Source organism: Arthrobacter sp. OV608 (assembly GCA_900110595.1).
Classification (GTDB): domain Bacteria; phylum Actinomycetota; class Actinomycetes; order Actinomycetales; family Micrococcaceae; genus Arthrobacter.
In genome coordinates this window covers 1-57250 of record FOEZ01000017.1, presented here as the reverse complement: position 1 = coordinate 57250, position 57250 = coordinate 1, and the positions used below count along the sequence as shown (strand labels likewise).

The following is a 57250-nucleotide window of genomic DNA, read 5'->3' as shown; positions in this document are numbered from 1 at the left end:
CCTCCTCCGTCACGGTTGCCTCAAACCCCGCGGAGGCGAGGCGTGCCCGCAATGGTTCCAGGCCGCCGTCGTACTCAAAACCCAGGCCGGACCGGGGCGTGCCCGCGGCCGGACGCACCAGAAGCACCCCTCCGTTTTTGGCCGTGAAGTCGGCGGTTTCGTCAGCGTCAGGCACCGGGCGGGGACGGGCGCCAATATGCTGCAGGGTCCGTGTTGCCGAGGCTGTGTCCTCCGTAAACCAGACCCCGACGACGGCCAGGGCCGGGTCAGCGTCGGCGCACTGGGCCGTGTGGACGGCTTTGTCGGCCAGGAAAGTGAATCCGTCCGGTGCTGTGATCCGGCAGGTTTCGCCGTGGCCCGCCGTGATGATTTCCGCGGGGGTGGTTCCAGCATCCCGGGCCGAGAGGTTGGTGCGACGGGCGAACTCCGCAAGGTCACCCACCTCCACTGCGAATGCGGTGGTTCCGTCCTCGGCTGCTCCGTCCGGAACGGCGTGGAGGGCAAGGCGGCCCGAACCGGCGTCGAACACCTGCCACCCGGGCTCATTTTCGGTGCGGACCATGCCCAACTCGGTGAGCAGCAGCTCCCAGACATCGGTCCTGGACGTGAAATGGAGCGGTCGGACACGCAGCATGGTCTTTCCTTTTGTTCGGTGAAGCGGGCGTAAGGCCATGGTGCCACGGCCGGTGTCTGCCGGGGAGGGGTTGTGCCGTCGCGGGTCACAGGCAGAATAGGGCCATGGCTGTTGAACTCGAGGAACTGCTGGTGCCGGACGCCGCCGCGTGGCGCGGCTGGCTGGAGGAAAACCACAAGACCAGCCGTGGTGTGTGGCTGGTCCTGCATAAAAAGGGCGGGCAGGTCACGGCGCTGGACTATGCGGCGGCGCTGGATGAGGCGCTGTGCTTCGGCTGGATCGACGGCCAGGGCAAGAGCCGGGACAGCGAAACATCACTGCAGCGGATGACGCCGCGTGGTCCCAAAAGCCCGTGGTCTGCCCGGAATGTCGGCCATGTGGCCCGGCTGGACGCCGAGGGCCGGATGACAGACGCCGGCTGGGCAGCCGTGAATGCCGCCAAGGCGGACGGCCGCTGGGACAAGGCGTATGACGGGCAGGCCACGGCCGAGGTTCCGGCGGATCTGGCCGCCGCCATCGCTGCCGTTCCGGCCGCCCAGGCGATGTTCGATGTCCTCACCAAAACCAACCGTTTCGCCTTGATCTACCGGACCAACTCTGTCAAGCAGGCCGCCACCCGCGAACGGAAAATTGCCGGATTCGTGGAGATGCTGGCCCGCGGCGAGACGCCATACCCGCAGAAGAAGCGGCCGGCCGAGATGTAACAGTAATTGGGTCCTGGCGTGTGAACGCGTAGGGTTGATGGTTCACTTGCGCTGATGCCGCCTCCTCATCCGGGGGCGGCATTTGTGTGTTCGGCGACGGAACGATACCCATGATCCGCAAACCCTTCAAAATTTTCACCCGCATTTTCCCGGGCCGCCCCTTGTGGTGGGCAACCGCGGCGGCCGCTGCCGCCCTGGTGGTGGTCCTCTCCCTGTTCCTGTCCGGCAACGCCGGTTCCGGGGCAGGCGCCAAGGCCGGCCATGTCCTTGGCAGTGTCGCAGCTGCCCAGGCCGCTGCCCGGGAGCAGACGGGTGCCTACGCCTCGCTGTGGCTGAACGGTAACGACCGGACGCTGGCGGAGCGCGGGAAGGACATACCTGCGGAGGGCGCGGAGGATGTGCGCAGCATCGAGTGCGGCAGCGGCTGGCTGGCCGGGGTACGGATGGACGGCCAGGTTTTCCTGCGCAGCAGCGCAGCCGACGCCGTGCGGCAGGATCCGGAAGCCGTGCAGCTTCCAGCGTGCATCAGTTCCGAGGCGCGGGACGCCCTGCTCGCGGACCTGGGTGAGGAGCGGACGTGGCCTGCGGCCGATGCGGCGCAACTGCAGGCTCCTGCCGGGAACCCCGGGTACCGCCCGGCCTACCACCTCACCCCCAAGCAGCGGTGGATGAACGATCCGCAACGCCCGTTCTTCCTGGACGGCCAGTGGCATTACTACTACCTCTACAACGCCGACTACCCGGAAGGGAACGGCACCGAGTGGTTCCATGCCACCAGCGCGGACCTGGTGCACTGGAAGAACGAAGGCGTGGCCATCCCCAAGTTCCGTAACGGCTTGGGGGACATTGAAACCGGGTCAGCCGTCGTGGACACCGAGGGTACCGCCGGCTTCGGCAAGGGTGCGGTGGTGGCGATTCTTACCCAGCAGCACGACGGCGTCCAGCGCCAGTCCCTGTTCTACTCCACGGACAACGGGTCCAGCTTCACCAGCTACGACGGGAATCCCGTGATGGAGAATCCCGGTGCGCAGCACTGGCGCGATCCCCGGGTTGTGCGCGACGAAGCCAACAACCAGTGGCTCATGCTGCTCGCCGAGGGCCAGAAGATCGGCTTCTACACATCGCAGGACCTGAAGCAGTGGAACTACGTTTCGGACTTCGACCGGGAAAACCTGGGCATCCTCGAGTGCCCGGACTTCTTCCAAATGGACATCGACGGTGATCCATCCCGGCGCACTTGGGTGCTGGCTGCCAGTGCCAACGGCGCCGCGGAAGGTCGGACCACCGGGCTGGCGTACTGGACGGGCAGCTGGGACGGCAAGGGATTCACGGCCGACGGTGACCACCAATGGCTCGACGCCGGATCGGACTTCTACGCCGCCGTCACCTGGGACGACCCGCGGCTGACCGACGGGCAGCGCAAGTTCTCCCGGCACGCGATCGGGTGGATGAACAACTGGGCCTACGCCCGCGAGCTGCCTACCAAGGACTGGTTCGGCGCGGCGTCAGTGGTGCGGGACATCCGTCTGGAGTCCGACGGCGGGCGGCCGGCTTTGGTGTCCACGCCCACCCCCGCCCTCAAATCCTTGGAGGGTGCCCCGACACCGATTCCGGCGGGAATGCTCCGGGACGAGCCTGGCGAGGCCCTGTCCGTTCCGGCCGGCGGAGCGTTCAAGGTGGATGTTGAACTGGCGAAGCCGGAATCGGCGAAAGGCGAAGCCCGTGTGCTCCTGCAAAGCGGCGGCAGGACCTATGCCACCGTTGGCTACGACTTTGCGACCGGCAAAGCTTTTGTTGCCAGGGACGGCGACGACGTTGCCGGCGCCCCGCGCCCTGACGCAGGCAGCGATAAGGCCGCGGGGCGCAACACGTACAGCCAGATCCAGGCGTCAGATGGCGGCCCGGGAAGTGGAACCGTCCGCCTGACGGCCTACGTGGACAGGTCCTCGGTGGAAGTGTTTGTGGATGGCGGCAGGCAGAGCCTTACCTCGCTCGTCTTCCCGCCGTCGGGCACCAAAGAGGTGCGCGTCACGGCGGCGGGCGGTCCCGTGAGCGTCAACAGCGGCACAGTTACGCCGCTCGCGGGAATCCGCTGAGGCGCAGCCCGGTCAGGGTTCGATGGGAAACGCCACGCCTTCGCCCACCACCCGAAGGCACAGCTCCATCCCGGGCCGTGCGATGGAGGCGTTCCAGTGCCGGATGGTGATGATCTCGCCCCCGCCCGGGTACCGGTGGTCTGCACCGCCGGCAAGCTCGGGCGGAAGCGCCAGCTTCAGCCGCACCGTGGTTTCCGGGCCGAAGTAGTCCGTGTCCACCACAACGCCGCGGATGGGGCTGTCCTCGGCAATCCGGATCTGTTCGGGCCGGAGCATCAGCTGCACCCGGCCCTGGGCAGGCGGCCGGCGGACAGGGATGCCGCCCAGGGAACACGTGGCCAGCGAACCTTCCATCCAGGCATCGAGGATGACGGCGTCTCCCAGGAACTCTGCGGTGGCGCGGTCGGCCGGGCGGGTGTACACCACAAAGGGGTTGCCGGTCTGGGCAAGTTTCCCGCCGCGCATCACCGCCACCTGATCGGCGAAGGACAGGGCCTCCGCCTGGTCGTGGGTTACCAGGATGGTGGTGACGCCCGTTTCGGCCAGGACCTGGGCCACAGCCCTGCGGGTGGCTACCCGGAGGCCTGCATCAAGGGCGGAAAACGGCTCATCGAGGAGCATCAGTTCGGGTTCGCGTGCCAGCGCGCGGGCAAGGGCCACCCGCTGCTGCTGCCCGCCGGAAAGCTGGTGCGGGCGGCGCTTCGCCATGTCAGGATCCAGGGACACCATCTCCAGCAGTTCACCCACCCTGCCGGCGACGCCGCGGCGGCCTCCGGGGCGCTTTGCCGGATCCAGTCCGAACGCCACGTTCTGGGCCACTGTCAGGTGCGGGAAGAGCGCTCCGTCCTGCGCCACATAGCCGATCTTCCGCTTATGCGCCGGCACCCAGACACCATCGCCGGCCACCGTGCTGCCGTTCAGCGCGATGCTGCCAGCCAACGGTTGCTCGAAGCCCGCTATCAGCCGCAGGAGCGTGGTTTTGCCCGATCCGGAGGGACCAACGATTGCCGTGGTTCCCCCCTTGGCCACTAAAAGGTTCACCCCCCGCAGGACGTCCTGCGAGCCGAAGTTCTTGGTGACACCGGCGATCTCCAGGTGTGTGTTGGTGCTGGCTGCCACGGACGGGGCGATCCTTGGCTCCGGCAGCCGTGAGGTGGATTGTGCTGTCACTGTCCGGCCACTTTCTTGGACTGTTGGAAAAGGAGGTACGTCATGGGTGCCGAGAGCAGGATCATCAGCAGCGCATAGGGCGCTGCTCCCGCGTAGTCGATCTCGCTGCTCTTGCTCCAGAACTCGGTGGCCAGGGTGCGCGTCCCGTTGGGGGACAGCAGCAGCGTGGCGGTGAGCTCGTTGGTGATGGCAAGGAAAACCAGGGCGGCGCCGCCGGCAGCGGCAGGTGCGGTCAACCGCAGGGTGACCCGAAGGAACGCGGCCAGCGGCGGCTTGCCCAGGGACTGCGCAGCCTCGTCCAGCTCCTTGGGTGCCTGGGCGAGCCCTGCCCGCAGGCTGACCAGGGCGCGCGGGAGGAACAACAGCACGTAGGCCGCCACCAGTACGCCGGCGGTCTGGTAGATGCCCGGAACCACGCGGATGCTGACGGTGACAAAGGCCAGGCCCACCACAATGCCAGGCATTGAGCTGGTGACGTAGTTGGAGAGCTCCAGGGACTTGCTGAACCAGCTGGGGTGGCGGACTGCGAGGTAAGCCATCGGAAACCCCACAACCGTGGTGGCGGCCGCGCCGGCAAGCCCGTAGGCCAGGGTTGTGGTGAGGGCGGGCAGGAACTCCGCAGCCGCCCATACGGGCGCGCCTCCCAGGGCAGTCCAGCGCAGGACGAAGAACAGGGGAAGCCCCACGGCGAGCAGGGTCAGCGCCAGCAGGAAGGCCTGGGCGGGAAGCTGGTATCCGCGCAGCGGTAACCGCAGTGCCTTGGCCTGCGCACCGGGTCCCACCCGGGCGTACCTGGCCGAGCCGCGGCTGCGGACTTCGGCCAGCAGCAGGAGCAGGCAAAAGAACACCAGGACGCTGGCCAGCATGTTGCCCGCGGCGCCGTTGAACGTGGACTGGTACTGCACCATGATCGCGGTGGTAAAGGTATCGAAGCGGATCATGGCGAATGCCCCGTACTCAGCCAGCAGGTGCAGCCCCACCAGCAGGGCGCCGCCGGTCATGGCGATGCGGAGCTGGGGGAGTACCACCCGGAAGAACGTGGCCCAGTTGCCCAGGCCCAGCGCCGCCGCCGACTGCTCGATGGCGGGGTCCAGCCGGCTCAGGGACGCGGCAGCGGGAATGTACACCAGGGGAAAGTAGGAGAGCGTCGCAATGAGTACGCCGGAGCCCAAGCCGCCCAGGGACGGCACCGCCGAGACCCAGCCGTAGCTGTTGACGAAGGCCGGGATTGCCAGCGGGGCGGCCAGGAGCACAGCCCAGATCCGGTGCCCGCGCAGCGTTGTGCGTTCCACCAGCCACGCGCCGGCCACCCCCAGGAGGAGGCACAGCGGCACCGTAATGACGGTGAGCAGCAGCGTGTTGAGCAGCAGTTCGAGCACCCTGGGCCGGAAAATCAGGCCGACGCCGGTGTCCCACCCGGTTGCCGCGGTCATGTACGCCACGTACCCCAGGGGCACCAGGGAGAAGAAGGCGATCAGTACGGCCAGGACGGACACCGCTGAAACGCCGAAAGGCGGGCGGGGCTGCTTGCCCCGGCCCGCCGTCGTCGTGCCCTTCCCTGACGGGGGAGCCGATAGATCGGTGCTCACGGTATTAGAGGAGTCCGGCCTTGGTCATCAGATCGGTGACCTTCGTGGAGTTCAGCTTGGCTGCATCAACCGCGGGGGCCTGCAGGTCCTTGATGGGAACCAGTTTGTCGTTGGCGGCAACCTCCGACGCGATGGCGTATTCGAAGGAGGTGCCGTTCTTCAGGACTTCCTGGCCCTTCTTGCCGGTGATGAACTTCAGGAACTGCTGCGCAGCTTCAGCGTTCTTGGAGGACTTCAGCACGCCGCCGCCGGAGACGGACAGGAAGGCGCCCGGGTCCTGGTTCTTGAAGTAGTACGGAGCGACGTTCTGCGAGTTCTCGCCGGTCTTGGCCTGGTCACCGTAGTAGTAGTAGTGGTAGATGAGGGCTGCATCCACTTCACCGGCGTTGACTGCCTTCATGGCCGTGCTGTTGCCCTTGTAGGCCTTGAAGTTCTCCTTCATGCCCTTGAGCCATTCCTCAGTGGCGGCCTCGCCCTTGAGTTCGAGCAGTGCCGAAACGATGGCCTGGAAGTCGGCGCCGGTGGGCGAAGCAGCCCACTTGCCCTTCCACTCCGGGTTGGCCAGGTCAAGCATGGACTTGGGGAGCTTGTCCTCGGTGAGCTTGTTCTTGTCGTACACCAGGACGGTGGAGCGGGCGGCGATGCCGGTCCACTTGCCGGTGGAGGGAACGAACTCTGCGGGGACCTGCTTGAGGGTTTCTTTGTCAACGTCGGCAAAGAGGCCAGCGTTTTCGACCTGCGTCATGGCGGGGGAGTTCTCAGTGAGGAACACATCCGCCGGCGACGCGGCGCCTTCCTGGATGATCTGGTTGGACAGCTCAGTGTCCGAACCCTGGCGCATGGTGACCTTGATGCCGGTCTCGGCCGTGAAGGCGTCGATCCATTCCTTGGTCAGGCTCTCATGCTGGGCGTTGTATACGGTGATGCCGCCCGACTCTGCTGCTTCGGATGTTCCATTGGCTGCGGGGGTACCACTGCCGCCACAGGCGGACAGGCCGAGGGCGGCGCTGGCGGCGATTGCGATGCCAGCCAGGGCGCGGTTGCGGATCTTCATTAAGGAGCTGCTTTCTGGGGAAAAGTCTCGGGGAACGAAGCCCCCATGGGCTTTCGGAGAAGATGCCCACGCAAGGAACTGTAGGGTAGGCAAACCTAAGAATATAGCCGGAAGCGGCTATTTGTGACGAGGCTCTCAAAAATTACGTGACTATGGCGTGACTTAATTCCTGATCCTTGACTCCAGGGACGCGGCCGCTTCCAACGTCATCCATGCCTGGAGCTGGGTGGAAAGTTCCACGGCGTTTCCGGGCGGGTACAACTGGTCCGCCGGCTGGTCCGCCTGCATCGAAAAAATGCTTGCAGCATGTCCGGGGCTGCCGGCCTCGATGCTCTCCACAGGGCGCCGTCCGGTCCAAAAAGCAGCTGCCGTATTCCTGACCAGCCCGGACGCTGCTTCCCGCGTACCCGCAGGGAGCCGGCTGTCCGCAGCAGCCAGCGCCAGGTACCGGCACAGGATCCCGGTGAAGAGCCCGCCGTCGCCCGTTCCTTCACAGCGAAGGACCGGCCCGGCCCCGCCTGATTCACCTGCCGGAACAGTCAGGCGGCGCTCCACCGCCGCCACCAGTGCAGCCGCCCTGGCAAGGTTCGCCTCACCGCCCAGCTCAAGGAGTGCGCCCAGGACAGGGCCTTGGTTGTAGGTGTAGACGGCCCGCTCGATCACCACATTCCCGTCCGGGCCCAGCCGGGCGCCGTCAAGGTACAGGCCCTGCTCCTCGTCCAAGAGGGTCGCATTTAGCCAGTCCAACAGCCGTTGCGCCTTCGCCGGCTGCCCCGTGCGGGCATAGAAGAGGGCAACTGGTGCGGTGGCCGGCGTGTTCTTGAAATCGCGTTTCTTGCTCCAATAGGAACCGCCGCCCAGGTCATCAGTGCACGCCGCATCGAACTGGAGGGTGAGGGTCCTGCGGACGGCCTCGTTGCGCCGCCGCCCCGGCCGGCGCGTCTCCTCCGCGAGTGTGTCCAGCCGAAGGGTGGCCAGGGCAAGCCAGGCCATGTCGTCGTAGTAGTTGTTGACGAACGTCAGGGCGTTGCGCAGCCGGATCCCGGTCATCAGCCGGGAGGCGAGCCTTCCGGCGCTGGGATGCTCCGGGCCGTTGAACCTTGCGGCAGGGGTGGCGGCGTTGTCCAGTTCCCGGCGGCCCGCATCCACCAGGCAGTCAACGTAGTGGGCCTGCCACCAGTAGTGCCAGGGCTGGAGCAGTTTGCCCTTGATGTCGTCGCGCCAGCCGGGAACGGGCCACTGGACGGCGCCAAGATGTGTGCCCGGCAAGAAGAACAGCCTCCTGCCAAAGAGTGCGGTGACTGACAGTGCGGCCTCGTTGGCCCTTTCGTGCCAGTCAACGGGAGTGGAAGCATCCGCGGAAGTCATGGCATCCACCCTAGCCGCGCCCACGGCAGGGCCGGGCAACGCCGGATGGTGCGTGGGCGGGGTGATTTCAGTTAACATTCACTAACTAACGCTTCGTGGACTTCGGCCGGAGCGCGCGCACATCAAGGAGGATGTATGGACGTCACAGGCAGCGTTGCGCTGATCACGGGAGGTGCCTCGGGTCTGGGCGCAGCTACTGCCCGCAGGCTGTTCGGCGCCGGAGCCTCGGTGGTTCTTGTTGACCTTCCATCCTCTGCCGGTGAAGCGTTTGCCGCGGAGCTGAACGGCGGAACAGCAGACAGCGGCGAAACGGATCAGTCCGCCGTCTTTGTCCCCGCGGACGTCACCAACGAAACGCAGGTGCAGGCCGCCGTCGACGCCGCCCAGGAGCTGGGCCCGCTCCGCATCGTGGTGAACTGCGCCGGCATTGCCACCCCGGGCAAGGTGTTGGGCCGGGATGGCGTGCTTCCGCTGGAGGCGTTCAACCGGGTGATCCAGGTCAACCTCCTGGGTACGTTCAACGTGCTGCGGCTGGCAGCGGCAGCCATGGTGTCCACCGAGCCCGTCACCTCGGAGCTGGGTGGACCCGAACGCGGCGTCATCATCAATACCGCCTCGGTAGCAGCTTTTGAAGGGCAGATCGGGCAACCCGCCTACGCGGCCTCCAAAGGTGCCGTGGCGGCGATGACCTTGCCTGTTGCACGGGAGCTGGCGCGCTCGCTGGTGCGGGTGGTCACCATCGCGCCGGGGATTTTCGAAACACCCATGATGGCGGGCCTGCCGCAGGAAGCCCAGGATTCGTTGGGCGCCCAGGTGCCGCACCCCTCGCGGCTGGGCAAGCCTGCCGAGTACGCGAACCTCGTGGCGCATATCGTGGACAACGCGATGCTGAACGGCGAGACCATCCGGCTGGACGGCGCCATCCGGATGGGACCGAAATGACCCTTCCTAAAACTGACGCGTTGCCGTCGGCGGATTTTTTCGCCGTCGAATCCCTGCTGAACCAGGCGGAGCGGGACAAGCTGGCTGAATTGCGGGAGTTCCTGGCCGCGGAGATCGCTCCCTATGCCGGCGACTGGTGGAACAAGGCTGAATTTCCGGCGCACATCCTGCCCAAACTCGCGGCCCTGCAGCTGAGCACCCCTGCGCAGCGGGGATACAGCCACCTGTTCGCCGGCCTGGTGATCGCCGAGATGACGCGGGTGGACACGTCCATTGCCACGTTTTTCCTGGTCCATCACGATCTCTTCGTTGAGTCGCTGTACGCCTTCGGCAGCCCAGGCCAGAAGCGGCGGCTGCTGGACGACGCCGCAAACCTGCGGATCACCGGCGCGTTCGCCCTCACCGAACCGAACCATGGTTCTGATGTGGCAGGCGGCATGGAGACGCGCGCCCGGCGGATTTCTTCCGCAACAGGCAGGGCCGACGACGGCGGAGACACCTGGGTGCTGAACGGTGCCAAGCGGTGGATCGGCAACGGGACGTTCTGCGACTACATGCTGGTGTGGGCGCGCGACGAGGCGGACGGTTCGGTGCGGGGCTTCATTGTTGATGCCACCCTGCCGGGGGTTACCCGGACGCGGATCGAAAACAAGATCGCGCTGCGGACCGTGCAGAATGCGGACATCGTCTTCGACGACGTGCGGGTAGCTGAGGCGGACCGCTTCGCCGCCATCAGCAGTTTCGATGACACCAACGAACTGCTGCGCGGCTCGCGAATCATGGTGGCCTGGCAGACGGTGGGCCAGCAGCTGGCGGCCTTCGACGTCGCCCGGCAGTACGCCGTGGAGCGCCAACAATTCGGCCGCCCGCTGGCACAGTTCCAGCTGGTCCAGCAGCAATTGGTGACCATGCTGGGCAACGCCGTGGCCAGCATGGGCATGATGGCCGGGCTTGCAAGGCTGCAGGAGGCCGGCGCCGCGGACATGCCGCAGGTGGCGCTCGCCAAGTCCTACCTGAGCGCGCGGATGCGTGAGACCGTGGCCCTGGGGAGGTCAATCCTGGGCGGAAACGGGATTGTCACCGATTACCGGATGGCGAAGATCTTCTCGGACGCGGAGGCCATCTACACGTACGAAGGATCGTTCGAGATCAACACCTTGATCGTGGGGCGGGCCATTACCGGACTTTCGGCGATCGTCTGACGTTCCAGTGGTTGAGCAAGTCGGATTTCGACAGGCTCAATCACCGGGATTCCGGCGGGTTCACTCACCGGGATTCCGGCAGGTTCACTCACTGGGGTACGGCTGCATCTCGCCGGCCTCCACGCGCACGTCCAGCGAGTTGTTCTTCACCGGCATGGGGCAGGTTCCATAGGGCGTAAAAGCGCTGGGGTAGTTGATGGCCCGGTTGAAATCGAGGACCACGGATGGGTTTCCGGCCGCATCGTGCCGTGGCCGGGGCATGGTGAGCTTGCGCCAGTCGTCGGTGGTTTCGCCGTTGGTTTCGTCGTGGAACGTGACAGTCAGGGCCCCGAGCTTTTCCTCCTCCGCCTGCAGCCGCATTTCGTGCGGACTTCCCGGCACACGGAACACCACCTCGCCCACTGTCCGGTGGATGCCGTCCACCAGCGGGTTGGCAGTGGCGATCGGAATGTTTACCGGCTCCGGATAGGGCTCGAACCGGCCAGTAATTTCCCAGTCCGGGTTGTACGGGTAGGTGGGAACGCCCTGGAATTCGGTGAAAACAGGGGATTCCGAGTCCCTGGTCCGGATGGCGTAGCGGCCGCCCCGCATGGCCAGCTCAACCACCACCCGGGCGCCGTCCTTACCACCGAACTGGACCCACATCAGTGATTCTTCGTCGGCGAGGGACGCCGTTATGGTCCCAGCCACCGATTGCCCTGACTCCACCAGCGTCAAACCGTCCGCGGGCACTGCGGTGAGTGACGCCGTCGTACCGTCCGTGGACCAGAGGCCGGGCACCAGGTCGACGGCGGCCGGAGAGTCTTCAAGCCACTGGAAGGACGTGAGGGTCAGCCAGCCGTGGCGGGCGGCCAGGGCCTTGTCCCGGTTGTCGCGGAAGCGCTGCCAGCGCTCGGCCTTGGCGGCTGGAATGGTGTTCATGGTTCCCTTCGGAGGTTCGTTATGCCCCGGCTACAACGGCACTGTACCGGCTTTCGTTCCGTAGAACGCGGCTCCTGGATGCCAACCCCGAGGCCGTCCGCACTGTTGAATAGTGGCGTGGATATCCTGGGAACAATAAGCACTGACTGGCTCAAAGCCCTGACCTGGATCGCTGCCCTGGTGTGCGGGGCGGCGATGCTTGCCTGGCGGCGGCGCCGGCCGGACCAGGCGCTGCTGGCAGCCTTGCTGGTGTTTATCGCCGCGAGCGTGGGCGCCGGAATTTACGTCCTGAACCACGTGGGTGACCAGCGGTGGGGCAGCACCGGGCAGGAAGTCCGCCCGCCCAACCTGACGGAGGCCCCGGTGGTGGGGGACTTCCTGAAGCCGCTGCAAGGGGCCCTCGGGGACATGGCGGACGGCGTCAACGGCTTTATGGACTTCCAGTCCGCGCTTCCGGTGGCTCTCGACTTTTTCGCCGCGGCCGGCTGGGCCTTTGCAGCGTGCGTGCCGGTGGGCCTGCTGGTCCTGGCAGCCAGCATGCGGGCGGTCAGGCGGCGTAATGCCGAACTTGCCGCCTATGGCAGCGAAGTGGCGGGTCTGCGGGCGGAACTTGAGCGCGTGAAGCGGCACGTAGGTTACCTTCCCGAATGACATTATCTGAGACGGATTCCCCGGTGACGCCGCGCTGCGGGTAGCATCTTTAGCTAGTAACGTGGCTCACAGTATCCAGCGCAGTGTACGAGCCCGGTCCGAAACCCTCGAAAGATAGCTTCCATGGCTCACACTGCAGCACATCCCGAATCAGACCTTGCCTCCGAACTGAGGGCAGACGTCCGCCGTGTCTCCACCCTGCTGGGCGAATCCCTGGTCCGCCAGCACGGGCCTGAGCTCCTGGACCTGGTGGAGCAGGTCCGCCTCCTCACCAAGGAATCCAAAGAAGCCGCCCGCGGCGGCGCCGATGCCACCGGCCCCTGGAGCGCGCACGACGTCGTGGCACAGGTCCGCGAACTCCTCGGCTCCCTGCCCATCGAGCAGGCCACGGACCTGGTGCGTGCCTTCGCCTTCTACTTCCACCTCGCCAACGCCGCCGAGCAGGTGCACCGGGTGCGGGGCCTGCGGACCCGCGCGGAGAAGGACGGCTGGCTGGCCAAGACCGTCAACGAGATCGCCGCCCAGGCCGGCCCCAGCGTCCTTCAGGAAGTAGTGAACGGGCTTGATGTGCGGCCCATCTTCACCGCCCACCCCACCGAGGCCTCCCGCCGTTCCGTGCTGGACAAGATCCGCAAGCTTTCCGACGTCCTGGCCCAGCCCACGGCCGAAGGCACCACGGCCCGCCGCCGCCAGGACCGCCAGCTGGCCGAAATCATCGACCAGATGTGGCAGACCGATGAACTCCGCCAGGTCCGGCCCACCCCGGTGGACGAGGCCCGCAACGCCATCTACTACCTGGGCGGCATCCTCACCGACGCCATGCCCGAAATGCTGGCCGAATTTTCCGAACTGCTGGGCGAGCACGGCGTCAGCCTGGCGTCCAAGGAAGCCCCCATCCGGTTTGGCTCCTGGATCGGCGGCGACCGCGACGGCAACCCCAACGTCACCGCGGCAGTGACCCGGGAAATCCTGCAGATCCAGAACCAGCACGCAGTCCGGATCAGCATCGCCATGATCGACGAACTGATCTCCATCCTCTCCAACTCCACCACCCTCGCCGGGGCGGACCAGCAACTGTTTGAGTCCATCGACGCGGACCTGAAGAAGCTGCCGGGCCTGGACCGCCGGGTTCTTGAGCTGAACGCGCAGGAGCCTTACCGGCTGAAGCTCACCTGCATCAAGGCCAAACTCATCAACACCGGCAAACGCGTCGCCGCAGACTCCAACCACGAGCACGGCCGGGACTACAACGGCACCGACGAACTCCTGGCGGACCTCGAACTACTGGAACTCTCGCTCCGCAACCACTCGGCGTCGCTCGCCGCGGACGGTGCCCTGGCCCGCGTCCGCCGCGCCATCGCCTCCTTCGGCCTGCACCTGGCCACCCTGGACATCCGCGAACACGCCGACCACCACCACGACGCCGTGGGCCAGCTGATGGACCGGATCGGCGGCCCCGGCCTCCGCTACGCCGAACTGAGCCGTGAGGAACGCTTCGAGGTGCTCGGTTCCGAGCTCGCCTCCCGCCGTCCGCTGTCCGGCCACCCCATCAAGCTCGACGGCGCCGCTGACGGCACGTACGACGTCTTCCGTGAGATCCGCCGGGCCCTGCGCACCTACGGTCCGGACGTCATCGAGACGTACATCATCTCCATGACCCGCGGCGCGGACGACGTCCTCGCCGCCGCCGTCCTGGCGCGCGAAGCCGGCCTGGTGAACCTCTTCGGCGAAAAGCCCCACGCGAAGATCGGGTTCGCGCCGCTGCTGGAAACGGTGGAGGAGCTCCGCGCCTCGGCCGAGATCGTGGACCGGCTGCTGTCCGATCCGTCCTACCGCGAACTGGTGCGGCTGCGCGGGGACGTCCAGGAGATCATGCTGGGCTACTCGGACTCCAACAAGGAATCCGGCGTGATGACCAGCCAGTGGGAGATCCACAAGACCCAGCGCAAGCTGCGGGACGTGGCTGCCAAGCACGGCGTCCGCGTGCGCCTGTTCCACGGCCGCGGCGGATCCGTGGGCCGCGGCGGCGGACCCACCTACGACGCCATCCTGGCCCAGCCCAACGGCGTCCTGGAAGGCGAGATCAAGTTCACCGAGCAGGGCGAAGTCATCTCGGACAAGTACTCGCTGCCAGAACTGGCCCGCGAAAACCTCGAGCTGTCCCTCGCCGCCGTGCTCCAGGGCTCGGCCCTGCACCGCGATCCGCGGACCTCTGCGGACCAGCGCGAACGGTACGGGCACGTCATGGAAACCATCTCCGATGCCGCCTTTGACCGGTACCGGAAATTGATCGACGATCCGGACCTGCCCGCGTACTTTATGTCCTCCACCCCTGTGGAGCAGCTGGGATCGCTGAACATCGGCTCCCGCCCCTCAAAGCGCCCGGATTCCGGTGCGGGCCTCGGCGGCCTGCGCGCCATCCCGTGGGTGTTCGGCTGGACCCAGTCCCGCCAGATCGTGCCGGGCTGGTTCGGCGTCGGCTCAGGGCTCAAGGCTGCCCGCGAGGCCGGCAACACCGCCCAACTGGTGGACATGTGGGAGAACTGGCATTTCTTCCGGTCGGTGCTCTCAAACGTGGAGATGACGCTCGCCAAGACGGACATGGACATTGCCGGATACTACGTGTCCACGCTCGTCCCGGAAGACCTGCACCACATCTTCCGGGCCATCCGGGAGGAGTACGAGCTGACCGTGGCGGAGGTCCAGAACCTCACCGGCGAGCGGCTGCTCCTGGACGCCCAGCCCACGCTCAAGCGCTCCCTCGAGATCCGCGACCAGTACCTGGATCCGATCAGCTACCTGCAGGTGGAACTGCTGCGCCGCGTGCGCGCCGAAAGCGGCACCATCAGCGAAGGCGAGATCGATGAACGTCTCCAGCGGGCCATGCTGATTACTGTCAATGGCGTGGCAGCAGGCCTCCGCAACACCGGGTAACCAGCAACGCTCTCTCACTTGATGCGGCTTTTTCCTTAACGCCCTCTCACTCTGAAGAGAGCGTTAAGAATTTCCCGACATTAAGTGAGAGAGGGTCTGGGTAGGGTTGAAGGCATGCCTTCGTTCCAAACCCGCCTGAAGATCACCGGGCTGCGCCCCGGCAACCCGCCCGAAGCCGTGATGGACGCAGCGGTGGAGGCGCTGGGAACACGGCACCACGTGGAGTCCAACCAGCTGCAGATTGCCGGCGGCGTCCCGCAGCTGAACCTGCGCTTCCTCGTGGAGGCGACCGAATACAGCGGCGAGAACCGCCAGGCGGTCGAATCGGCAGCCATGATGCGCGACGCCGTCGAACGCGTTGCGCTGACAGGTTCCCTCACGGTCCTGCGGCGCAGCCGCGGCCGCTGGATGCCGCTCTAGACTCCGTTACGGCAGGGGCGGCTCGGGTTCTTCGACGACGGGGGACCGGTTGCCGCGGCGCCGCGTAACAATAATTCCGACGACGACGCCGATCACCAGCCCCAGCCCCACCCCGATCAGGGAGCTGGCCCAGAACGGCAGGCCGGTGGCCGATCCGGTGAAGTAGCCCAGGCCCACCAGCCAGCATGCCCAGAACACGGCGCCGAGTCCGGCGCACAGGCTGAAGCCGCGGACGGAAACGTTGGCGATCCCCGCGGCAGCCGAGGTGGCCAGCCGTCCGCCGGGAATGAACCTGGCTCCGATAATGGCGCCGTAGGTGGAAGATCGCCCGGCCTTGGCCAGGGCTTCGTGGATCCCGGAATGGACGCGGCGGCCCCATCTCCAGCGGTCAAGGACGTGGCTCAGCCGGCGCCGGAACAGCTGGAACACCACCATGTCGCCCAGCCAGGACGCCAGGGCGGACAGTGCGACCACCAGGAACACGTTGGCCCGGCCGTCCGCGGACAGCGCTCCGCCGGTGATCACCACCATCTCGGACGGGATGGGCGGGAAGATGGCATCGCCCAGCACGACGGGGATGATCCAGAAATAGATGGCCGCCCCCCAGCTGTCAGCGCTGCCAAAGTCCATGGCCACAAGGTATCGCAGATTGGTCCTGCCGGGACCACAGGTTTACCGCAGCCGTGCGTCCACTGGGCCTTTCCGCAGGTCAGGCGCCCGCGGCCTCGCTGAGCTGCAGGCCGCTGCGGTACTCCACCGGTTTCCCGGACATCGGGTCCACAAACCGGATGCCCCGGGCCAGGAGCTGCAGGGGTTTGGTGTAGTCGTCCGGAGCTTTGTCCAGCAGGTCCGGGTAGAAGGCATCGTTGATGATGCCCAGCCCGAGCGAAGCCATGTGCACCCGCAGCTGGTGGGTCTTGCCGGTGTGCGGCTCCAGCCGGTACAGCGCACGGCGGGGGTTATCAACCGGCCCGGCAGCGGCGGTGCCGGTGCCGGGCGCTGCAGGGCCGCCGTCGAACGTTGCCAGCTGCTCAATCCGCGTCTCCGCGTTGGGCTCGCCCTCGATCACTTCGGCGAGCAGGTAGCTGCGCGACTTGGTCATCCGGTTGCGCACCACCACGGGAAATTCGATCCCCGGGTACCCCTCCGCAGGCTCGGCTGCGGACACGCACTCGTATTCCTTCTGGACCTGGCGCTTCTCAAAAAGCACCTGGTACTTGCCCCGGGTGTCCGGGTTGGTGGAGAACAGCAGCACGCCTGCGGTCATACGGTCCAGCCGGTGCATGGGAATCAGGTCCGGAAGAGTCAGCTGGTTGCGCAGCCGCACCAGGGCGGATTCCTGGATGTAGGTCCCGCCGGGAGTGGTGGGCAGGAAGTGCGGCTTGTCCACCACCAGGAGGTGTTCGTCCTGGTGCAGGATGGACAGCTCCACGGGGATGCGGGTCTCCGGCGGCAGGGTCCGGTAGTACCAGATGAAGGTGTGGTCCGTCAGGGGAGTACCCCGGTCCAGGGGAACGCCGCCCTCGCCAACGATCTCGCCGGCGTCGAACCTGTCTTCGATGCCCTGCGGATCGATGTGGCCCCAGCGGTGCATCATGTAGTCCATCGCGGTGTCCCAGGGCCCCTCACCGGGCAGGCGCAGGCGGGTTGCGTTCACGCCTTCGCGTACGGGGAGGGGGGATTGCATCACCGGACAATTCTACGTGGCGCGGCCGAATCATCGATTCAGCAACCGATGATAAAAAAGTTCTTGACAAAAAAAGTTGTCGGTTGGCAGACTTGAAGCATGTTGGACATAGCAGTCATCGAGGACCCCGCAGCGGCGGAAGCTTCCCTGGATCCCGTCCGGACGCGGATCCTGCACGAGCTGTCGCATCCGGGCTCGGCCACGCAGATCGCGGTGAAGGTGGGGCTGCCCCGGCAGAAGGTCAACTACCACCTCAAGGCGCTTGAGCGGCACGGCCTGGTGGAGCTGGTGGAGGAACGGCGCAAAGGCAATGTGACCGAGCGGGTGCTCCAGGCCAGCGCGGCCTCCTACCTGATATCACCGCAAGCCCTGTCCTCGGTATCGCCGGATCCGCACCGGTTTTCGGACCGCTTCTCAGCCTTCTGGCTGCTGGCACTTGCCGGCCGGATGGTCCAGGAGGTGGGCAGGCTGATCGCCGGCGCCGCCGCTGCCCGGCAAAAGCTGGCCACCTTCGCCATCGACGGCGAGATTACCTTCCGGACCGCCGCTGACCGTGCCGCCTTCGCCGAGGAGCTGGGCGTGGCGGTCACGCGCCTGGTGGACAAGTATCACGACGGCGGTGCCGGGGCGTCCGGCGGCAGGCGGCACCGGCTGGTGGTGGCGCTGCACCCGGTCCTCAAGGCAACAACTCTCAAAACAACCAAGGAAACGCCGGAAAGCCCGGAAATCCCTACAGCAAAGGAGCAGGACAATGACTGACAAGCGCGAATTCGAGATCGTCTATGACACCGAACTGCCGGGCACGCCGGAGCGGGTATGGGAGGCCGTGACTGCAGGGACTCCGGCCTGGATGTTCCCCACGGACCAGTGGCCGGACGTCAAAACCGTCGAGGAGTACCCGAGCCATCTCGTGTCCAGGATGGATGGCCCGGACGGCTGGTTCAACCAGCTCGAGCACGTCCTGGAGCCGCTCGAGGGCGGCCGGGCAAGCCTGCACTACGTCCACAGCGGGATCTTCGCGGACAACTGGGACGGGCAGTACGACGGCGCCTCCCGGCACACCGAGTTCTACCTCCACACGTTGGGCCAGTACCTGCAGTATTTTGACGGCCGTCCCGTGATCTTCACCGATATCCAGGCGCCCGCCGCGTCGCAGAACCCGGACGGCTTTGCGCAGCTGCGCCGGGCCCTGGGCGTGGAATCCTCCGCCGCGGGGTCGCAGGTGGAGCTGGAGCTCGACGGCGTGGGCCGGCTGAGCGGCGAAGTGGACTTCTCCAACGAGCATTTCCTGGGGATCCGCACCTCGGACGCGCTCTACCGGTTCTTCGGCCGCAACACCTTTGGTGCGCCGGTGGGAATGACCGTCCACGATTTCAGCGGGGCCGGTGACACCGAAACCACCGCTAAGGCCTGGGGCAACTTCCTGGAGAAGGTGTACGCCTAAAGGGGTTCTGAAGGGGCAGCGGCGGGCCCTGTAGGGCGGCGATCCGCGAACTACAAATCGGTAGGGTGAAATGCCTGGTGCGGTGGATAGATTCCCCGCGTCAGGCATTTTTAGTGCGGCAAGTGGTGGCGCGCGTCAAAAGCGGCGGCGTCAGGCGGCCCAGCCGCGGGCCACTGCGTCCAGGGCCGCCGTGTAGGCGGCGGCCCAGTCGGCGCCGGGTGGGCCAACCTGCGCGAGTTCCAGGCTCACGAGGCCGTGCACCTGGCCCCAGATGGCGAAGGCCACTTCTTCCACAGGTTCAGCCCGCAGGGCGCCCGACGCCTGGGCGGAAGCCACCGCTTCGATCAGCGGGTCCATGGCACCGGCGGAAACTTCCGGGCTGGGCTGGCAATCCACGTACGCGGCCAGTGCCCCGCCGAACATCAGCCGGTAGAGCGCCCGGTGCTCCAGGGCCCACGCCCGGTAGGCAACGCCGAGGCCCTGCAGCCCCGCCGGGGCCGCAGCCACTTGGGAGTCCCGGAAGGACTGGAATCCGTGGTCCACCACGGCGGTGAGGAGCTGGGATTTCCCGCCGAACAGCGAGTAGACGGCGGTGGTGGACGTCCGTGCGGCTGCGGCCACATCGCGCAGCGTCACCTTGGCGGGCCCGTCACGGTCCACCAGTTCAGCGGTGACAGCGAGCAGTTCCTGCCGCAGGGAATCGTTATGAATCACAGGTCTTGCCATAGGTTCCATTGTTTCATAACCTTGTTTCGTAACGTCGTTACAAAACAAGGTTATGAACAAGCCCAAGGAGCCTGCCATGGCGCAGAGTGTTTTTCCAGGTCGGTACACCGCCGATCCAGGCCGGGACTCAGTGACGGTCTTCCTGATCGGTATGCGGGCCAACCGGTGGTGGAAGCTGGGAACAATCGGCAAGGTGGCGGGCGCCATGCCCCGCATGCTCCAGCATCTGGCCGCGGATCCGGCGTCCGGGATGCTGGGTTACCAGCAATGGTTTGGCCGGACCACCATGCTGCTCAGCTACTGGGAAAGCCCGGAACATCTGCGGAAGTTCGCCGCGGACCGGGAGTCCCCGCATCTGGAGCCGTGGCGCCGGTTTATGAAGGAGACGGCCGGCAGCGGCGACGTGGGCGTCTGGCATGAGACCTACCAGGTGCCTGCTGCAGGGATCGAGGTCATCTACAACGGAATGCCCCTTTTTGGGCTGGCCAAGGCCACCGCCCATGTTCCTGTCGGGGCCGGGACCAATACCGCCAAGCAGCGGATGGGCCGGTTCGGTCGGCAGCCGGCACCCGTCAAGCAATAGCCACGGTGGGGGCGCTCTTGAGGCTGCGCCGGAGCTGGGGAGCGGCGTCCAGCCGGTCCTGGGCTGACCGCAGGGCCAGGACCGCCGTTTCCAGCTTCCCAGGCGGAAGCGTGAACGGTACCCGCAGGTAGCGCTCGAAGGCGCCCCCGATCCCGAACCGCGGCCCGGCGGCCAGCCGGATGCCAAAGTCGGGGGCGATCACCGTCAGGGCGGTGCTGATGGGGGCGGGAAGCCTGCACCAGGCAGACAGTCCGCCCGAGGGGTAGAGCGTTTCCCACTCGGGCAGGTGTCCGGCAAGGAGCTCCAGCAGGGCTGCCCGGTTCTCCCGGAGGGCGGCGAGCCGTGCCGGCAATGGTTCGTCCATGGCCCGGACCAGGTGGGCCGCCGCCAGTTGTTCCATCACCGGCCCGCCGAGGTCCAGGGAAGTCCGCGCCGCCGCGAACCTCTGGATCATGTCCCGCGAGGCCCTGATCCATCCCGTGCGCAGGCCGCCCCAGTGCGACTTGCTGAGTGTTCCGATGGTGACCACCGCCGGACTGAAAGCCGCAACGGGCGTGGTGGCTGCGCCGTCGAGATTCAGCTCCCGCAGGGTCTCATCCACTACCAGGGTGGTCCCGGCGGCCGCGGCAGCTTTCACCAGCTGGCGGCGCTGGAGGTCCGGCATCAGCTGGCCGGTGGGGTTGTGGAAATCGGGCACCACATACGCCAGCCTGGGCCGCTGCTGCGCCAGCGCCGCCTGGAGTCCGGGCATGTCCCAGGCAACCGTGGCCCTTCCCTCGCGTTTGCCGGCGACGGGCGCTGCGAAGGCTACCGGAACGGCGCGGCACCCCGCCGCGCGGATGGCATCCAGCGCGTTCGGATAGCTCGGGTGTTCCACCAGCACCCGGTCATGCCGGCCTGCCAGCGCGCGAAGCACTATGTTCAGGGCGTGCTGCGCTCCGGAGGTCACCAGGACCTGGTCCGCGGCAGTAGGGACACCGGCGGCCGTGTAACGTGCTGCCACCGCTTCCCGCAGGGGCAGTAGGCCCATCGCGTCATAGCCGAAGCCCGGGAGCAGGGCGGGCAGCTCTGTCAGCGCTGCCGCGAACGCCCGGTGGACCAGCTCGCCGCTGGCCGGCAAGGATGAATATGCCAGGTCGATCAGTCCCGGCGGTGCTGCCAGGCCGGGTGCGGCGAGTCCCGGCGCCAGTCCGGCGGCAGCAAGTCCGCCTGAATCGGGAGTATTCGGCAGGGGCCCCCTGGACATTGTGGTGCCGGCCGTCGCCGCGCGCGGAATCCTGGTCCGGCTCCTGCTGCCCTGCCCACTGCTGAGGAATCCCTGGTCGCGGAGCAGGCCGTAGGCCGCCGTGACGGTGGTCCGGCTGACGGCCAGGGCTTCGGCGAGGGCGCGCTCGCTGGGCAGCGCCGTATCCAGCGCCACTCGTCCATCCAGCACCAGAAGGCGTACGACGTCGGCCAGCTCGCGGTAGGCGGGCGCGGCGCCGAGGTTCCACGCGCCCAAGAGGCGGGCAAGAGCGGAGGCGGTCAGGGAAGACATCAGGCCAGTATCTCAAACTGGCTATGTATTTCAAGGCCAGTTGCTTGGCAGAGTTGAGGGCATGTTGACCCGCAGACTCCTCCAGCTCTTTATCGGCCTCGCCATGTACGGCATTTCCCTTGCCATGTTCATCCGCGCCGGCCTTGGCCTCGACCCGTGGGACGTCTTCCACCAGGGCGTGGCGGGCAGGACGGGTCTTAGCATCGGGGCGGTGGTCATCATCGTGAGCTTCCTGGTGCTGCTGCTGTGGATTCCACTGCGCCAGTGGCCGGGGTTCGGCACGCTGTGCAACGCGATTCTGGTGGGTGTCTTTGCAGACATCGGGCTCGCGGTGATTCCCGCCTTCTCCCACCTGGGCGGCCAGATCGGTATGCTCGCAGGCGCCGTCCTGCTCAATGCAATCGCCTCCGCCTGCTACATCGGCGCGCGGTTCGGTCCCGGTGCCCGTGACGGCCTGATGACCGGGCTGGCCCGGCGGACGGGCTGGTCGGTGAGGGTGTCCCGCACCTTGATCGAAGTTGTGGTTCTCGCCGCCGGCTGGTTCCTCGGTGGCTCGGTGGGGGTGGGCACTGTTGTGTACGCCCTTGCCATCGGTCCGCTGGTCCAGTTCCTCCTGCCGGTGTTTATGGTTCCCGCGGCTTTGCCCGCGGACGCCGACACACAGGAGCGCAAGCCCGCTGCCGCCGGCGCTGCTTCGACTGCGCAGAGCGGGGCTTAGCCTGACAGCGGCTGGCAGCGCGGGCAGAAATAGATATCCCGTTCTTCCTCGCCGTTGGGTTTGCCGAGGGTGCCGCGCCGCACGGGGGTCCCGCATTTGAGGCAGGGCCGGTGCTCCCGGCCGTAGACCCAGTAGCCCGGCCGCCCCGCCATCCTGCCCACCGGCATCCCTTTGGGATTGAGGATGGTGACGCGCCGGCCGGGACCGAGGTTGACCTCGAGCAGTTGCTTCGCATCGGTCATCAGGGTCCGGACGTCCTCGACGGCGGATACAGGTGACGCCGGATGCACTCCGGACAGGAAACACGTTTCGCAGCGGTAGATGTTGCCTATGCCGGCGAGGTTGCGCTGGTCCAGCAGCGCCACTCCGATGGGGACGTCCGGAGCTGCCCGGACCCGGCGCTCTGCTTCGTCGAGGTCCCAGTCCGGGCCCAGCAGGTCCGGGCCGAGAAAACCGACAATGGAGTCTTCGTCTGCGGTGGCCACCACTTCGACGATCCCCAGCGAGAATCCGACGGCGTCCGCCACCGGGGTGCGCAGCACGCACCTGGCGGTGTAGCCCGGTTTCCGCCACTTGCCGCCGGGCGGGTAGACCTGCCAGGCGCCCTCCATCTTCAGGTGTGAATGGATAGTGAGCTTTTTGTCCTCCGGGCTTACCACCCGCATCAGCAGATGCTTGCCGCGGGGGACTACCTCGGCCACAGTCCAGCCGGCGAGGTTCAGGGTGGCGAAGCGGGGTACCCGGAAGTCAGAACTGATGAGCTTTTGCCCTGCCAGGGCCTGATGCAGCTGGTTGGCGGCACGCCAGACAGAATCCCCCTCAGGCACGGATCCTCAGCCCTTTGGGTGTGGAGTAGGCCCCGGCCGCGCTGAGCGCGGCTGCAACCGGAGTATCCAGGATGTCGTGTCCGTTGACTTTCTCCATTATCAGCTTGTCGACTGCGCCGCGGGTCACCACCCCCACCAGTGCCGCGCCGGCCGCGGCCAGGATGTTCTCGTCGTCGCTGAAGGCGAGCAGGGTTTTGCCGCCCCGTTCCACGTAGAGGACCAGCGCCCCGTCCACCAGCACCACCAGGGCGCCGGCCTTGCGTCCGGGACGGTGGCCGGTTCCGGCTTCGTCATGCTGGGCGGGCCATGGGAGTGCAGCACCGTAGGGGTTGGCAGGATCGGTGGCGGCCAGGGCGAGGGCAACAGGTTCCGGCTTGGCGAGCTGGGTGTCCTCCGAATACGAACGCAGCCGGTCCACGGTTGCGGGAACAGCGAACTGCGCCGCGCCGAGGTGTTCGATGAAGTAGCCGCGGCGGCACCGGCCGGCCTCCTCCAGCCGGGCAAGGACCTTGTACATCAGGCCGAATCCGCCCAGGATCTGTTCCGCCATCACTGAACCGCGGGTCACCACGCCGTAGCGGTCCAGCAGGAGCTCTGCGGTGGCGCGGGCGTGGATGGTGGCGTCCAGTTCGGGCTGCGGAAGGGCTGACCAGCGGCCCGCCGCCATGGGAGGGGTGGCTGTTGCCGTTGAGGACGCGGCATAGCGGCCGCTGCCCAGGCCGGCGGAACCCATTAGCCCGGTGCCGTGTGAACGCCCCAGCCGGCTGAGACGGGGGGCCCGGGCGCGGGGTGCGCGGGCCACCTGCCGATGGGCGGTGTGGCCCCCGGCGATCAGTGCCCGCACCGGTGCGAAGGTGTCGCCGGTGATGCGGCCCGCCCATGCCAGATCCCACAGGGCGGTGACCACTTCCTGGTCGGTCAGGACGGAGTCCATGCCGCCGGCCACGTCTGTCAGCTGCCGGAAGAAGTAGCCGCCGCCGTTATTGCGCAGGTGCTCCAGGAGCCGCAGCTGGGCGTCCCCGGGTTCGTAGTCGATGGCCGGGTTCAGGGTCAGTTCCGCCGAGTCGGCCAGGTGCAGGCTGATCCAGCCGTCGTTGCCCGGCAAGGCTCCTGCCCCGGACCAGAGCACCTCGCCGGCGGCCATGAGCTCGTCGAGCATGGCGGGCTGGTAGTTGGATACCCGGCTGGCCAGGACCAGCGGCTCCCAGGCCGAGGCCGGAACCGGAACCCCGGAGAGCTGGTCGATGGCCGTGACGATGCCGTCCAGTCCCCGCAACGACGGCTGACCGCGGCCTCCGCCCGGGGTCCGGACGTGCTGCCAGGCCGGAAGGAACCGGCCGTAGGCGGACGCGTCCACCGGTTCCACCTCGGCGCGCAATGCTGCCAGGGACCGCCGCCGCAGCTTGCGGAGCACCTCAGCATCACACCACTCGCTGACGGGGGTGCGATTTTGTGCCTCGGGGTGTTGCGTCTCGGGGTGCTGCCCATCAGCGGCTGGTGCATCCAGGGCGGCCGGTACGTCGGGTGCCGCAGATCCACCGCCGTGGGGCCGGAATTCGCCTTCCACCACCCGGCCGTCGGCGGCAAGGCGTTTCAGGGCAGTGCTGACCACGGCCACACCCAGGCCCAATCGGGCTGCCGCTTCGTCCGCCGTAAAAGGTCCGTGCGTCCGGGCGTACCGGGAGACGAGGTCGCCCAAAGGATCCGCCACGGGTTCAATGAACGCGAGCGGAACCCCCATGGGCAGGGGCACGCCGATGGCATCCCGGAGGCGGGCGGCGTCCTCCACCGCGGCGAACCGTTCCACGCCGCCGATGTTCACCTTGATGGCGCGGTTGGCGCGCTGCAGGGCGACCAGGTGGGTGGTGGCTGTTTCCGTGCTGGCGTGGGCTGTGTCGGTTGGGGCAGGCTCGGTTTCGGCAGGCTCAACCACCGCGGCCGGTTCCAGCCGGGCGGCAGCTTCCTCCGGCGCCAGCGGTCCGAGGAGCCGCAGCAGGTCCGCCACACCTTCGAGCCCGCGGGCCCGGCGGTCCGGCGCCAGGCGCTGCAACTCCCGCTCGGTGGCGTCGATAACCTTCGCGTCCAACAACTCCCGCAGTTCGACGCGGCCCAGCAGTTCGTTCAGGAGTGTGGAGTCCAGGGCCAGTGCCGCAGCCCGCCGCTCCGCGAGCGGCGAATCGCCCTCGTACAGGAACTGGGCAACGTATCCGAACAGGAGTGACTTTGCGAACGGTGACGGCTGGGTGGTGGTGGTCTGCACGATCCGCAGCTCGCGCCGCTCCACGGACGCCGCGATGTCTTTGAGCGCGGGAAGATCGTAGACATCCTGCAGGCATTCCCGCACCGTTTCCAGGACGATGGGGAAGGTAGGGTACTTCCGGGCCACATCCAGCAGCTGGGCGGACCGCTGCCGCTGCTGCCACAGCGGTTGCCGCTTGCCGGGAGTCTGCCGCGGCAGTAACAGGGCCCGCGCAGCACATTCACGGAAGCGCGAAGCGAAAAGTGCGCTGCCGCCAACTTCCGCGGTGACGATCTGTTCCAGTTCCTCGGGATCGAACAGGAACAGCTCGGCGCCGGGCGGCTCGTCCTCCATCATGGGCACCCGCAGCACGATCCCGTCGTCGGCTGCCATGGCCGAGCCGTCCAGGCCATATCGCTGGTGCAGCCGCTGGCCCACCGCCAGCGCCCACGGCGCATGGACGGGCATGCCGAAGGGACTGTGCAGGATCACCCGCCAGTCGCCCAGTTCGTCGTGGAACCGCTCCACCACCAGGGTGGTGTCGTTGGGGACCACGTCCGTGGCCTGTTTCTGTTCGCCCAAGTACTGGATGAGGTTGTTGGCGGCGAAGTCGTCCAGGCCGCTGGCCTTGCAGCGTTCGGTGGCGGGCCCGACGTCGGACGCTGACAGTTCGCGGACGAAGGCGCCCAGGGCGCGGCCGAGGTCCACGGGGCGGCCGAGGGAGTCGCCCTTCCAGAAGGGCAGCTTTCCGGGCTGGCCGAACGCGGGGGAGACCAGGACGCGGTCGTGCGTGATGTCCTCGATTTTCCAGCTGGTGGCACCGAGCGCGAAGATGTCGCCAACGCGGGATTCGTACACCATCTCCTCATCCAGTTCCCCTACCCGCCGGCCGCCTTTGGGCGCAGGGGCGGGTTTGCCGTCCGTTGAGGGGGAGGCTGTTCCCTCCACCTCGGTGCCGATGATGTAGACGCCGAAGAGGCCGCGGTCCGGGATGGTGCCGCCGGACGTGACCGCCAGGCGCTGGGCCCCTGGCCTGCCTTCGATGGTGCCGGCGTTGCGGTCCCAGATGATCCTCGGGCGCAGCTCGGCAAACTCATCGGACGGGTAGCGGCCGGCCAGCAGGTCCAGTGTTGCTTCGAACGCGGACCTCGGAAGGGACGCAAAGGGGGCTGACCGGCGGACGGTGGCAAACCATTCTTCAACGTCGATGCTGCCCAGCGCCGTGGCGGCCACGGTTTGTTGGGCAAGGATGTCCAGGGGGTTGGCGGGGATGCTGAGGCGCTCGATCTTTCCGCTCAGCATCCGTTCCACGGTGATGGCCGTATGCACCAAGTCTGCCCGGTGTTTCGGGAAGAGGACGCCTTGGGAAACCTCGCCCACCTGGTGGCCGGCCCGGCCCACCCGCTGCAGTCCGCTGGCCACGGAAGGCGGCGATTCCACCTGCACCACCAGGTCCACGGCACCCATGTCGATGCCCAGTTCCAGGGATGACGTGGCCACCACGCAGCGCAGCCGGCCGGACTTGAGGTCGTCCTCGATCAGCGCCCGCTGGTCCTTGGAGACGGAACCATGGTGGGCGCGCGCCAGTACGGGGTCCGCCCCGGCCGAGCTTCCTGCCTGCGCCATCATGAGCGCCGGTGCGGCCGTGGACGCGGGAACGCCGGCCTGCTGTGGCTCGGGATCGTCCCAGCCGCCCCCGGCCGATACCAGTTGCCGTTCTGCGTAGATCTCGTTGAGCCGTGCCGTGAGCCGTTCCGACAGGCGGCGGGAGTTGGCAAAAACGATGGTGGACTGGTTGGCCAGCACCAGGTCGACAATTTTTTCCTCCACATGCGGCCAGATGGACGCCTGCGGCTGCAGTCCGGACGCGGGGCCGGAATCGAAGGCGCCGGCGGCACCCTGGAGGTCGGACATGTCCTCGACAGGGACGGAAACGGTGAGGTCCCAGTTCTTCTTCGCCGGCGGGGCAACGATTTCCACCGGTGCGGTCCCGGCCAGGAACTGGGCCACCAGTTCCCGCGGCTCAACAGTGGCGGAGAGCCCGATCCGCTGTGCCGGTTTGGGCAACAGGGCATCCAGCCGTTCCAGTGAGACGGCCAGGTGCGCGCCGCGCTTGGTTCCGGCCACGGCGTGGACCTCATCGATGATGATGGTGTCCACTTCGGTGAGGGTTTCGCGGGCCCGCGACGTGAGCATCAGGAACAGCGATTCCGGCGTGGTGATCAGGATGTCCGGCGGGTTACTCAGCAACGCGCGCCGGTCCGCCGTGGTGGTGTCGCCGGAACGGACGCCCACGGTGATCAGCGGGGCGGGCAGTCCGAGCCGCTTGGCGGTCTGGGTGATGCCGATGAGCGGCGAACGAAGGTTCCGCTCAACGTCCACGCCGAGTGCTTTCAAGGGTGAGATGTACAGGACACGGGTCTTGCGTTTTGGCGCCCGGGGACGCCGTCCCTTTGCCGGTGCCTCGGGTGCCGGTACGGGGCTTTCCGGCACAGCGGAACCAGACACCAGGAGCCGGTCCAGAGCCCAGAGGAACGCGGCCAGGGTTTTGCCGGAGCCAGTGGGCGCGACTACCAGCGCATGCGAGCCGGAGGAGATGGCCTGCCACGCACCGTCCTGGGCAGGGGTTGGCTCCGAAAAGGCGCCAAGGAACCACTCCCGGGTGGGCCTGCTGAACTGCGCCATGGGCGTACCGGAGGCTGAGGCGCCGCCCGGCCTGGAGCCCTGTTCCTGCTGCATGCTCCCATCATGCCCTAACCCACTGACAGCCCACCCGGCTTCTGCCCTGCCCGGATCATGCGGCTGTCCCTGAGGTGCGCGGCTGCTCAAGCCTTCCCTGCAGGGGGAAGGTTCCGGGTGGCCGGGCCCTCCAGGAGCTCTCCCTCATTGCTGAAGCGGGAGCCGTGGAGCGGGCAGTCCCACGTCCGTTCGCTGTCGTTCCAGTGCACAATGCCGCCCAGGTGGGTGCAGACAGCGGACAGCTTGCAGGTGGTTCCGTCCACGGTGGAGACGGCAACCGGGCGGGTGCCCTCACGGTACACCTGCCCTTGGCCCTCGTCCGGGACCACCGGGGCGGGAGCCGGGGGCAGCTGGTCCTTGTCCTTTTTGAGGACCTTCCCACCTTCCGTTTTCAGTCCTTCGGCGGCAAGCTGCCCCCAGCCGGAGGCCAGCTTGGCTGCCACCCCGGCGTTGAGGGAAACCGCCGAGAGTGCTCCGGACGGTGACGTGATCCGGTGGTGGATGGTGTTGGCCCACGGCACATGCCCGCCGAGGATGTCGGCAGCAATCCCCAAAGATGCCGCCACGGCGTTGGTCATGCCCCACTTGTTGTAGCCGGTGCCGAAGTACACGTGGCCTTTGCCCCGCGGCAGTTTGCCAAAGAAAGGCATCAGGTTCACGGCCATGTAGTCCTGCGCCGACCACGTGTGCGTCACCTGCGAGCCGGGATGCTGCTGCGCGGCCCAGTCCAGGAGGCTCCCGAGGTGGTGTTTTTCCGATCTCGCCCGCCCTACGTGGTGCCCGTGCCCGCCCACCAGCAGCAGCCTGCGGCCGTCCCTCTCGTAGTCCCGCAACGAGTGGGTTGGCTGTTCCACCGAGATGTACATTCCCGGGGGCGGCGCCTGGTCCTCCTGCAGCTGCACTGCTGCCGCGTAGGAGCGGCTGGGCTTGAGCTTGGCGAAGTACAGCCCGCGGTCCAGCACGGGAATCCCGTGGCCAGCACCACTTCGTTGGCCGTGACGGTCCCATGGTCGGTGTGGACGGTGGCCGGGCGGCCGCCAGTGACGTCCTGCAGCCGGACGCCGCCCACCACTGACCCGCCGCGGCCGCGGATGTCCGCCACCAGCGCGTCCAGCACGTCGACGGGGTGGATCTGCGCCTGGTCCGCGAGGCGGATGGCGCCGTGCACCGGGAACGGCAGGCCGGCGTCGCGCACGTATTCCATGTCCAGGCCCGCTGTCGTGGCGGCGCTGACTTCCTCGCGGAGTTTTTCCGTCCCCTGCGCGGACGCCGCGTAAGTGTAGGCATCCCGGATCTGGTAGGGGACGTTCTGCTCATCGAGGTACCGCAGGAGCCAGGCCTGGCCCTCCCGGTTGCCGTCCACGTACGCCTGCACCTGCTTTTGCGAGTACTGGCGGGACAGTTGGGACAGGAAAGTGCCCTGCAGCAGGGTGACCTTGGCCGTGGTGTTCCCGGTAGTCACGGCACCGGGAAACCGTGCTTCCAACACCAGGACGTTCTGCCCGGAACGAGCCAGCAGGAGGGCGGTCACAAGGCCGGTCAGTCCGGCCCCTGCCACCACGGTGTCGTAACTGCTTCCCGGCTCGAACGGATCCGATGCGAATGCATCCCGGCCGTCCAACCAAATCGACGTCATCCCTGTTCAGCCTGCCTTTGGTCCGGGCCCTGGCGGGCCTTTTGTGATGGGTCTGTTACCGGCCCTGATCTATCCGTGGCGTAGGTGATAAGTATACTTATGATGTCGGTGTTTAAGTCTATGGTCAGGCGCAACCCGGCAGCCATGATGTAAACGGAAACGACAAAACAGCAGGAGTGATCATGACAAGTATGAGTTCGAACGGTCGCACCGTGGGCCGTACTAATATCCAGAAAGCGACCCTTGCGGTGGGCGCAGTGTTCCTCCTGGTGGGCATCCTGGGGTTCATCCCGGGCATCACCAGCAACTACGAATCCCTGGGTTTCGCCGGCCATGACTCTGAAGCCCTGCTGCTGGGCATTTTCCAGGTGTCGATTCTTCATAACATCGTCCACCTGCTGTTTGGGGTCGCCGGGATCGCCTTGGCCCGGAATGCTGCACAGTCGAGGAACTACCTGATCGTTGGTGGCGCCATCTACCTGGTTCTCTGGCTTTACGGCCTGCTGATCGGACATGACACGCCGGCGAACTTCGTCCCGCTGAACACCGCCGACAACTGGCTGCACTTTGTCCTGGGCGTCGGCATGATCGGGCTGGGCGTGGCGCTGTCCCGCGGCACCGCGCGTGCCGGCCGAACCACCACGGCCCACTAGGCAGACCTCCACTAGGAAGACCTCCACTAGGAAGACCCGCGAACCAAACCAGGCTGAAGGCGGTCCGGCACATGCCGGACCGCCTTCAGTTCTCTGTGCTGAGGGCTCTTGCCTTTTGTTTCGGGGACCTAAGCCGGCTGGAACGCTCCGATGGTGAGCAGCGTAATCTCCGCGTTGCTGCAGGCCCTGGTGGGCTGGGGCAGGAAGAGCGACGCCGTATCTTCCGGCGGATAGATCCGGTAGCCGGCGGCGTCCACCATGGCGCAATCGGGATAGTTGCCGGCCTGGGTGTAGCGCAGGACGGCCGAGCCTGTCTGGCCGGGTGCCACCAGGACGTCGGTGGGTGCGGTGGCTTCGTCGCGGATGGCCGGCGCACCGATGGGGGCGCCTGCTGCGTCGGCGGTCAGGGATACGCCGGCAAAACCCCGGAGCAGGCAGGGTTCGGAACCGGTGTTGGTGAGGTTGAGCTTCATGTAGACGCTGCCCGCAGCCCCGCCGCCGGACGCGTCCGTGGCTGCAGAGAGCCCGGCGGCCTTGCAGAGCGCCGGTCCTGCGGGGGGAGCGGTAGCCGGAGCGGTTGTGGACGGCGGGTCCGACGGCGTCCCGGACGGGGTGGGCGACGCGGATGTCGCGCCGGGGCTGGCAGAGCTGGTGCCCGGAGTGGGGGTCGTTGATGATTGCGGCTGGCTGGGGCCGCACCCGCTGAGCAGCAGTGCGGCGGCCGCTGCCGCCGTCGTGATGGCAAGCCCGTGTGAAATTCGCTGAGACCTCATGGCACCACCTTCGCGGCAGTGGTGGGCCGCGTCAACGATGCGGCGAGGTGGCGCGGCAATTTGATGCCCGGATCGTGATGATCCGGGCACCAACGCCCTTGCCTTACTTGGCGGCCGGGTCGGCGGAGGTCTTGCTCCTGGCGCCGCTGCGGAAGAATGCAACGCCGCCGAGAACCAGGCCGCCGATGCCCGCGGCCAGGCCCGCCCAGCTCCGGGCATCGGCCCCGCTGTCCGTCACCAGGGCTTCCGCGGTGGAGGCGGCGCTGGAGTGCGAATCCGAGGCAGTGGCGGCTTCGCTGTGTCCTGCGCCCGCTGCCGGGGTGACCGTAATCGAGGGCGCCGGCGCCTTCAGGGCGTGCGGGTCCTGGCCGTCTTTCGCGATCTCCGACCAGTCCGTCTGCCCGGTTTCGCAGCTTTGGAGGGTGGGGAAGTACAGCGTGCTGCCGGCAGCGTCAGGGAGCTTCACGGAGAGCACCAGGGCATCCCGGAGCTCGTGGGCCAGGGGCGCTTTGGCGGTGTAGACAATCTGGCTGGTCCGCTTGGTAATGGAGGTGCCGTCGGGCAGCTTCTTCGGCTCGGCGAGTTGTTCGGTGACCTTTTCCACGGTCCAGTTGGGATTGACCGTGGGCTGGGCATCGTTGAGTTCCTGCGGCAGCGTGATGGCCACCTTGGTGGTGCTTGAGGTGTCGCAGCCGTGCGGGATTCCGAAGGTGAGCAGGGCGTACGAGTTGGCATCGGTCTTGTCCGGCGTCACGCCGACGTGGGCCGAGGCACCGCCAGCTACGGCGAGCAGCAGGGCTGCAGCGCCTCCGGTGGCGGCGGCTGTCTGCAAGGTGCGGCGAAGTGCTGAGGTGTTCATGGTGTTGCCTTTCCGGCGCGCGCCGTCCCGTCAGGAACAGGAATAGGAGCATGGCGCGCAAAAGTATGGGGTGCCGCCGCCGGGAGTGCGGGGCGGTTCTAGCGGGAAAGTACGACGCCGGGCGGCGGACCGCGCCGGCTGTCTTGCCGCAGGTTCCGCCAGGGTGGCCGTGGCGCAGCAGCGGTGGGAAAGGAAGCGAAAGCCGGTGGAACGGCGTCGGGCGCTATCGCACGGGGGAGGGCCGCCAGGGGCCGCAGCCAGGCCGCGAGTGCCCACAGGGCCTCCTCGCCCTTTGCCAGCAGGAGCGCGCAAACGAGCGTTGCCACGGCGTGTGCGGCAAGCATCAGGGGCCCGGACGCAGGTTCCGCGGCATGGGCGTGGCCCAACGCCGCGGGAAGTACATCCGCGCCGGCGAGGTGTCCGGCGTGAAGGGCGGGTGCTCCCGCCGCCGCGGCGCCCGGAGTACCAAAGGCAGTAAACACTTCGTGCAGGCCCAGCTGTCCGCCGCCCAGCAGTCCGGCCATGGCTGGAAACCCCAACCTCAGGCGCGTGGCAGCGGTGCTGCCGAGCGTGGTCAGTGCCAGCACCGCCAGCAGGATGGCCGGGGCCGGCAGTTCCCCGCCGCCGGCAAGGTGGGCGCCTGAGGCAAGCGCCAGGATGACAGTGGCCATCGCGGACGTACGGAGGAAGTGGAAGGGCGCGCGCGGGCGCTGTGTTCGCACGGATCATCCCTTCCGGTGCCGGAACCAGGCGCGGGCAGGCGGCGCCGGTCAGATATCGTTCAGATTCTACCGGTGATTCGGTGTCCGGCTGATGGTGGATGGGGCACGCGGTCCGGGAACAGCATCTGGCTGCAACCTAAGGCGGCCGGCCCGCTCAGGCTCAGGCCAGCAGTTCGGCGAGGACCTCTGCTGCGGTGTGGTGCCGGAGCAGCGGCGCCGACTGGCCGGCCCACAGGGACATCAGGTCCGTGTTTCCCCGGGCGGCGGCCTGCGGACGGAACCGCCCCGTCAGCCAGTTCTGCACCGGGAAAGGGGCCACTTCGCCGGATTCTTCAAGCTCAGCAATGATCCGGTTGGGAATGCCACGGGCCAGCCGGCCGCTGAGGGCGCGGGTCAACACAGTGTGGGCAGCGGCGGGGCCGTGCAGGACCTCCCGGTAGGCGGGCACGGCGGCGGATTCACGGGTGGCCAGGAAAGCCGTTCCCACCTGCACGGCATCAGCGCCCAGTGCCATGGCGGCAGCGAAACCGCGGCGGTCCGCAATGCCGCCCGCCGCGATGACCGGAACGGACACGGCGTCGGCCACCTGCGGGACCAGGGCAAACGTACCCACCAGCGATTCTTCGGCGGGCTTCAGGAAGGACACCCGGTGGCCGCCGGCCTCCATCCCGGTGGCCACCACCGCATCAACGCCTCCTGCCTCCAGCGCCACCGCCTCGGCGACGGTGGTAGCGGTGCCCACCACCTTGATGCCGCGGCGGTGCGCCTCCTCCACGACGTCGGCGCCAGGAACACCAAAGACAAAACTGACGACGGCGGGACGCGCCTCGAGTGCGGCCTCCACCTGCTCGCCGTGATCCGGCATGTACCGGTCCGGCATCTCAGGGTAGGGAAGGCCGAGCTCGTCAAAGTAGGGTTTCAGCGTGGCGGTGTAGCGTTCGAAATCCTCGGTCGGGAGGGCGTCGATTTCGCTCCCGGTGGGCACCCAAAGATTCAAGGCGAACGGCTTGGCTGTCGCCTCGCGAAGTTGGGCTGCGGTCTTATGGATGGCAGCGGCGTCGTACCCGTAGAGCCCGAACGAACCCAGCCCGCCGCCCTCGCTCACTGCGGCGGTGAGCGCCACTGAGGAGACACCGCCGAAGGGGCCAAGCACCACCGGAACGTCGATGCCCAGGAGGCTGGTGAAGCGGTTGGAACTCTCGGCTGGGTGATGCGCGGTCATGGCAGCTCCTGGTGGTTCTACTGAGGCGTTGGACCCAGTCTTGCAGCTTGCGGCATTGCGCCCAAGCCCGTCAGGAGGCGGTGACTGCCAGCTCGTAGCCGTCGGAGATGTGGAAAAGGCGGCGGCCTCCCACGGGGGTTCTGACCCACACCACGTCTCCGTCGGCAGTGCGGTCATCCACCAGGCCTGCGTAGGCTGCCCGGCCGTTCCTGCTCAGTTCCACGGGGTCGCCCACTCGTACGTCTTCCCAGAGGCCGGGACCTTTGACGCGATTCGTCATCGAAGCCACGCTGCTTTCTTTGGTTGAGGATTTGGGGAACGGATGATGCCGGCCCTCCTCCATCAAAACGGGCCGGCAGGGCGGTATTCAATGGAGGACTGGCCACGCAGGACGGCGCAGGTTTGTGCACCGCACCAACACGTTGTCGGCGGGATGTGCCGGGGCAGGGAGGTGTACCGGGCGATCGGGGCGAGGCTAGACTGCAGGCGTAGATGCCCGCCCGACCTGAGGAGTAGTTATGGAATACACCGGAAGCCAGTCGGAAAAGGTTGTTCCCGCTGGTGAACTTGGCCGCAGCCATATCGGCCAGACCATCAGCTTCCAGCCCAACGAATTCACGGTGGTTTTTGGCAAGCTTGCCGGAATCGCCCGCACCGAGGCCATGGTTTACCTGTCCCTGACTGGGGTGGGAAACGGCACGCACCTGAAGGACGAATACGACCTGCCGCTCAACCATGACGTGTATGTGCCGGTGGACGTTATCTCCAACGCCGAGTCCACCATCAAGGACCTGTTCGGCAAGGTCCAGGAGAACCTGCGCGGGGCAACCCACAAGGGCGACGACAAGACGGACCGGCTCTAGCAGCAGTCATTCCCGGGGGAGCCCCGGCGGCAGCGCCGCCGGGGCTTTCTGCTTAGTGCCTCTGATCTTGATTGTCCCGTCAGGCCTACGCCGGCGCAGGACCCGTGGAGGCGCGGATGGTCAGGTGCGTAGGCATAACCGCCAGCTGGCGGCTGGAGCGGCCGGGAACAGGATTCAGCTGGGAAAGAAGCATGGAGACAGCCACCCGCCCTGCCTGTTCGATGGGGCTGGCGATGGTGGTTAGCGGCGGGTTGCAGAAATCAGCGCCGAAAATGTCATCCGACCCAACGATGCTCATGTCCTCAGGCACGCGGATTCCGCGCTCGCGAAGCCTTTGGAGCATTCCAATCGCCAGGAGGTCGTTGAATACGATGCATGCCGTGGCGCCGGTTCGTGCCGCCGCATCCGCCGCCGCCGCGCCCGATGTTGTCTTGGGAGTAAATGGGCCGATGTGATGGACTTCCAGGCCGCGTTTGGATGACTCCTCCTCGAAGACATTCCAGCGTGCCCGGTTGGACCAGGAGGTGGGCGGACCGCTGACGTAGCAAACGCGGTGATGACCCAACGAAGCCAAGTGCTCCAGGGCCTGTACAACGGCGGACGGGGTGTCAATAACAACTGTGGGAGTGCTGGCTGATGCCCGGTTGATGGTTACCACCGGCTGGATCCCGGAAACCTCGGCCAGTTGCGTGTCCGTCAAACGGGAGGCCGCGAGGATGAAGCCGTCTGCGGACCGTCGCATCTTGTGCAGTGCCTCAAGTTCCATCTCGCTGGACTCTTCTGTGTCCACAAGGAGCTGTGTGTATCCCGCGGCCTTGAGTTGGTGCTGGGTGCCGCGAATGATGTCGAAGTAGAACGGGTTGGTAATGTCCGGCACGAGGACGGCGACGGCGTTGGTGCGGCCCGAGCTGAGGCCCTGCGCCTGTGAGCTGGGCACGTAGTTCAGCTGTGCTGCTGCTGCTTCAATCCGTTCCCGGGTATGGCGGTTCACCCGTTCCGGCTTGGAGAGCGCGCGGGAAACCGTTGATGTGGCTACTCCTGCCAGCAGGGCGACGTCGCGGATGGTTGGCATGCGTTCCGGAACCGCGCTCCCTTCTCTCGGCTCGCCCCCTGATCCGGGTGTCACCATGGCCATTCCTTTCGCGCCGGGCAGCCGGCCGATGAAACTAGAGATCGACGTCCATAGGGAGGACGTGACTTCATCAAAACATCTTTTGGCAACTTTTGGCAACCGCTTGCCGCAACTGTTGCCCTCTTCCTAGACTGAATTTCGAATCGCCTGCAGGGATGTCCGCCACTAGACGTTGTGGCCATGCGGGTTTCCAAAGAGGAGAAAACAATGAGGTTTAGATCATCTTCCGGGCTCGCGGCAATCGTTACGGCTGCGGCATTGGCTTTGACCGGTTGCGGCGGCGGCTCAGGGTCCACTGACAGCTCCACCAGCGCCGACGGAAAAGTGGACGGAACGGGCAAAACCCTGAACGTCCTGGTGAACGTTCTGAGCCAGTATCCGGAACAGCAGAAGCAGTGGCAGGCCGACATCGCGGCAAAATTCAAGGCTGAAACCGGAGCCGACGTAAAGTTTGAAACTTTCGCCTCCGCCAACGATGAGCTCACCCGTATCCAGACCTCGGTTGTCTCGGGGCAGGGCCCGGACGTCTACAGCCTCGGTACCACCTTCACTCCTACCGCCTATGCCACGAAAGCTTTCGTCACCCTTTCGGACGATGACTGGAAGAAGGTGGGTGGCAAGGACCGCTTCAATCCCGCCACGCTGGGTATCTCCGGCCCCGATGCGGACCACCAGGCCGGCATTCCCTTCGTCAGCCGCCCGTTCGTCATGGCCTACAACAAGGACCTTCTGGCAGCCGCCGGAATCGACAAGCCCGCCACCAGCTGGGATGAGCTCGCGGAGCAGGCAAAGAAGATGACCAAAGACGGCACCTTCGGCATCGCCACCGGCTACAAGGACAACTTCGACCCCTGGAAGTTCATCTGGGCGATGTCCGTCCAGGCCGGCAACCCCTTAGTGGACGGCAACAAGTTCAAGTTGGACGATCCCACAGTCAAGAAGGCCTACCAGACGTACTTTGGCTGGCTCACAGAAGACAAAGTGGTTGACCCCGCATCAGTAGGCTGGAGCAACAGCAATGCCGTGGCAGCCTTTGCCAGCGGCAAGGCGGGCTACCTCATGATGACCACTTCCAGCTCGATACCAACGCTGGATAAATCGGAGATCGCCGGAAAATACGAGTACGCCCTGATGCCGACCATCGCGCCGGGCGAGACGAAGTCCAAGTCCGACGGTGATGCCGCAAGCATCCTCTCGGGGGACAACATCGTGGTGGCCGATTACTCAAAGCAGAAGGACCTCGCCTTCGCCTACATTAAGCTGATCACCTCCAAAGATGAACAGCTGAACTACCAGAAAATTTTCGGCGACCTGCCCGCGAACGCTGAGGCCCTGGCCAGCCTGACCGACCCCAAGCTCAAGCCGCTCGCTGACGCTGCCGCCAAGTCCAAGGCAACCCCCTTCACCGGCGCTTGGGGCGACATGCAGCTCGGCCTCCTCAACGTCACCGTGCAGTCCGTTCCGGACCTTGCCGCAGGCAAGGTGGACGAGGCGGCCCTCGAATCGAGGATCAAGGACTCCCAGAGCAAGGGCCAGGCTTCCCTGGACCGGGCCTCCAAGGGATAACTTCTGATGTCAACCGACGCCTCCAACGAAGTCCGGCTTGCGGCGGAGTCCGCCGCAAGCCGGGCGGCACACTCTGCCGCTGATGCTTCCAGCCAAGAGCCCAGCGGGCCGAGCAGCCCGCGCCGCAAGGGCCTGAGCGAACGTAACCGGCCGCTCTGGATGCTTATCCCCGGCGGGGTGCTGATGATCATTATCATCGTCGTGCCCCTCCTGCTGGGCATCTTCATGTCCACCCTCAACCTGGACCAGTACACGCTGCGGAAATGGGTCTCCGCGCCGTTCATCGGAGTCGAAAACTTCGTTGAGGCAATGACCAGTTCTCCGCTTCTGCACTCTGTCTGGCTGAGTGTCAGCTACTCACTGCTCGCTATGGTGGTGACGCTGCCGCTTGGCATCGCTGCCGCCGTAGCAACCCAGAACGCCTTCAAAGGACGCGCCGTCATCAGGTCAATCTTCCTGATTCCGTATGTCCTGCCTTCCTTCGTAGTGGCCACGGTATGGCGCACCATGCTCCAGCCGGACGGCATCGTGGACAAGGCCCTCGGAACGGTGGGGATTGACGTCGGCCTGTGGCTGAACGGACCACAGACGTTCTGGACGCTGGTGCTGGTGCAGATCTGGGCATCGTGGCCGTTCATCTACTTGCTGGCGCTCTCAGGACTGCAGGCTGTGGACCATGAGGTGCACGAGGCTTCGGCACTTGATGGCGCCCTGTGGTGGAACAAGCTCAGGTACGTGGTGTTCCCGTACCTGAAGGGCCCACTGTCGCTCGCCTTTCTGATTGGCATGCTGCACCACATCAACAACTTCACGCTTCCCTTTGTCCTGTTCGGTGTCCCGGCGCCGGCTGATGTGGAAGTCCTTCCCATCCTCACCTACGTCACCAGTTTCCAGAGCTTCCGGTTCGGGCTGAGCGCGGCGATGGCCTTTATCTCCCTGGTATTGATCGCCATCCCGCTGTTCGTCTACCTCCGGGCCGTCAAGCTCGACGACGCCGAGTCACCTGGAGCCAAGAAATGAGCACCTCCACTGCCACCCGGCGGAGTCCGGGCACCACGGACATTCCGCGTCCAGGTTCAAAGCGCCAGCACGAAGTCCTGCGGTTGCTCCCGGGCCCCTTGCTCACGATCATCCTCTTGTTCCTCGGAGCCTTGGTGCTGATCCCCGTGCTTTACATCTTCCTGGCATCGGTGAACTCGGATATCGGCGTGGCGAACGGCGAATTCTGGCCCTCCAGCTTCAGCCTCGATAACTATTCGAAGATCTGGACCAGCGTGGGACTGGCAACAGGACTTGCCAACAGCGTGCTGGTTGCAGGAGCAACAGCGGTTGTCTCGGCAGCTTTGTCGGTTTCGACCGCATTCGTCCTGGTCCGATACAGCTTCCGGGGCCGCCTGACCATCCTCCGCGGGCTTCTTGCACTCCAGTCAGTGCCGGGCACCCTGATGGTGCTTCCCGTGTTCGTGCTGTTCTCCTCGGCCTCAACATATTTGGGCATTCAGGTCATCGGAACCCAGTGGGGACTGTTCGTCACGTACCTGACGTTCGCCATGCCGTTCTCCACGTGGGTCATGGTCACCTACCTGCGCGGGCTTCCCAAGGAACTTGAGGAAGCGGCCAAGATCGACGGCGCCAGCAATCTCGGTGTCCTGTTCAAGATCATCCTGCCCCTGAGTTGGCCCGGGATTGTGGTTTCCGGAATTTTCGCTTTCCTGCTCGGCTGGAACGATGTCCTGTTCGCATCCGTGATGACCAGGCCGGAAAGCCAGACGGCCGCCGTAGCACTCCAGATCTTCGGTGCGTCACAGGAGGGCGGCGCCATCCCGTTCTATGGCCAGATGATGGCGGCGGCACTCGTATGCGCCGCTCCAGTGGTCATTCTCTACCTGATTTTCCAGCGTTATCTAGTTGGCGGGCTCACCGCCGGAGGAGTTAAGTAAGCATGGTTTCAGCCCCCCAGGCCTCCTGGGCCCTGTCCGGATTCGGCGATGAAATTGACGACGACCCCGCTGTCCAGATCGCGGTGCTGCAGGCGCTCGGTGCCAACCACATCGAGGTTCGAAGCGCATGGGGCACGAACATCGTGGACCTCAGCGATGAGCAGTTGCAGTCCCTGGCGTCACTATTGGCCGCGAAGGACATGAAAGTGTCTGCGATCGCCTCTCCAATTGGGAAAGTGGATGTCAGCCTGCCAGTAGAGCACGAAGTGGATCGCCTGCACCGTGCCGTCAAGGCCGCAAAGGTCCTGGGCGCAAAGTACATCCGCATCTTCTCCTTCTACTACGGTGAAACCGTCCCGGTCGAAAGCATCCGCGAGGCCGTGATCGAGCGCATGCGTGCGCTCGCTGCTGTCGCCGAGGAGGCAGGTGTGGTCCTGCTGCACGAGAACGAGAAGGATATTTTCGGGGATGTCCCGGACCGCGTGCTGGACATCATTGAAAGCGTAAATTCACCGGCGCTGAAGGTGGCATGGGATGCAGCCAACTTCGTGCAGGTAGGCGTCAAACCGTTTGATGAGGCCTATGAAAAGCTGCGCCCGCACCTGGAGTACCTGCAGGTCAAGGATGCCCTTTTCTCCAACGGACATGTCGTCCCGGCAGGGGAAGGCGACGGCGACGTGCTGCGCACGGTGGAAGCACTCAAAGCGGACGGTTTCGACGGCTTCGCTTCCTTGGAACCCCACCTTGCCGGCGCCCACGGCCTGGGCGGATTCTCCGGCCCCACAGCATTTGGCATTGCTGCCCGCGCCTTCGCAAAAGTCACATCAGAAGCAGGAGTCCAGACGGTATGAGTGAGACATTGAAGGTCGCAATCACCGGTTGCGGCGTCATCGGACGAACCCACGCAGCAGCCCTGCAGGAGTTTCCCGAAGCCAGCATCGTGGCGCTCGTGGACGCGGTCCCCGACGCCGCCGAGTCCCTTGCTGACTTCATCCAAAAGAGCGGCCGTCCGAGGCCTTCTGTGCACGCCACCCTCGAGGAGGCCTTCGCCGCAACCGGGATCGACCTAGTGGCGTTGGCCACCCCCAGCGGACTGCACATCCAGCAGGGCCTTGAGGTCCTCGCCGCCGGCAAGCACGTGGTTATCGAAAAGCCCTTGGACGTGGACCTGAACCGGGCCCAGGAAATCGAGGCGGCCGCCAATGAGGCCGCACGGCGTGGCATCGTCGCCTCCGTGATCAGCCAGCACCGGTTCGACCAATCCAGCGTTGCTGTTGCCGATGCTGTTGCCAAGGGACGATTCGGCCGTCTGACCTCGGCCATCGCTTCAGTGGCGTGGTGGCGCAGCCAGGGTTACTACGATTCCGGTGACTGGCGCGGTACCTGGTCAATGGACGGCGGCGGGGCCTTGATGAACCAGGGCGTCCACACGGTTGACCTGCTGCTGTGGTTCATGGGCCGGCCGGTGGAGATCCACGCCCACACAGCACGCCTGGCGCACGAACGTATCGAGGTGGAGGACACCGCCGTAGCCACCGTAACTTTCGAGAACGGCGGCCTGGCCGTGCTGCACGCCACGACGGCGGCCTACCCAGGCCTGACCGTCCGGGTCCAGCTGATGGGCTCGGAAGGGTCCGCGGTGGTGGACAATGACCAGCTTCACTACTTTCATACCAAGGATGCCGGCGGAGCGTCCGCCGACATGGGGCTGCAGGGCGGGGGAAACCAGGCCCAGGAAGAACTGGCAAAGTATCCGGCCGAAGAATACGAGGCCAAGGATCCCACCGTGTATCCCGCGGGGCACGTACGCCAGTACCGCGACATTATCGCTGCCATCACCGAAGGCAGGCAGCCCGGCGTCACCGTGAGCGACGCCGTCAATGCCCTCGCAACGGTACGCGCCGTCTACGTGTCAGCGACGCTTAACCAGGCGGTACTTTTCGACGACGTCCTGGCCGGCAAGTACAACGACCTCGAAGTCCGCACGGGCAATACTTCGACAGAAAGCGCCTGAAGCCATGAAATTTTCAGTGTTCACCGCGTCCACGCCTGACTGGACTCCCGAAGAAGCCGTAAACCATCTTGCGGCCCAGGGCTGGGACGGCATCGAATGGCGCATCACCGACCAGGCTGAGACGGCCGAACCCGGTTTCTGGGCCGGCAACAAGGCGACCATTCCGCTGTCCGGCCTTGAAGACAACCTGCAAAGAGTAGCCACCATCACCCGGGAAGCAGGCCTCCAGATGTCCGGCATCGGAGGATACGCCCGGTGTGACAACCACAACGACGTCGAACGGATGCTCGGGGCTACCGCAGCCTTGGGCGCGGGCCAGGTCCGCGTCACCACCCTTCCGTTGGGAACGGCGGAATGGGGAGGCGAACAGCCCAGCGGTATTCCTTACCCCGACTTGTTCGAAGCCGCCCGGCGGGACTTCGAATGGGTGGCGGAACGGGCGGCCCACCATGGCGTGAAAGCACTGGTGGAACTGCATCATCGGACCATTACGGCGTCCGCTTCCTCTGCCCGGCGCCTGCTGGAGGGCCTGGATCCCCGGCACGTGGGGGTCATTCACGACCTTGGCAACCTGCTGATCGAGGGCCAGGAAGACTATCTCCCCGCTTTCGAACTGCTGGGAGAGTACCTGGCGCATATCCATGTCAAAAACGCCGTATGGGTCCGCGCCGACGAGACGGATGAGTCCGGTGCGGTCGTTTTCCGCAACGAGTGGGCACCCCTGCAGTCAGGGCAGGGGAGCGTGCTGGAATACTTCAAGGCGTTGGCGGCCCATGGCTACGACGGCTGGGTTACGGTGGAAGACTTCTCTACGGAACTTCCTTTGGCCGAACGCACTGCCGGCAACCTTGACTACCTGCGCCGCACGGCTGCCCTCGCCGGCCTCACCGCAAGTGCCGGGGCCCGGTAAGGCCATGGCACCTTCAATAGCAGCACATCCCGACCGGCTCCTGCCGGCAGAGCCGGCAGTCCGGGAGATCGCCCGTTCCCTGTACAGCCGGGTAGCGGGCCTGCCGATCATCTCGCCGCATGGACATGTAGATGCCGGGGTCATCGAGCAGAACCTGCCGTTTCCCGATCCTGCCGCCCTCCTGGTCACCCCCGACCACTACGTGACCCGTCTGATCCACGCAGGCGGTGTTCCCATGGACCGGTTGGGCCTTGGTGCTTCACCGGCCGGCTCCCGTGAGGTCTGGCGCAACTTCTGTGCCGCATGGCCCGCCTTCGAGGGCACGGCTTCCGGGTATTGGATCCGCCAGGAGTTCGAGCATGTGTTCGGTCTGCACGAAGAGCCCACGGCGGAGAACGCCGACAGGCTCTACGACGCGCTCGCATCCAAGCTTGAAGAGCCTGGATTCCGGCCGCGGCAACTGTTCAAGGAGTTCAACATAGAGGTGCTCGCCACCACGGACGATCCCCTGGACTCGCTGGACAGCCATGCCGCTCTGCAGGCAGACCCCGCATTTCCGGGCCGGGTGCTGCCCACCTTTCGGCCGGACCAGTACCTCAACATGGCCCACCCGGCCTGGCAGGGCAACGTGGAACGGCTCATTGCTGTGGCCGGCGGGGGTGCTTCCGGTTACGCGGGATATATCCGGGCGCTCGAGGCACGCAGGCGACACTTTGTTGAGCGCGGAGCAGTTTCAGCGGACCACGGCGTGTTCACTCCCGCCACCCTCAAACTGGACGACGCCGAGGCGGAGCGGCTTTTCGAGCGGGGCAGGGCCGGCCAGGCGGGCCCGAAGGAGCGGGATGCCTTCGAGGCCCACATGATTTATCAAATGGCCCGGATGTCCGTAGAGGACGGGCTGGTCATGACCATCCACCCGGGCTCGTACCGAAACCACCACGGCCCTACATTTGACGCCTTTGGCGCCGATACGGGCCATGACATTCCATTCGCCGTGAACTACACCGAGGCCATCCGTCCGCTGTTGCAGGACTTTGGCACGGCCAAGGACTTCCACCTCGTGCTGTTCACGCTGGACGAAACCGTCTTCTCGCGTGAGCTGGCACCGCTTGCTGGTTTCTACCCTTCCGTGTACATCGGTGCCCCGTGGTGGTTCCTTGACGCACCCGACGCAATGCTGCGTTTCCGTTCCGCGGTGACGGAAACGGCTGGTTTCTCCCGGTCCTCAGGATTCATTGATGACACGCGCGCCTTCTGTTCCATACCAGCCCGGCACGATACGTCCCGGCGAATTGAGGCTTCCTTCCTGGCCCGGCTGGTGGCCGAGCACCGGATCAGCGAAGAGCGCGCCCATGAGCTGATTGTGGACATCGTCGATGCATCGCCACGGCGGGTGTTCAAACTGTGAATGGTGTCCCCCCTGTGCTGGACCGCAGCCTGAAACCGCTGCCCAAGGCACCGGTACGTATCGTGCATCTTGGCCTGGGTGCCTTTCACCGGTCCCACCAGGCCTGGTACACGCAGCATTCATCCGACGCCGCGGGCTGGGGGATAGCTGCCTTCACCGGCCGCCGCCCTGATGCCGCCCAAGCACTATCCGGCCAGGATTGCCTCTATACCCTGATAGAACGGTCAGCCGGAGGGGACAGCTTCGAAGTCATCGGCAGCATCGTCGAGGCGGTGGACGGAGCCAACATCAGCCGCCTGTCCGAACTGGTCTCGGCCAGGGAGACGGCCATCGTCACCATGACCATCACGGAGGCCGCCTACGGGCTGGCCGCAGATGGTACCTTCGACGCCGATGCTCCCGCCGCGGCCGGCGACCTCCGTGAGTTGGCAGCGGCAGCAGCCGGGGGAACCGGGACACCCTCAACCCCACTGGGACGGCTGGTGCTGGCGCTCGCAGGCCGGAAGGACGCAGACGCTGGGCCGCTCGCCGTCGTGAGCTGTGACAACCTGTCGGCCAACGGGGACGTGGCGCGCCGCGCTGTCCTGGGTATGGCCGCCGCCTGGGGTCAGGAGCTGACTGACTGGATCGCGGGCAATGTCAGCTTTGTCAGCACCTCGGTGGACCGGATCACCCCGGGGACCAGGCACGCGGACATCGAGGAAGTGGCGGAGCGCTGCCAATACCGGGACAGCTCACCTGTCGTGGCCGAACCCTTCCGGAACTGGGTGCTCAGCGGGGACTTCCCGGCCGGCAGGCCGCGCTGGGAGGAAGCCGGCGCCGTCGTTGTTGATGACATTGAGCCCTACGAAAACCGCAAACTGTGGCTGCTGAACGGGTCCCACTCGATCCTGGCGTATGCCGGGCAGCTCCGCGGCCACACCACCGTTGCCGAGGCGTTGGCCGACCCGCTCTGCCGCAAAGCCGTAGAGGAATTCTGGGACGAGGCAGCCAGGCAACTGCAGGGGGAGGGCCTGGAGATCCCGCAGTACCGGCGGGCACTGCTGGAGCGCTTCGGTAATGCCCGGATAGCCCACCGCCTTGCCCAGATCGCGGCGGACGGAACCACGAAGCTTCGCATGCGGGCAGTTCCCGTCCTCTTAGGCGAACGGTCCGACGGCCGGACCGGCAGAAGCAGTGCGCGGATGCTGGCCGCCTGGATCGATTACCTAGGTTTCGCCCAGGACTTCCAGGACCCGCTCAGTGCGGAGATCCGCGGGGCGAACAGACTGGACGGCATTGAGAGGGTCCAGGCGCTGCTCCGGCTGGTCAGCGCGAATCTTGCCGACGACCCGCAGATTGTTTCCCTTGTCCACGGGCTCTGCGGAACCCTCGCCGGCACCGCGTCGTCCATCGATGCCCCCACACATATTTGAACCCGGAAGGAACACCCAAATCCTATGAAAATCGTTGCTGCTGACGTCTTTGTGACCAGTCCCTCCCGGAATTTCGTGACGCTCCGGATCACTACCGAGGATGGTGTGACCGGTATTGGTGATGCCACCCTGAACGGCCGTGAGCTCGCTGTTGCCGCGTACTTGAAGGAGCACGTTGCGCAGCTGCTGATCGGGAAGGACCCGCACCGGATCGAGGACACCTGGCAGTTCCTGTACCGCTCCTCGTACTGGCGCCGGGGCCCGGTGACGATGGCCGCGATCGCGGCGGTGGACATGGCGTTGTGGGACATCAAGGGCAAGATGGCGGGCATGCCGGTGTACCAGTTGCTGGGCGGGGCATCGCGGAACGGGCTGCGCGCTTACGGCCACGCCTCGGGGGCGGACCTTCCGTCTTTGTTTGATTCGGTCCGGGAGCACCTGGAGCTTGGGTACAAGTCCATCCGGATCCAGACCGCCGTGCCCGGGATCAAGGCGGTCTACGGGGTGGCGGCTCAGGCGCAGGCCTCGGGGGAGCGGTATGACTACGAACCTGCCGGGCGGGGTGCGTTCCCGGTGGAGGAGGACTGGGACACCCGGGCTTACCTGCGCCACCTGCCGACCGTGTTTGAGGCGGTCCGGAACGAGTTCGGCCCGGAAATCCCGCTGTTGCACGACGGGCACCACCGGATGACCCCCATCCAGGCCGCCAAGCTGGGCAAGGCGCTGGAGCCGTATGACCTGTTCTGGCTGGAGGACTGCACCCCGGCCGAGAACCAGGAAGGCCTGCGCCTGGTCCGCCAGCACACCACCACCCCGCTGGCGATCGGGGAAATCTTCAACACGGTGTACGACTACCAGACCCTGATCAAGGAACAGCTGATCGACTACGTCCGGGCCGCCTCCACCCACTTTGGCGGGATCAGCCCGTTGAAGAAGGTGATGGATTTCGCCGCTCAGTACCAGATCAAGTCCGGCTTCCACGGCCCCACGGACATTTCCCCGGTGGGCTTCGCCGCGCAGCTGCACGTGGGCCTGGCCATCCATAACTACGGCATCCAGGAATACATGCAGCACTCGGACAAGACCAACGAGGTCTTCGAACAGTCCATGACGTTTGTGGACGGCTACCTGCACCCGGGCGATAACCCCGGCATCGGCGTCGAGTTCAACGAAGAAGCCGCGGCCGCCTACCCCTACCAGCAGGCCTACCTGCCCTACAACCGCCTCATCGACGGAACGGTCCACGACTGGTGAACACCCCCCAACCCGACACAGGCAAGCCCAAGCTCCGCATCATCGTGATGGGCGTGTCCGGCTGCGGCAAGACCACCATCGGCGACCTCGTCGCCCGTGAACTCGGCGTCCCGTTCCTGGACGGCGATTCCCTCCATCCCGTGGAGAACGTCGCCAAGATGGCCGCCGGCACGCCCCTGACGGACGAGGACCGCTGGCCCTGGCTCACCACTGTGGGCACCGCGCTGGCCAACGCGGCCGACGGCGGCCTGGTCCTGGCGTGCTCCGCGCTGCGCCGCAGCTACCGTGATGCCATCCGGGCGCAGGCGCCGGACACCATCTTCCTGCACCTGCACGGCAGCAAAGAGGTTTTGCGGGCACGCACCGAAGGGCGGACCGGGCACTTTATGCCGCCCGCCCTCTTGGAGTCCCAGCTCGCCACGCTGGAACCGCTCGGCGCTGACGAAGCCGGGGTGGTCGTCGACATCGCCTCTCCCGTGCAGCAGGTGGTGCGGGAGGCACTCGCCGGGATTGCCGCCGTCGGACGTCCTGCTGACGTTGCCGGCACTGCCGGTGCCACAGGCACCCGCCCGCGGCAGTTCGCCGTCGACCTCAAGGCTGCGCCGTTTAATCTTGACGGCGACGCTGTGGCCTGGGTGGAGTCCACCCTTGCCGGGATGAGCCTTGAGGAGAAGATCGGCCAGCTGTTCATCAACCACAACAACGACTACTCCCCGGAGTACCTCGACGGCGTGCTGGAGAACTTCCACGTGGGCGGCATGCGCTACCGGCCCGGGCCCTCGGCCGCGGTGCAGGAGCACATCCGCTATGCGCAGTCCAAGACCCGCGTTCCGCTGCTGGTGGCTTCCAACCCGGAAATGGGAGGAGCCGGAAGCTGCGACGACGGGACGTTTGTGTCCACGCACCTGCAGGCCGGCTCGCATCTGGACAAGGGCATAGCCCGCCAGATGGGACAGGTGGCCGGGGTGGAAACTGCGGCGCTGGGCTGCAACTGGGCCTTCGCCCCGATCGTCGACATCCACTACAACTGGCGGAACACGGTCATCTCCACCCGGTCCTTCGGCAACACCCCGGAGATCGTGGTGGAGCGGGCCAAGGAGTACTTCGACGGCATCAGCGAGTCGCCCACGGTGTGCGCCATGAAGCACTTCCCGGGCGACGGCGTGGACGAGCGCGACCAGCACGTGGTCACCTCCTACAACACCTTCAGCTATAAAGAGTGGAACCGCACCTACGGGCACGTTTACCGCGAGATGATCGGCCACGGCGTGCAGTCCATCATGGTGGGGCACATCGGGGCGCCGGAACTGTCCCGGCATTTCCGGCCCGGCCTGGCGGATGCTGACATCCGTCCAGCGACGCTTGCGCCTGAGTTGCTGCAGGACCTGCTCCGCGGCGAACTCGGCTTCAACGGCCTGGTGCTGACGGACGCCTCGCTGATGGTGGGCCTCACGCAGGCCATGAAGCGCAAGGACCTGGTGCCGGCCACTATCGCCGCAGGCTGCGACATGTTCCTGTTCTTCCGCAACCCCGCGGAGGATTTCCAGTACATGCTGGACGGCTTCAAATCCGGTGTGATCACAGAACAGCGCCTGCACGATGCGTTGCGAAGGATCCTTGGGCTGAAGGCTTCCCTGGGGCTGCATCGGAAGCCCGTTTCCGAGCTCGTGCCCCCTGTGGAGGCGCTGGACGTGATTGGCAGCGAAGCGCACCGCGCCATAGCGGCGGACATCGCAGACAAGACCGTCACCCTGGTCAAGGACACAGCCAACAACCTGCCCATCACGCCTAAAACGCATCCGCGGATCCGGCTCTATGGCATTTCCGGCGGTGCCGACTTCACCCGGGCTGACCCGCTCGCCTACCTGGACACGGTCAAGGAAGAGCTCGAGGCCGCCGGCTTTGAGGTGCATGTCTTCAAGACAGCAGAGCAGCGGGAAGCAGCGGGGGAGACCGGGATGAACTTCATGAGGGTCCTGTCCGAGGAAGCCACCGGCGATTACGCGGACAGGTACGATGCCGCGTTGGTATTCGCCAATGTGAAGGGCTTTGCCCAGGAGGCGGCCATCCGGATCAAGTGGTCCTCGCCCATGGCCGCGGAAATCCCGTGGTACGTCACCGAGGTGCCCGCGGTGTTTGTCTCGCTCAACCAGCCCAACCACCTGATTGACGTCCCCATGGTCAAGACCGCGATCCACGCCCACGCCGGATCCCGGGAAGCCATCCGGGCCACCATCGACAAGATCCAGGGCAAGTCCCGGTTCCAGGGCACGTACAACGACAACGTGTTCTGCGGCTCGTTCGACACCCGGCTGTAGGCGGAATTCCTTCCACCAGGCATAACAATGGCGGCCAGCGAATCTCGCTGGCCGCCATTGTTATGCGCTTGTGGTTCAGATCCACTGTGGGGCAGCCGGGACCGCACCGTTGGCGCCGGAGCCTTCCACTGTCACACCGCCTGAGCCTCTGCCCGCTGCCCACTGGACGACGGCGGCCAGCGGCCCGGTGATGATCGTCGGGTTCGCTGCACTTGTGTCGCCGAACGCCACGGCAGTGCCCTCCATCCGGACCACCAGCCCGGTATCGGTGCCGCGGGTGTGCCAGGCGCCCGTGATGTCCCCGAGGAGCCGTTCCAGGACGGGCACCGGGATGTCACTGAAAGTGGCACCGTTGTCCAGGTCGACCGCGTGGAGCCAGACCTCGCGGGTGCGCATCCAGACAGTTTCCTCTGCCGGAACAACCCGGCCCTGGGCGGTTTTGACCAAGTGGCGCCACGCGTCAGCGGGCAGGTCGCGCCATTCGACGTTCAGGTGCACGGCGGAGTGGTCGAAGAGATGCCGCAAGGCGATCGGGGAGAGGGTGGCGCCGAACTCGATCTCGTGGTTGCGCGCCTCAGGTGAGGAGTACATCGGGGTCTCCACACCGGTGGCCGCCCATTCGACCAGCCTCGCTATCGCGCGGGCGTTGTAGCCCACGTGTGCCACAACGTGCCGGCGGGTCCAGCCGGGAAGGAGGCTGCCGCCGTCGAGCTCCGCGTCGGAAAGCTCGTTGAGCTTGCGGGCGAAGAACGCCGTGCCCCGGCGCGCCTGCAGCAGGGACTGCAGGAGCACCGGGTCGGTGGCCTGGTCGTGGCGGGCAGCCATCAGGCTTCCTTGATAACGCGGTTCTTCAGCTGGCCCAGGCCCTCGATGGTCGTCACCAGGACCTGGCCCTCCTGCAGGTACCGCTTGGGGTCCTGGGCGTGGCCCACGCCGCCCGGGGTGCCGGTGGCGATCACGTCGCCCGGGTTCAGCGTGATGATGGTGGAGATGTAGGAGACGAGGAACTCCGGGGTGAACACCACGTCCGAGGTGGGGGTGGACTGCTGGACGTCACCGTCCACGGCGGAGGTCATCAGCGGGCCGGGGGTGAACTCGTCCTTAGTGACCAGGGCGGGGCCGAATGGGGTGGACTTCTCCCAGGTCTTGCCCTGCAGCCACTGGATGGTGCGGAACTGGTAATCACGCATGGACACGTCGTTCAGGACGGCATAACCGGCGATGTGGTCCGCGGCGTCCGCCTCGGCGATGCGGCGGCCGGTCTTGCCGATGACGACGGCGAGTTCGGCTTCCCAGTCCACGGTGTCCGATTCCTGCGGCACGGCCAGGTCGTCGTTGGGGCCGATCAGGGATTCGGCGTACTTGGCGAACAGGGTGGGGTACTCCGGGACTTCCCGGCCCATCTCCTTGATGTGGTTGCGGTAGTTGTGGCCCACGCAGATGATCTTGCCGGGGGAAGGCACGACGGCGGCAAGGTCGGCGCCGTCAAGGGCATGCGTTGTGCCGCTGGCCGCCGCGGCGATGGCTTCCCAGGCTGGATCCTGCAGCAGGGCGCCGACATCGGCGAACCCGGGAATCTCGGTGAGGGTGTCGCCGTCCTGGCGCACCGCCGTCGTGCGTGTTTCGCTGCCGTTGGCGAGGCGGAGGGTAAGGAGTTTCATTACTTGGTGCGTCCTTCGATGTAGGTGCGGTTGAAGCTCAGGCGCTCGAAAATCGGGGCGTCGCTGAAGCGGAAAAGATCAAACTCGGTATCGGCGTGCAGTGACCAGGCAGCCCAGGACGGAACCACGAACAGGTCGCCCTTGGCCAGTTGCTTCGTTTCGCCGTTCAGGACCACCGAGCCGGTGCCTTCGAAGACCTGCCAGACGCTGGAGCCCACCTCATGGACTGTGTCCGTGGCGGCACCGGCGCGGAGGCGGTGGAACTCGGCCCGGATGGTGGGCATCACGTCCCCGCCGGTGGTGGGGTTGGTGAACCGGACGGCTGCGTGGCCCTGCGAGACGGTGGCCGGGTGGCCCTCGTCCTCCAACAGCAGTTGCTCGCGGAGGGCTGCGTCCGTGTACTTCCACCGGTACGCTGCGATCGGGGAGCTGGTGGTGTCATCCAGGCCGGAGAGCGGGCGCAGGCCGGGGTGGGCCCAGAGCCGCTCGGAGCGGGAGATGTCCGGGGTGGCCTCGTCGGTGACGCGTTCGGTGCCGAACTCGAAGAAGCCGGCGTCGGCGTAATGCACGAAAGGGATGTCCAGGCCGTCAATCCAGGCCATCGGCTCATCGGTGTCGTTGTGGTGGCCGTGGAAGTTCCAGCCCGGGGTGAGCAGGAAGTCGCCGCGGGACATCCGCACCGGGTCACCGTTCACCACGGTCCACACGCCTTCACCCTCCACCACGAAGCGGAATGCGTTCTGGGAGTGGCGGTGCTCCGGCGCTGTTTCCCGGCCGCCCAGGTACTGGATGGCCGCCCACAACGTGGGGGTTGCGTACGGAGTGCCGGCCAGGCCGGGGTTGGCCAGGGCAATGGCCCGCCGTTCCCCGCCGCGGCCTACGGGAACCAGGTCCCCGGCACGGGCAGCCAGCGGGTACAGGTCGTTCCAGCGCCACACGTGCGGGACGGCTTTGGGGCTCGGGACCATCGGCATCAGGTCACCGATCTCTGTCCACAGCGGAATCAGGTTCTCCTTATCGAAGTCCTGGTACAGCTGCTCCAGCTGCGCAGCCTCCTCCGTGGTGGGCTCCGGCAGGGCGTGGCTGGCGGCCACTGATTCATGAGTCACGTTTTCGGCGCTGATGGACACGAAAGGCCTCCTCGATAGGTCCGAACAGTTTTGGCGTAGTTCGACCCTACGGAGGAAGTGCATGTGATAACGAGCATATTCTGCTCTACAGAATTAGGGCGAAGGCGACTAATCTGGCTCAGCCGGGTTGGCTGCGATGTCGATCTCCAGCTGCCTGCAGGTCTCGCGCAGGGCGGCGACCAGTCCGCCGTCGAACACTGCGCGGAACCGTGTGGCAGGGGTGGCGACGCTGATCGCCCCCACCACATTGCCGTGCCGGTTGTGCAGCGCCATGCCCAACGCGCTCACGCCATCTTCAGTGCCTTCAAAATTGGCGGCAAAGCCGTTGCTGCGGACCGAATCCAGCTCCCGCAGGAAGGCCGGAAAATCCTCCTCCGCGATGGTGTCGCCGCTGATCTCGGCATTGTTGCTGCGGAACAGCTGCTGGATCATGGGCGGATCAAGCTCCGCAAGAATCGCCTTGCCGCCGGAGGTTTTGTTGGCAGGCAGCACCGTCCCCTGCCGGTCGCCGACCCGGAGCACATTGCTTCCCTCGACGGTGGCGAGGAACCGCACCTTGGTGCCCACCCGCACCATGAGATTCACGGTCTCGTTCAACTGCGCCGAGAGCAGCTCCATGTGCGGCTGGGCCAGCGAACGCAGCAGCCGCGTCCAGCTCAGTCCTGCCGGACCCACCCCCATGGCAGGGCCCGGAACATAGCGCCGGGTTTCATCCTGCACCGCAAAGCCCCGGTAGACCAGCATGGCCAGGAGCCGGTGGGCCGTGGACGGCGCAACCCCCAGTTCCACGGCTGCATCCTTCAGCCGCAGGGTTCCGCCGTCGCGCAGGAGTTGTAGCAGCTGAAGCGCGTTGTCCACTGCCTCGATGGAGTACGTGGGACGCTTCTGTACCGGCTTTTTCTGGGCAGGCTTCCGCCCTGGCCTTGCGCCGGGAGAAGGGGCGGAGCTTTTCTGCACATCAGAATTGTATTGTGGTTCATCTCCAGTGGCCATGACAGTAGTGGGATGAATCACACACTTCCCGCTGCAGCGACGCAACGGTCAACGCCGGGGGCTCCCGGCCCATCGTCCGCTGACAGGCAAGCCCGGTTCCCCAAGGCATCCGTCCTGGCCGTCCTGGTCTGTTGGCTGCTGGTGGTCTTTGATGGCTATGACCTCATTGTCTACGGCACGGTCCAGTCCTCCCTGATTTCGGAAACCGGTTGGGGCCTCACCAAGGCCACGGCCGGAACCATCGGGTCGATGGCGTTCCTGGGCATGATGATCGGCGCGATCTTCGCCGGCCGGATGGCCGACTCGTGGGGCCGCCGCCGCACCATCCTTGGCTGCGCCGTGGTCTTTTCCGTCTTCACCGTCTTTTGCGCCTTCGCCCCCAACGCCGCCATCTTCGGCGTCCTGCGGCTGCTCGCCGGAATCGGGCTCGGCGGGCTGGTGCCCTCCGCGAACGCCCTCGTGGCCGAACTGGTCCCCACCAAATGGCGGTCCACCATTGCCACCCTGATGATGTCCGGTGTCCCGATTGGCGGCTCGATCGCCGCCCTCGTGGGTATCCAGCTGATCCCGGCCTTCGGCTGGCAGTCCATGTTCCTGGTGGCCGTGCTGGCACTCGTGATCGTGGTGCCGCTCGGACTGAAATTCCTTCCGGAAACGCTGGGTTCGGAACAGGACACCCGGAACGTCAAGGTCGCGGCCGACACCAAGGCCGGCACCAAGCCCGGCGCAGGGTTCTCCTCGCTGCTCCGCGCCCCGTACCTCGGCATCAGCATGCTCTTCGCGGTTGCCACCATCGCCACACTATTCGCCTGGTACGGCCTGGGCACCTGGCTGCCCAACCTAATGCAGCTGGCGGGCTACAACCTGGGCTCGGCGCTGACCTTCGCGCTGGCACTGAACCTCGGCGCGGTGGCCGGTTCGGTCATCACGGCCTGGGCCGGCACGCGTTTTGGCCCCGTACCCACCGCTATCGCCGCTGCCGCCGTGGCAGCCGGTGCGTTGGTGGTCCTGGTGACGGGACCTCCAGTAACGGTGGTGTACCTCATGCTGGTGCTCGCCGGCGTCGGAACCCACGGCACACAGTGCCTCATCATCGCCGCCGTTGCCAACCACTATCCTGCCCACCTGCGCGGCACCGCGCTGGGCTGGGCGCTGGGCACGGGCCGGATCGGCGCCGTCGCCGCACCGCAGGCCGGAGGCCTGCTGCTGGCCGCGGGGCTGGGAGTCAACTCGAACTTCCTCGCGTTCGCCGGCGCTGCCGCCATCGCAGCTGTGCTGCTGACCGCCGTCGGCCTTCACCTGAAATCCAAAAACCCAACAACCACAGGAGCAAGTAATGTCTGAGCACGCCACGTCCACCGATGTCCTGGTGATCGGAGGGGGCATGGCCGGACTGGCCGGAGCCCTCGCACTGCGCGAGAACGGCGCCAACGTGACCCTCGTTGAAAGGGCGCCCGAATTCGGCGAGGTGGGTGCGGGCCTGCAGATGGCCCCCAATGCCTCCCGCGTGCTGAAGCGCTGGGGCCTGCTGGAAAAGGCGCTGGAAATCGGCGTGCAGCCCAAGCACCTGGTGTTCCGTGACGCCGTCACCGGCGAGGAACTTACCCGCCAGACGCTCGGCGGGGAGTTCGCGGAGCGCTACGGCGCACCCTACGTGGTGATCCACCGCAGCGACCTGCACCGCGTCCTGCTCGAAGGCTGTGAAGCCGCCGGGGTCAAGCTCGTCAACGACGTCATGGTCGAAAGCGTGGAAACCGTCAATGGCCGCGGCGTGGCACACACCGCCGCCGGCGTGGACTACGAGGCGGACGTGGTGATCGGGGCTGACGGACTCAAGTCCACCCTCCGCCCGCTCGTGGCCATCGACGAGCCTGTTTCGTCCGCCTACGTGGCCTACCGCGGCACCGTTCCCATCACCGAAAACACACCCAAAGCGGACCTCGAGGACGTTATTGTCTACCTCGGCCCGGACTGCCACCTGGTGCAGTACCCGCTGCGCAAGGGCGAACTGCTCAACACCGTGGCCGTCTTCAAGTCCGCGTCCTTTGAACGCGGCGAAGAGCAGTACGGCGGAGTGGATGAGCTCGAGGCTGCGTACAAGGACTGCGTTCCCGCGGTCCAGGAGGCGCTGAAGAACCTGGCCACCGGCATCCGCTGGCCCATGTACGACCGCGACCCCATCGAAAACTGGGTGGCCGGCCGGATGGTGCTGATGGGCGACGCCGCGCACCCCATGCTGCAATACCTGGCCCAGGGTGCCTGCCAGGCCCTGGAGGACGCTGCCGTGCTGCAGGACTCTTCGATCGGGACTGTGTTCACTGCCGACGGGATCAAGCCCGAGGCATGGGACGAGGCCATCCGGGCGTTCAACGGCGTCCGCGCCGGCCGCACTGCCCGCGTCCAGCGCACCGCCCGTGTATGGGGCGAGTCGTGGCACGTTTCAGGCCTCGCCCGGACCTTGCGGAACCTGCTGTTCAAGAGCCGCAAGGACAACAACTTCCAGTACAACGACTGGCTGTACGGGCAGGACGGCGACGGCGTCCCCGTCGTTACACCGAAGCGGATTACCGAAAGCGTGTCCGCGTAGCTAGTTACCTCAATAACGGCAGCGGACGACGGCGGGTGGCTCCCGCCGTCGTCCGCTGCTGTTTGTCAGGGCAACGCTGAGTCCGCGCGGCTGCTGCGCGCGGGCTTCGCTCAGTACGCCTTCACGCGCTGTTCGACGATGAGGTGGATCAGGGCGAAGACGCCGACCTGGTCAATGGCGGCGAATGCTGCATCAAGGGCGGCCGGAATGTCCTTGTCCTCGGTGACCGTGATCCCAAAACCGCCGAAGGCCTTGGCCATCAGAGCGAAGTCGGGGTTCTGCAGCTGGGTGCCGGAGACGCGTTGCGGATAGTGCCGCTCCTGGTGGGTGCGGATGGTGCCGTATTCCTGGTTGTCCATGACCACCACCAGGGGAGTGGCGCCGTACTGGGCCGCGGTGGCCAGCTCCTGGCCGTTCATCAGGAACTCACCGTCCCCGGCGATGGTGACCACCCGGCGTGCCGGGTCTGCCAGCGATGCCGCAATGGCCGACGGCACGGAGTACCCCATGGAGCCGTTGCGGGCGCTGATCATGGACGCATATCGGCGGGTGGGAAAGTAGCGGTGGGCCCAGTTGGTGTGTTCGCCTGCGCCGAAGGTCACCATGGCATCCTCGGGCAGCCTGGGCACAAGGTTCGCCATCAGGGTGTCCATTTTGGCCTGTCCCGCTGACGGTGCGGCTGGGGGCAGCGCGGCGAAGTGCTCCTGTTCGCCCCGCATCCGCTCCGTCCACGCCTTCCACTCTTCCTTCACCGGCAGGTCAATGACGGCCAGGTCCTGCACAAAGGCCTCCGGCTTGGAGAGGATCTGCCGGGACACCGGACCCGAACGCCCGCGGAGCGACGGGTCCACGGTCACCAGGAAGTTCTTTTTGTTCCAGTCCTGGCGGCAGACGAACCCGTCCGTGATGACATCCCCCGGCACCGTCCCCACAAAAACCAGCAGGTCCGTTTCCTCCAGCAGGTCATAGGTGGGGCGGGGCCGGCCGTAGCCGATGGGGCCTACGTAGGACGGCGAATCGAAGGACACCGTTCCCTGCGTCCGCCACTCGGCCGCTGCCGGGATCTGGTGGCGCTCCAGCCAGCCGGTCAGCTGGTCCGCAGCTTCCTGGGTCCAGTCATTGCCGCCGGTGACGAACAACGGCTTGCGCGATTCCGCCAGTGCAGCTCGCAGGGCCGTGGCATCCGTGCTGCTCATGCCGCCGGCGGCCACGGGAATCGCTGGATGCAGCGCGGGGTCGATCTGCTGGCGGATGATGTCCTCCGGCAGGCCCACCACCACCGGGCCGGGCCGCCCGCTCATGGCAGCGAACATCGCCTCCGCCACGATCTCGGACGCCCGTTCGGCATGGTCAAGCACCATCACGCGCTTGGCACCGGTATCAAACCAGGCCTTGATGTCGAACTCCTGGAAGGCCTCCCGGTCCCGGTGCGCGAACGGGATCAGGCCCACAAACAACAGCATGGGAGTGGAGTCCTGCCACGCGGTGTGCAGACCCACGTGCGCGTTGGCAGCGCCCGGCCCCCGCGTCACCATGGCCACGCCTGGGCGCTGGTTCATCTTGCCGTCAGCCTCGGCCATATAGGCGGCACCGCCTTCATGCCGGCAGACAATGGTTTCAACATCCGAGGCATGCAGGCCGTCCAGCACGTCCAGGAAGCTCTCGCCCGGCACCACGTACGTTCGTTCCACGCCATGGGCGATGAGCGAATCAACAATAACGTGCCCCGCGGACTTGGTTGCCGGTGGTGCCTCCGCTGGATTTGCCTGCGGGTTGTGCTGCCGGGAAGGCTCGACGGCGGCGGGCCGGGTGGGTGATGCGGTCAGGATTGCTGCGGGTTCCGTTGTCATGGTCTTTCTTTGTTGTTCGGGTTTATGTATGGCCTGTGGGTGGAGCCTTCCGGCTTACCTGAAAGTCTCGGCGGGTGGGTTGGCGATGACGGGGGAGAGGCCGGTGTGGCCTTCGCGGGTTTCGGCGATTTCGTGGATGCGTTTGCGGCAGGCGTACCA

General features: G+C 66.1%; 48 protein-coding genes and 1 pseudogene (1 of these 49 cut by a window edge). 25 read left to right on the top strand and 24 right to left on the bottom strand.

What is annotated here, in order from left to right; translation table 11 throughout:
- Nucleotides 1-634, bottom strand: partial view of a hypothetical protein gene (locus BMX78_RS18195; RefSeq protein WP_091422412.1) — the 5' portion only. It extends 101 nt beyond the left edge of the window; only the first 634 of its 735 coding nucleotides appear in the window; its start codon is at nt 632-634; its stop codon lies beyond the left edge, outside the window.
- A gap of 104 nt (nt 635-738) precedes the next feature.
- On the opposite strand from BMX78_RS18195, the gene BMX78_RS18190 reads away from it, so the two are divergent.
- The gene (locus BMX78_RS18190) at nt 739-1338 is read left to right on the top strand and encodes a YdeI/OmpD-associated family protein (protein ID WP_091422408.1); all 600 of its coding nucleotides are present in this window, start codon (nt 739-741) and stop codon (nt 1336-1338) included.
- Between the two features lie 110 nt (nt 1339-1448).
- Nucleotides 1449-3434, top strand: a complete 1986-nt coding sequence (locus BMX78_RS18185) for a glycoside hydrolase family 32 protein (RefSeq protein ID WP_091422407.1) — start codon at nt 1449-1451, stop codon at nt 3432-3434.
- A 12-nt stretch (nt 3435-3446) separates the two neighbouring features.
- On the opposite strand, the gene BMX78_RS18180 is transcribed toward BMX78_RS18185, so the two are convergent.
- The 4 genes from BMX78_RS18180 to BMX78_RS18165 all read right to left on the bottom strand — a co-directional run bounded on the left by BMX78_RS18180 (nt 3447) and on the right by BMX78_RS18165 (nt 8615).
- Nucleotides 3447-4604 carry an ABC transporter ATP-binding protein gene (locus BMX78_RS18180; protein WP_170850871.1) on the bottom strand — a complete coding sequence of 386 codons (1158 nt, stop codon included), beginning with the start codon at nt 4602-4604 and terminating at the stop codon, nt 3447-3449.
- Nucleotides 4601-6193 (bottom strand): ABC transporter permease, encoded by a 1593-nt coding sequence (locus BMX78_RS18175; RefSeq protein ID WP_170850870.1) that lies wholly within the window; start codon nt 6191-6193, stop codon nt 4601-4603. Before BMX78_RS18175 ends, BMX78_RS18180 begins: the two co-directional genes overlap by 4 nt.
- A 4-nt stretch (nt 6194-6197) precedes the next feature.
- Complete coding sequence (locus BMX78_RS18170) at nt 6198-7247, bottom strand: iron ABC transporter substrate-binding protein (protein WP_091422404.1); 1050 nt, start codon at nt 7245-7247, stop codon at nt 6198-6200.
- 162 nt (nt 7248-7409) lie between these two features.
- Complete coding sequence (locus BMX78_RS18165) at nt 7410-8615, bottom strand: glycoside hydrolase family 76 protein (RefSeq protein WP_091422402.1); 1206 nt, start codon at nt 8613-8615, stop codon at nt 7410-7412.
- A 135-nt stretch (nt 8616-8750) separates the two neighbouring features.
- Here BMX78_RS18165 and BMX78_RS18160 point away from each other — a divergent pair, with 135 nt between their 5' ends.
- Together BMX78_RS18160 and BMX78_RS18155 are read left to right on the top strand one after the other, a co-directional pair.
- Nucleotides 8751-9557 (top strand): 3-hydroxyacyl-CoA dehydrogenase, encoded by an 807-nt coding sequence (locus tag BMX78_RS18160; RefSeq protein WP_091422400.1) that lies wholly within the window; start codon nt 8751-8753, stop codon nt 9555-9557.
- Entirely contained in the window at nt 9554-10759 is a 1206-nt protein-coding gene (locus tag BMX78_RS18155; RefSeq protein WP_091422398.1) for an acyl-CoA dehydrogenase family protein, read from the top strand. Before BMX78_RS18160 ends, BMX78_RS18155 begins: the two co-directional genes overlap by 4 nt.
- Nucleotides 10760-10843: 84 nt before the next feature.
- Here the strand turns inward: BMX78_RS18155 and BMX78_RS18150 are convergent, their stop codons facing one another.
- A complete protein-coding gene (locus BMX78_RS18150; RefSeq protein ID WP_091422395.1) occupies nt 10844-11680 on the bottom strand; it encodes a DUF1684 domain-containing protein in 837 nt (278 codons plus the stop codon).
- Between the two features lie 117 nt (nt 11681-11797).
- Here BMX78_RS18150 and BMX78_RS18145 point away from each other — a divergent pair, with 117 nt between their 5' ends.
- The 3 genes from BMX78_RS18145 to BMX78_RS18135 all read left to right on the top strand — a co-directional run bounded on the left by BMX78_RS18145 (nt 11798) and on the right by BMX78_RS18135 (nt 15685).
- Nucleotides 11798-12331, top strand: coding sequence for a hypothetical protein (locus BMX78_RS18145; RefSeq protein WP_091422393.1), 534 nt, complete (start codon nt 11798-11800; stop codon nt 12329-12331).
- Between the two features lie 123 nt (nt 12332-12454).
- On the top strand, nt 12455-15265 hold the full coding sequence (ppc, locus tag BMX78_RS18140; protein ID WP_091422391.1) for a phosphoenolpyruvate carboxylase: 2811 nt from the start codon (nt 12455-12457) through the stop codon (nt 15263-15265).
- Between the two features lie 114 nt (nt 15266-15379).
- Complete coding sequence (locus tag BMX78_RS18135) at nt 15380-15685, top strand: hypothetical protein (protein WP_091422388.1); 306 nt, start codon at nt 15380-15382, stop codon at nt 15683-15685.
- A 6-nt stretch (nt 15686-15691) separates the two neighbouring features.
- Here BMX78_RS18135 and BMX78_RS18130 read toward each other — a convergent pair whose 3' ends face one another.
- Together BMX78_RS18130 and BMX78_RS18125 are read right to left on the bottom strand one after the other, a co-directional pair.
- Nucleotides 15692-16315, bottom strand: coding sequence for a DedA family protein (locus tag BMX78_RS18130; protein ID WP_091422503.1), 624 nt, complete (start codon nt 16313-16315; stop codon nt 15692-15694).
- Nucleotides 16316-16394: 79 nt separating this feature from the next.
- Entirely contained in the window at nt 16395-17372 is a 978-nt protein-coding gene (locus tag BMX78_RS18125) for an RluA family pseudouridine synthase (RefSeq protein WP_091422386.1), read from the bottom strand.
- 99 nt (nt 17373-17471) lie between these two features.
- Here BMX78_RS18125 and BMX78_RS18120 point away from each other — a divergent pair, with 99 nt between their 5' ends.
- Complete coding sequence (locus BMX78_RS18120; RefSeq protein ID WP_091422384.1) at nt 17472-18131, top strand: winged helix-turn-helix domain-containing protein; 660 nt, start codon at nt 17472-17474, stop codon at nt 18129-18131.
- Entirely contained in the window at nt 18124-18816 is a 693-nt protein-coding gene (locus tag BMX78_RS18115; protein WP_091422381.1) for an SRPBCC family protein, read from the top strand. The genes BMX78_RS18120 and BMX78_RS18115 overlap by 8 nt, the downstream gene beginning before the upstream one ends.
- A gap of 150 nt (nt 18817-18966) precedes the next feature.
- On the opposite strand, the gene BMX78_RS18110 is transcribed toward BMX78_RS18115, so the two are convergent.
- Nucleotides 18967-19542: a TetR-like C-terminal domain-containing protein gene (locus tag BMX78_RS18110; RefSeq protein ID WP_286139124.1), complete on the bottom strand. Its 576-nt coding sequence runs from the start codon at nt 19540-19542 to the stop codon at nt 18967-18969.
- 76 nt (nt 19543-19618) lie between these two features.
- On the opposite strand from BMX78_RS18110, the gene BMX78_RS18105 reads away from it, so the two are divergent.
- Nucleotides 19619-20125, top strand: coding sequence for a DUF4188 domain-containing protein (locus BMX78_RS18105; protein ID WP_091422378.1), 507 nt, complete (start codon nt 19619-19621; stop codon nt 20123-20125).
- On the opposite strand, the gene yczR is transcribed toward BMX78_RS18105, so the two are convergent.
- Nucleotides 20115-21662, bottom strand: a complete 1548-nt coding sequence (yczR, locus tag BMX78_RS18100) for a MocR-like transcription factor YczR (RefSeq protein WP_502686309.1) — start codon at nt 21660-21662, stop codon at nt 20115-20117. The genes BMX78_RS18105 and yczR overlap by 11 nt on opposite strands.
- Nucleotides 21663-21723: 61 nt before the next feature.
- Here yczR and yczE point away from each other — a divergent pair, with 61 nt between their 5' ends.
- Entirely contained in the window at nt 21724-22380 is a 657-nt protein-coding gene (yczE, locus tag BMX78_RS18095; protein WP_091422373.1) for a membrane protein YczE, read from the top strand.
- Here the strand turns inward: yczE and BMX78_RS18090 are convergent.
- The 3 genes and pseudogenes from BMX78_RS18090 to BMX78_RS18080 all read right to left on the bottom strand — a co-directional run bounded on the left by BMX78_RS18090 (nt 22377) and on the right by BMX78_RS18080 (nt 29821).
- Complete coding sequence (locus BMX78_RS18090; RefSeq protein ID WP_091422371.1) at nt 22377-23207, bottom strand: Fpg/Nei family DNA glycosylase; 831 nt, start codon at nt 23205-23207, stop codon at nt 22377-22379. The genes yczE and BMX78_RS18090 overlap by 4 nt on opposite strands.
- Nucleotides 23200-28185 carry an ATP-dependent helicase gene (locus BMX78_RS18085; RefSeq protein WP_091422368.1) on the bottom strand — a complete coding sequence of 1662 codons (4986 nt, stop codon included), beginning with the start codon at nt 28183-28185 and terminating at the stop codon, nt 23200-23202. Before BMX78_RS18085 ends, BMX78_RS18090 begins: the two co-directional genes overlap by 8 nt.
- 86 nt (nt 28186-28271) lie before the next feature.
- Nucleotides 28272-29821 (bottom strand): annotated as a pseudogene (locus BMX78_RS18080) (FAD-dependent oxidoreductase).
- Nucleotides 29822-30003: 182 nt separating this feature from the next.
- On the opposite strand from BMX78_RS18080, the gene BMX78_RS18075 reads away from it, so the two are divergent.
- Nucleotides 30004-30474: a DUF4383 domain-containing protein gene (locus BMX78_RS18075; protein WP_502686308.1), complete on the top strand. Its 471-nt coding sequence runs from the start codon at nt 30004-30006 to the stop codon at nt 30472-30474.
- 128 nt (nt 30475-30602) lie between these two features.
- Here BMX78_RS18075 and BMX78_RS18070 read toward each other — a convergent pair whose 3' ends face one another.
- The 5 genes from BMX78_RS18070 to BMX78_RS18050 form a co-directional block, all read right to left on the bottom strand.
- Nucleotides 30603-31247, bottom strand: a complete 645-nt coding sequence (locus tag BMX78_RS18070; RefSeq protein ID WP_091422367.1) for a DUF4232 domain-containing protein — start codon at nt 31245-31247, stop codon at nt 30603-30605.
- 103 nt (nt 31248-31350) lie between these two features.
- Nucleotides 31351-32106, bottom strand: a complete 756-nt coding sequence (locus BMX78_RS18065) for a YcnI family copper-binding membrane protein (protein ID WP_091422363.1) — start codon at nt 32104-32106, stop codon at nt 31351-31353.
- A 98-nt stretch (nt 32107-32204) separates the two neighbouring features.
- Nucleotides 32205-32828: a hypothetical protein gene (locus tag BMX78_RS18060; protein ID WP_091422360.1), complete on the bottom strand. Its 624-nt coding sequence runs from the start codon at nt 32826-32828 to the stop codon at nt 32205-32207.
- Nucleotides 32829-32988: 160 nt separating this feature from the next.
- The gene (locus BMX78_RS18055) at nt 32989-34050 is read right to left on the bottom strand and encodes an NAD(P)H-dependent flavin oxidoreductase (RefSeq protein ID WP_091422357.1); all 1062 of its coding nucleotides are present in this window, start codon (nt 34048-34050) and stop codon (nt 32989-32991) included.
- Between the two features lie 70 nt (nt 34051-34120).
- Entirely contained in the window at nt 34121-34330 is a 210-nt protein-coding gene (locus BMX78_RS18050; RefSeq protein ID WP_091422496.1) for a hypothetical protein, read from the bottom strand.
- 238 nt (nt 34331-34568) lie between these two features.
- Here BMX78_RS18050 and BMX78_RS18045 point away from each other — a divergent pair, with 238 nt between their 5' ends.
- Nucleotides 34569-34913: a hypothetical protein gene (locus tag BMX78_RS18045; protein ID WP_091422354.1), complete on the top strand. Its 345-nt coding sequence runs from the start codon at nt 34569-34571 to the stop codon at nt 34911-34913.
- A gap of 85 nt (nt 34914-34998) precedes the next feature.
- Here the strand turns inward: BMX78_RS18045 and BMX78_RS18040 are convergent, their stop codons facing one another.
- Entirely contained in the window at nt 34999-36042 is a 1044-nt protein-coding gene (locus tag BMX78_RS18040; RefSeq protein WP_091422351.1) for a LacI family DNA-binding transcriptional regulator, read from the bottom strand.
- Nucleotides 36043-36252: 210 nt separating this feature from the next.
- On the opposite strand from BMX78_RS18040, the gene BMX78_RS18035 reads away from it, so the two are divergent.
- From BMX78_RS18035 to BMX78_RS17990, 10 genes are read left to right on the top strand one after another with little or no spacing between them, the layout of a single operon-like run.
- Nucleotides 36253-37611 (top strand): ABC transporter substrate-binding protein, encoded by a 1359-nt coding sequence (locus BMX78_RS18035; RefSeq protein WP_170850868.1) that lies wholly within the window; start codon nt 36253-36255, stop codon nt 37609-37611.
- 6 nt (nt 37612-37617) lie between these two features.
- On the top strand, nt 37618-38631 hold the full coding sequence (locus BMX78_RS18030; RefSeq protein WP_091422348.1) for a carbohydrate ABC transporter permease: 1014 nt from the start codon (nt 37618-37620) through the stop codon (nt 38629-38631).
- On the top strand, nt 38628-39551 hold the full coding sequence (locus tag BMX78_RS18025) for a carbohydrate ABC transporter permease (RefSeq protein WP_091422345.1): 924 nt from the start codon (nt 38628-38630) through the stop codon (nt 39549-39551). Before BMX78_RS18030 ends, BMX78_RS18025 begins: the two co-directional genes overlap by 4 nt.
- Nucleotides 39552-39553: 2 nt before the next feature.
- Nucleotides 39554-40402 carry a sugar phosphate isomerase/epimerase family protein gene (locus BMX78_RS18020; protein ID WP_091422343.1) on the top strand — a complete coding sequence of 283 codons (849 nt, stop codon included), beginning with the start codon at nt 39554-39556 and terminating at the stop codon, nt 40400-40402.
- Nucleotides 40399-41565, top strand: coding sequence for a Gfo/Idh/MocA family protein (locus tag BMX78_RS18015; RefSeq protein ID WP_091422341.1), 1167 nt, complete (start codon nt 40399-40401; stop codon nt 41563-41565). Before BMX78_RS18020 ends, BMX78_RS18015 begins: the two co-directional genes overlap by 4 nt.
- A gap of 4 nt (nt 41566-41569) precedes the next feature.
- On the top strand, nt 41570-42475 hold the full coding sequence (locus tag BMX78_RS18010; protein ID WP_091422339.1) for a sugar phosphate isomerase/epimerase family protein: 906 nt from the start codon (nt 41570-41572) through the stop codon (nt 42473-42475).
- A 4-nt stretch (nt 42476-42479) separates the two neighbouring features.
- Nucleotides 42480-43883, top strand: coding sequence for a glucuronate isomerase (gene uxaC / locus BMX78_RS18005; protein ID WP_091422338.1), 1404 nt, complete (start codon nt 42480-42482; stop codon nt 43881-43883).
- Nucleotides 43884-43897: 14 nt separating this feature from the next.
- Nucleotides 43898-45298, top strand: a complete 1401-nt coding sequence (locus BMX78_RS18000; protein ID WP_286139121.1) for a mannitol dehydrogenase family protein — start codon at nt 43898-43900, stop codon at nt 45296-45298.
- A 24-nt stretch (nt 45299-45322) separates the two neighbouring features.
- Nucleotides 45323-46552, top strand: a complete 1230-nt coding sequence (gene manD / locus BMX78_RS17995) for a D-mannonate dehydratase ManD (RefSeq protein ID WP_091422335.1) — start codon at nt 45323-45325, stop codon at nt 46550-46552.
- Between the two features lie 47 nt (nt 46553-46599).
- The gene (locus tag BMX78_RS17990) at nt 46600-48870 is read left to right on the top strand and encodes a gluconokinase, GntK/IdnK-type (RefSeq protein WP_091422488.1); all 2271 of its coding nucleotides are present in this window, start codon (nt 46600-46602) and stop codon (nt 48868-48870) included.
- 75 nt (nt 48871-48945) lie between these two features.
- Here the strand turns inward: BMX78_RS17990 and BMX78_RS17985 are convergent, their stop codons facing one another.
- The 4 genes from BMX78_RS17985 to BMX78_RS17970 all read right to left on the bottom strand — a co-directional run bounded on the left by BMX78_RS17985 (nt 48946) and on the right by BMX78_RS17970 (nt 52618).
- The gene (locus tag BMX78_RS17985; protein ID WP_091422332.1) at nt 48946-49695 is read right to left on the bottom strand and encodes a maleylpyruvate isomerase family mycothiol-dependent enzyme; all 750 of its coding nucleotides are present in this window, start codon (nt 49693-49695) and stop codon (nt 48946-48948) included.
- Nucleotides 49695-50531, bottom strand: a complete 837-nt coding sequence (locus BMX78_RS17980) for a fumarylacetoacetate hydrolase family protein (RefSeq protein WP_091422329.1) — start codon at nt 50529-50531, stop codon at nt 49695-49697. Before BMX78_RS17980 ends, BMX78_RS17985 begins: the two co-directional genes overlap by 1 nt.
- Nucleotides 50531-51661 carry a cupin domain-containing protein gene (locus BMX78_RS17975; RefSeq protein ID WP_091422327.1) on the bottom strand — a complete coding sequence of 377 codons (1131 nt, stop codon included), beginning with the start codon at nt 51659-51661 and terminating at the stop codon, nt 50531-50533. The genes BMX78_RS17980 and BMX78_RS17975 overlap by 1 nt, the downstream gene beginning before the upstream one ends.
- Before the next feature lie 108 nt (nt 51662-51769).
- The gene (locus tag BMX78_RS17970; protein ID WP_211482592.1) at nt 51770-52618 is read right to left on the bottom strand and encodes an IclR family transcriptional regulator; all 849 of its coding nucleotides are present in this window, start codon (nt 52616-52618) and stop codon (nt 51770-51772) included.
- Between the two features lie 48 nt (nt 52619-52666).
- On the opposite strand from BMX78_RS17970, the gene BMX78_RS17965 reads away from it, so the two are divergent.
- Both BMX78_RS17965 and BMX78_RS17960 read left to right on the top strand, forming a co-directional pair.
- Nucleotides 52667-53998, top strand: a complete 1332-nt coding sequence (locus BMX78_RS17965; RefSeq protein WP_091422324.1) for an MFS transporter — start codon at nt 52667-52669, stop codon at nt 53996-53998.
- Nucleotides 53991-55241, top strand: coding sequence for an FAD-dependent oxidoreductase (locus BMX78_RS17960; RefSeq protein ID WP_091422321.1), 1251 nt, complete (start codon nt 53991-53993; stop codon nt 55239-55241). Before BMX78_RS17965 ends, BMX78_RS17960 begins: the two co-directional genes overlap by 8 nt.
- A gap of 110 nt (nt 55242-55351) precedes the next feature.
- Here the strand turns inward: BMX78_RS17960 and BMX78_RS17955 are convergent, their stop codons facing one another.
- Nucleotides 55352-57091 carry a thiamine pyrophosphate-dependent enzyme gene (locus BMX78_RS17955; protein ID WP_091422315.1) on the bottom strand — a complete coding sequence of 580 codons (1740 nt, stop codon included), beginning with the start codon at nt 57089-57091 and terminating at the stop codon, nt 55352-55354.
- Nucleotides 57092-57250 lie beyond the last annotated feature (159 nt).

Coding starts and splice junctions, on each gene's coding strand:
- BMX78_RS18070 (WP_091422367.1), bottom strand. CDS start 31,247: ATGAGGTCTCAGCGAATTTCACACGGGCTTGCCATCACGACGGCGGCA.
- BMX78_RS18035 (WP_170850868.1), top strand. CDS start 36,253: ATGAGGTTTAGATCATCTTCCGGGCTCGCGGCAATCGTTACGGCTGCG.
- BMX78_RS18190 (WP_091422408.1), top strand. CDS start 739: ATGGCTGTTGAACTCGAGGAACTGCTGGTGCCGGACGCCGCCGCGTGG.
- BMX78_RS18025 (WP_091422345.1), top strand. CDS start 38,628: ATGAGCACCTCCACTGCCACCCGGCGGAGTCCGGGCACCACGGACATT.
- BMX78_RS18155 (WP_091422398.1), top strand. CDS start 9,554: ATGACCCTTCCTAAAACTGACGCGTTGCCGTCGGCGGATTTTTTCGCC.
- BMX78_RS18115 (WP_091422381.1), top strand. CDS start 18,124: ATGACTGACAAGCGCGAATTCGAGATCGTCTATGACACCGAACTGCCG.
- BMX78_RS18135 (WP_091422388.1), top strand. CDS start 15,380: ATGCCTTCGTTCCAAACCCGCCTGAAGATCACCGGGCTGCGCCCCGGC.
- BMX78_RS18130 (WP_091422503.1), bottom strand. CDS start 16,315: ATGGACTTTGGCAGCGCTGACAGCTGGGGGGCGGCCATCTATTTCTGG.
- yczE (WP_091422373.1), top strand. CDS start 21,724: ATGTTGACCCGCAGACTCCTCCAGCTCTTTATCGGCCTCGCCATGTAC.
- BMX78_RS18040 (WP_091422351.1), bottom strand. CDS start 36,042: ATGGTGACACCCGGATCAGGGGGCGAGCCGAGAGAAGGGAGCGCGGTT.
- BMX78_RS18045 (WP_091422354.1), top strand. CDS start 34,569: ATGGAATACACCGGAAGCCAGTCGGAAAAGGTTGTTCCCGCTGGTGAA.
- BMX78_RS18110 (WP_286139124.1), bottom strand. CDS start 19,542: ATGGCAAGACCTGTGATTCATAACGATTCCCTGCGGCAGGAACTGCTC.
- BMX78_RS17965 (WP_091422324.1), top strand. CDS start 52,667: ATGAATCACACACTTCCCGCTGCAGCGACGCAACGGTCAACGCCGGGG.
- BMX78_RS18170 (WP_091422404.1), bottom strand. CDS start 7,247: ATGAAGATCCGCAACCGCGCCCTGGCTGGCATCGCAATCGCCGCCAGC.
- BMX78_RS18055 (WP_091422357.1), bottom strand. CDS start 34,050: ATGACCGCGCATCACCCAGCCGAGAGTTCCAACCGCTTCACCAGCCTC.
- ppc (WP_091422391.1), top strand. CDS start 12,455: ATGGCTCACACTGCAGCACATCCCGAATCAGACCTTGCCTCCGAACTG.
- yczR (WP_502686309.1), bottom strand. CDS start 21,662: ATGTCTTCCCTGACCGCCTCCGCTCTTGCCCGCCTCTTGGGCGCGTGG.
- BMX78_RS18010 (WP_091422339.1), top strand. CDS start 41,570: ATGAAATTTTCAGTGTTCACCGCGTCCACGCCTGACTGGACTCCCGAA.
- BMX78_RS18185 (WP_091422407.1), top strand. CDS start 1,449: ATGATCCGCAAACCCTTCAAAATTTTCACCCGCATTTTCCCGGGCCGC.
- uxaC (WP_091422338.1), top strand. CDS start 42,480: ATGGCACCTTCAATAGCAGCACATCCCGACCGGCTCCTGCCGGCAGAG.
- BMX78_RS18065 (WP_091422363.1), bottom strand. CDS start 32,106: ATGAACACCTCAGCACTTCGCCGCACCTTGCAGACAGCCGCCGCCACC.
- BMX78_RS17985 (WP_091422332.1), bottom strand. CDS start 49,695: ATGGCTGCCCGCCACGACCAGGCCACCGACCCGGTGCTCCTGCAGTCC.
- BMX78_RS18075 (WP_502686308.1), top strand. CDS start 30,004: ATGACAAGTATGAGTTCGAACGGTCGCACCGTGGGCCGTACTAATATC.
- BMX78_RS18050 (WP_091422496.1), bottom strand. CDS start 34,330: ATGACGAATCGCGTCAAAGGTCCCGGCCTCTGGGAAGACGTACGAGTG.
- BMX78_RS17980 (WP_091422329.1), bottom strand. CDS start 50,531: ATGAAACTCCTTACCCTCCGCCTCGCCAACGGCAGCGAAACACGCACG.
- BMX78_RS18150 (WP_091422395.1), bottom strand. CDS start 11,680: ATGAACACCATTCCAGCCGCCAAGGCCGAGCGCTGGCAGCGCTTCCGC.
- BMX78_RS17960 (WP_091422321.1), top strand. CDS start 53,991: ATGTCTGAGCACGCCACGTCCACCGATGTCCTGGTGATCGGAGGGGGC.
- BMX78_RS18020 (WP_091422343.1), top strand. CDS start 39,554: ATGGTTTCAGCCCCCCAGGCCTCCTGGGCCCTGTCCGGATTCGGCGAT.
- BMX78_RS17955 (WP_091422315.1), bottom strand. CDS start 57,091: ATGACAACGGAACCCGCAGCAATCCTGACCGCATCACCCACCCGGCCC.
- BMX78_RS17990 (WP_091422488.1), top strand. CDS start 46,600: ATGGGCGTGTCCGGCTGCGGCAAGACCACCATCGGCGACCTCGTCGCC.
- BMX78_RS18030 (WP_091422348.1), top strand. CDS start 37,618: ATGTCAACCGACGCCTCCAACGAAGTCCGGCTTGCGGCGGAGTCCGCC.
- BMX78_RS18085 (WP_091422368.1), bottom strand. CDS start 28,185: ATGCAGCAGGAACAGGGCTCCAGGCCGGGCGGCGCCTCAGCCTCCGGT.
- BMX78_RS18125 (WP_091422386.1), bottom strand. CDS start 17,372: ATGCAATCCCCCCTCCCCGTACGCGAAGGCGTGAACGCAACCCGCCTG.
- BMX78_RS18165 (WP_091422402.1), bottom strand. CDS start 8,615: ATGACTTCCGCGGATGCTTCCACTCCCGTTGACTGGCACGAAAGGGCC.
- BMX78_RS18120 (WP_091422384.1), top strand. CDS start 17,472: ATGTTGGACATAGCAGTCATCGAGGACCCCGCAGCGGCGGAAGCTTCC.
- BMX78_RS18015 (WP_091422341.1), top strand. CDS start 40,399: ATGAGTGAGACATTGAAGGTCGCAATCACCGGTTGCGGCGTCATCGGA.
- BMX78_RS18105 (WP_091422378.1), top strand. CDS start 19,619: ATGGCGCAGAGTGTTTTTCCAGGTCGGTACACCGCCGATCCAGGCCGG.
- BMX78_RS18160 (WP_091422400.1), top strand. CDS start 8,751: ATGGACGTCACAGGCAGCGTTGCGCTGATCACGGGAGGTGCCTCGGGT.
- manD (WP_091422335.1), top strand. CDS start 45,323: ATGAAAATCGTTGCTGCTGACGTCTTTGTGACCAGTCCCTCCCGGAAT.